This window comes from Nostoc sp. CMAA1605 (assembly GCF_021596505.1).
In the GTDB taxonomy this organism is placed as follows: domain Bacteria; phylum Cyanobacteriota; class Cyanobacteriia; order Cyanobacteriales; family Nostocaceae; genus Trichormus.
Map to the genome: position 1 here is coordinate 1 of NZ_PJIZ01000038.1, position 50,210 is coordinate 50,210.

Consider the following 50,210-nt stretch of genomic DNA (forward strand, 5'->3'; position numbering starts at 1 on the left):
CCCAAGGTCTACCGAATGGGAAAGAACGACAACAAATTGAGGAATTACTCATCGCCATGCAGTTGGAGGGATTAGGCGAACGATACCCAAATCAACTATCCGGCGGACAACAACAACGAGTCGCCCTAGCTAGAGCCTTAGCCAGTCAACCAGAGGCTTTACTGTTAGATGAACCTTTTTCTGCACTGGATACACATCTGCGTAGCCAATTAGAACAGCAAATGACGGAAACTTTAGCGCAATATCAAGGTGTGACTTTATTTGTCACCCACAACATGGAAGAAGCTTACCGGCGTTTGTCCGCATCTTTTGGTGATGGAACATGGTCAAGTCGTGCATCATGGTTCTAAATACGATATTTTCGAGCGTCCTGCTACTGTTAGCGTCGCCCAAATCACCGGCTGTAAAAACTTTTCTCAGGTGATTGTGCAATCATCCCAGGAAGTGGAAGCGGTTGATTGGGGTTGTAAGTTGCAGATAATTGCACCAATTCCCACAGAAATCACCCATATTGGTATTCGCGCCCATCATCTCCAATTTACTCTAGACCCAACCGCGACTAATACTTTTCCTTGCTGGTTAGCCAGAACCAGTGAAACACCCCATCGCGTTACACTGTTTCTAAAATTAAATTCTCCAGTAAATGATTTACAGGATTACCACCTGCAAGCAGAAGTGTTTAAGGAGAAATGGGAACTCATCAAAGATCAGCCTTTCCCTTGGTATGTGCGTTTAGAGCCATTGAGCCTAATTTTATTGTCGGAAAAGTTACTAGAACAGTGGTAAGTGGTGAGTGATGAGTAACGTGGAACTTCCAGAAAACAAATTATCCAATTTCTAAGAGAAGATATTGTTATTTTTCCCCATGCTTCTCCGCTCAGAAGTTCTCTCTGCTTTCTGACCCTCTACCTACACAGTGATAGTATATTTTTTAAGTTGGAAGTCCCTTATCCGAATCTATCCTGATTTTTCCCAAGGAGGATGCAGAATTTCAAATTTAAGAGTAAGTATGTTTGATAAAAAGTAATTTCTGATCTCTAGACTTAATCTTTACTTTATAACTGAAGAAAGAGGTAGATAGTGTTACTTGTATGGAATCTTAAATATTAAGGGTGGAATGAATTTGACACCTTGGCAAAATCACTAAAGATTCCATGCAAAGCAATTTAATTATGTTTCCAATCGCTGAGGTTGCTAGAGAAGATACACAAGTCCAGGAAACAAGTTTTACTCAATATGAGCGTGCGGAAAAGCAATTTTTAGAACTTTTAGCAACTGAGGATTTAGATAATAACTTAGATAAAAAAGTTGCCATTATCAGAGATTTTGAACAAGCAGTGGCAATGGCTATTGATGCAGCTTATCAGCATGATATTCAAGATAACTCAGCACATTGTTTTTTGCAACGGATACTATACTGGATTAATCGCCTAAATCTGTTTTGGTATGATGATTTACGGCGGTATACTAACGAGCGATCGCTTTATTTATCCTCATGTCGTAATCATATTGAAGCAAGTTGGCAAAAATGGGAACTGGCTCAAATTGATGTGACGGAATTAAAGGATTTAAATGTTAAACAAGCATTAATTGAGCGTACTAATGCGGATTTAGAACCACCGTTAGCACCAGCTAGTCGATATATCCGGGAAGAAATGACTAAAACTGGCTACTGTCATTTGTTAGCGATTGCTTCTTTTGATGGCTTAGTTGAAGGTAGTCGTCTTTCTCGCATTTTAGGCGGTGCAGCCAATGAAGTGCAATGTACCTTAGTGCGGGTACTGCTGGAAGAATACGGTAACGGCCGTTTATCACGCAAACATTCAACTTTTTTCGCCAAAATGCTCGATGAGTTCGGGATGAACACTGAACCAGAGGGATATTTCGAGTTAGTCCCTTGGGAAGTTTTGGCTTGTGCAAACCATAATTTTTTACTCACCGAAAGGCGACGTTATTACCTCCGTTATAGTGGTGGATTGACTTATTTTGAAGTAGCTGGCCCTGCGGCTTATAAAAATTATCTTGTAGCTGCACAAAGATTGAAATTGTCAAATGCAGCGATGGGTTATTGGGAACTACATATTAAAGAAGATGAACGCCACGGACAATGGATGCTAGAGGATGTAGCCTTACCTTTAGCAGAATTATATCCCGATGATGCTTGGGAACTATTACTAGGATACGACCAAGAGAAATTAATGAGCGATCGCGCGGCTAAAGCTGTTGTAAATTCCATCCGCCAAGCAGAACAAATTAAATCTTAAATAATTTTTACTGGCAACATTAGGACTATATTTTAGTGAAAAACAATCACTAAATTCAAGAGGATTGTTTAATTTTTGCCAAAAATAATAACCTGTAGAAATCAAGCAATAGCGTTGAAATCAACAATCATGTAATTAATACTAGTAAATAAACATGAGTATTACCCGACCTAAAATTGCAACTAAGAATCTCAAACAAATATTTTTTTGTCCTGAAGAATCTAATTTTTACTCAAACTGCATAGAAAAGTTTGTTTTTAGTAATTGTAATTATTCAGATTCCATTGTGGAATTTGGTTCAGGGGATGGCAGTCCTGTAATTAATTTATTGTTGAAGAATAAATTTGAGGGCGTTATACATGGATTTGAGTTAAATCCTACTGCTTGGCAAGCTGCCATATCAGCAATCAATGAATATAATCTGCATGAGCAATATATAATTAATAACTCATGTTTATTTGAGTCTGATCAACCCCAAGCCAACTACCTGATAGCTAATCCCCCATATATACCTGCACCAGATAATGATATTTATATGCCATTACTCTCAGGTGGAAAAGATGGCTCAGAAATTACTAATAAGCTTTTAGCTTTAGACTATGAAAATGTAGTAGTTTTAGTTTCGAGCTTTTCTAATCCTATAGGTACGATTGAACAAGCATTAGCACAAGGATATAGTATTAGCGATTTCGTGATTTTACCCTTAAAGTTCGGTTACTATAGCTCAGAACCAAAGGTGAAACGACACATAGAAGAATTGCGAAGCAATAATATGGCGTTCTACTCTGGTGAATATTATGGCTTGGCAGGTATTTTATTTCAAAAGCAAGGATCTGCTGTTGACTTATCCGAGGAATTAATTCAAATGCTCACAAGTTTTTCCCAAAGCCTATTTATAAAGTAAATATTCAGACCAATTCGCAATTCGCAATTCGCAATTGACTAGCATCCCGCTACGCTCTAAGCGTAGCTATGCCGCAGGCTTTACGCAATTGAGGAATCCTGACTTGATAAGGATTTCTGAGTTTTTATCTGTCTCAGAACTTTTGTAACGCACCGTATCAGCGTGGCAAGGCTAAAATATTGCCTTGAAAAATTGTAGCTACTGTCCTGGGTATTCTAACTGGGTACACAGTATACCAAGAGAGACAGCAATGCAACTGAGTGCAGGCATCAAGAATTTTTGGCAGTTGGTAGTTTTCAATCTGCTTTCGGGTTTAGTTTTATGTGTGTGTGTTTTAGCTATTAATGGCTGGAAGTGGCGGAATTTGTTTGATTTACCGGATTTTTTGGGTCTGGTGATACTTGTCGCTGTCGCCATATCTCCTTTGTTGTGGTTTTTGTCCTATCTCAAAGCGCAATTACTCCGACCACTAGTAGATCATGTGCAGTTTAACAAAGTATCACCAAAGGATTACCCTTGGTTAGATGTAGCTTCTTTGACAGAGGAAACTACTATTTTAGAATCCTTGGGTTTTGTCCATTTGATTGACCATGATGTCCCGTTAGCTTTGGGATTTTCAAGATGTTTTGCACATCCACAAAAGTATTGCTTTGCAGAAATCGGTCAAATTTTTCAGGTAACAGGTAGTGTGATTACACGACACTTTTGTCTGTTTAGTGTTTTAGAGCAGGATTGGATACTAGCTGAAATTAATAGAGAAGTTAACAATTTGGATGGTATACCTTACATTTGGCGACATCCCCAAGAGATTAGACGATATCATCCTCATCTAAAATTGCCTGTATTATTTCAAGAACATTTAAAATTTAGAGAGCAAATCTGCCATGATTTAAATATCTATTCCTGTAGAGATACTTCTGTAGCGTTTTTAGAAAAGATAGAACAGGACGCAGCAAATTTTCGTCGGCAGACCATGCGCCGCAAAAATCTGCTGCTCTCGATGGTAGAAACAACTTTATTTGAGATTAATCCTCGGTCTGAATGGTTAGGAAATTACCCCAAGACAGCAGCTAAAATCAAAAAGTAACCTTGTATAACCTCTCAAAAAATTAATAAAAGGTGTGCAAAATAAACATTAACACACCTGAATACAACAGCAAGCTTTAATAATTATTTGACCGAGAATCAATCAACTCGGATTAATATAATTATCCATGTGATTACAAAAGGTTACTTATTTAATGAAAAACAAGTAACCACCGCAATCATACTATACGCAAAACTCAAAGGGATGATGATATTCGTGAGAAGAATTTGGGGTTATTGCAAAGCAGCTAAAGTTTTGTGTCCAATCACGCCATCGGCTCTCAAGCCTTCTTTCTTCTGGAATTTAACCACTGCTAACCGGGTATTTTTATCAAAAACACCATTGACATTGGCAGTGTAAAAGCCTTTGCGCTTGAGGAGATTCTGGGCGGTTTTAACTGCTTCTCCTCTGCTGCCGATTCTGAGGATATTAGGACGGTTAGCTACTTGATTTGCAGGATGTTTAGCATTAGCTTTAGGCTCTACTTTATGAGCCTGCATAGTGGCACTGGGTTTGGTATTTTGTACCGCATGGGAAACAGTATTATTCTTAGTTACGGGAGTAGGAGTAGCAGCGTAAGCAGGAACGGTAGCGGCAATGCTGATAACAGAAATTAAAGCTAATAGTTTGCTATTCATATTTTTGGTTCTCTCTAGTGATCAAAATTTTGTGACATTGTGAGGAAGAGTTTGTGCTGACAAACTCGTGATTGATTTCACTCTTTTTGCTAAAATAGATTGAGGTGAGTTATTCAATCTTAAATATTAGAATTACACAGGATATTGACAGAGGTATGGCAAGTTTATGACAAAAAGATGTCCGTTAAATTAAGAGATATTGCAGCCGGATTTTGCCGTCAGCAAGCTGCATATTTATTGAATATCTCCAGACTCAGATTCACTGCGGCCAATGATGTGATTTTTCAGTGGCAAAACAGGGTTAGACATAAAGTGTGACTATGGGGGAAGATTTTAGAGAGTTGCGATCGCCTACTCACCACATGACCAGACATCATAAAAAAACCTTGAGCGATCGCTCGGAAATTTTCACATCACGTTATCATCGGATCTTGTGGCTTTTTGTGCGTAACTCCTAGCATCTAACCTATGACCGTTTCTCACTCTGACCTCCAGCCAACAGAACCGAATCCTGCGACTGCGCCCCATACCGATACGCGACAGGTAGACCGCAGTAAGCTAAGTAAGATGTATCAGCACTATGTTGAGGTGAAAGATAAGTATCCTCACGCCCTGTTGCTGTATCGGGTGGGAGATTTCTTTGAGACGTTTTTTCAAGATGCGGTAACAGTAGCTAGAGAATTAGAATTAGTCCTCACCAGTAAACATGGGGGTGAAATCGGTCGTGTGGCGATGACTGGCGTACCCCACCACGCATGGGAACGCTACACCACCCAACTGGTAGAGAAAGGCTATGCTGTGGTGATTTGTGACCAGGTGGAAGATGCTTCCGAGGCGGTGGGTTTGGTGCGTCGGGAGGTGACACGCATCCTTACCCCTGGGACATTATTAGAAGAAGGTATGCTCAAATCTAGTCGCAATAATTACTTAGCGGCTGTGGTCATTGCGGGGAATCACTGGGGTTTAGCCTATGCAGATATCTCCACGGGGGAATTTCTCACCACCCAAGATAGTAATTTAGAACATCTCACCCAAGAACTGATGCGTTTGCAGCCGGCGGAAGTCTTAGTTCCCACCAACGCGCCTGACTTGGGTAGTTTGCTGCGTCCTGGAGAAACTTCGCCCTATTTACCAGAATGTTTACCACCATCATTTTGTTATAGTTTGCGATCGCAAGTCCCCTTTTCTCAAGGTGAAGCCAGAAGTAAATTATTGCAGATATTTAAAGTGCGATCGCTCGAAGGTTTGGGTTGTGACCATCTCCCCTTGGCGGTGAGGGCGGCTGGTGGTTTATTGGAATATGTGGAAGATACCCAAAAGGAAAGCCCCATTTCCCTACAAAGACTCAGAACCTACACCATCACCGACTATTTAATTGTTGACCACCAAACCCGCCGCAACTTAGAAATTACCCAAACCGTCCGCGATGGGACTTTTCATGGTTCGCTGTTGTGGGCTTTAGATAGAACTAGCACCGCAATGGGTAGCCGGTCTTTACGGCGGTGGTTACTCCAACCCCTACTAGATATCAAAGGTATTCGCGCCCGACAAGATACCATTCAAGAATTAGCCGAAAATACACCTCTACGTCAGGATTTACGGCAATTATTACGGCAAATTTACGACTTAGAACGCCTCACAGGTCGCACCACTTCAGGAAGTGCGAACGCCAGAGATTTAGTCGCTTTAGCTGATTCTCTCTCCCGCTTACCAGAATTAGCCCGCTTAGTTGCTGATGCGAGTTCCCCCTTTTTGAAAGCATTGCAAAAAGTCCCGCCGATTTTAGAAGAACTAGCCCAAAATATCCACGCCCACATTGTCGAATCTCCGCCCATACATCTCAAAGAAGGCGGACTCATTCGTCCAGGAGTCAATCCCCAATTAGACGAAAGAAAGGCGACAGTAGAAAAAGACCAGCAATGGATAGCTAATTTAGAAGTAGAAGAAAGAGCCAGGACAGCTATTCCCACCCTCAAGGTAGGATTTAATAAAACCTTTGGTTACTACATTAGTATTTCTCGCGCCAAAGCTGACCAAGTACCGAATAATTACATCCGCAAGCAAACCCTCACCAACGAAGAACGCTACATCACCCCTGAACTCAAAGAACGAGAAGCCAGAATTCTCTCCGCCAGGGATGATTTAAATCAGTTGGAATATGAGGTATTTGTCGCCTTACGGGAAGAAATAGCCAAAGAAGCCGAAGCCATCCGCAACCTTTCCCGCGCCGTTGCTGCGGCTGATGTGTTATGTGGCTTGGCGGAGTTAGCAGTACAGCAGGGTTACTGTCGTCCTGAGATGATACCCGGAAGGGAAATCGCAATTATTGATGGTCGCCATCCCGTAGTTGAACAGTCCTTACCTGCGGGTTTCTTCGTCCCCAACTCCACACAATTAGGGAGTAGTGCAGAAAATTACACCCCACTTCCTGATCTCGTGATTTTGACAGGACCTAACGCCAGTGGTAAAAGTTGCTATCTGCGTCAGGTGGGACTCATACAACTCATGGCGCAAATTGGGAGTTTTGTCCCAGCTAAGTCAGCGAAATTGGGAGTATGCGATCGCATTTTCACCCGTGTCGGTGCAGTTGATGATCTAGCTACGGGTCAATCTACCTTCATGGTAGAAATGAATGAAACCGCCAATATTCTCAACCACGCTACAGCAAAATCTCTAGTTTTACTAGATGAAATTGGGCGAGGAACAGCCACATTTGACGGACTTTCTATCGCTTGGGCGGTAGCAGAATATTTAGCCACAGAAATCAAAGCTAGAACAATTTTTGCTACTCACTATCATGAATTAAATGAATTAGCCGGAATGTTACCGAATGTTGCTAACTATCAAGTCACCGTGAAAGAATTACCCGACCAAATTATTTTCCTACACCAAGTTCAACCAGGAGGTGCTGATAAATCTTACGGAATTGAAGCTGGAAGATTGGCGGGTTTACCGGCTGTTGTTATTAAACGAGCAAAACAAGTTATGGGACAAATAGAAAAGCACAGTAAAATTGCTCTGGGACTAAAAAATTTGGAGTAAGGTTATGGGGATATAGGAGCAAGTTCCAGAAAACATTAAGGACTATTAACTAATAACCATGAACAATTTACGCCAAAAAGTACAAGAATTAGCATCTGAAGCTATTAACAACTCAGAACCAACAGCATGGTTTGAAGTTTTATATGCTTCAGCTAATGGTGACACAGCACAAATTCCCTGGGCAAAATTAACACCCCATCCCTACCTCCAAGATTGGTTAGAAAATCATGAAATTTCTACTCAAGGTAAAAAAGCTTTGGTTATTGGTTGTGGTTTAGGAGATGATGCGGAAGCCTTAGCAAAATTAGGATTTGCCGTCACAGCTTTTGATATTTCTCCCACAGCTATTGCTTGGTGTCAACAGCGATTTCCTGAATCTCCAGTTAACTATCAAGTGGCTGATTTATTAGCTATTCCTCAGCAATGGCATCAGGCTTTTGATTTTGTTTTTGAATGTCGCAATATCCAAGCTTTACCTTTGAGTGTCAGGACTGCTGTGATCTCTTCTATTACTTCTGTGATTTCCCCTAGTGGAACTTTATTAGTAATTACCCATGTGCGCGATACAGAAACCGAACCGTCAGGGCCGCCTTGGCCATTATCTGAATCTGAACTCGCACAGTTAGAAAATTTAGGACTACAAAAAATAGAAGCTACTCTGTTTTTAGAATCCCGAGAAACTGAAGTAAAGCAGATGCGAATTATATATCGCCAGCTTTAGTGTATTTAGTGGCGTGGCAAGCCTAAATTTGTGCATTAGATGGGAAAAATTTGAACGCAGATAAACGCGGATAAACGCGGATAAAATCGATTTTTTATTGCACTATTTTAGCCTTGCCACGCTAGTAGGGGCAGAATATATTGCCCCTAATCATTTACCTGATTGCCAAAATCAACGCAGTACAATTTTAATGACTCAAAACAATTATCAACTAAGACTAGAAGTTTTGGGGAGGTAAGGGTTTTCCTTGACTTTTAGGCACATTGACAACTTTTAAGAGTTTGGCAATTGCAATTACATCTGTATCTAGCTTTTTAGCTTTTTCATTACCAGGACAGCTAATATCTGGAGATTGTTGACCACCTAGACTAATTGTTGTCGTCGTCCCAAAAGAAGTAGATTTAACACAACTTTGTTTGACAGGTAGGCTTGACAATGGTTCAGCAGCTTTTAGGTCATTAAAGAATTTTTGAGAGATTTTTTTAGGTAGTTTACCTTTACCTGAGCCTTTACCGTCTACATAATTAGCTTCTCCGGTGGGTGAGACATAGATACGGTAGCCAATAGTATTTGTTGAGCCACTGTTGACAATTACAGCTACATTATTAGGTACTAAAGCGATCGCTGATTGAGTAGCACTCACTAATAAAGATAAACCCGCTAACCCTATTAAACTTTTGTAAAAAACCTGACTCATTGCCAAAATCTCCTCAATTCAGTATTTAGGTAATAAGGTTTAAAAATCGGAATTTCTACAATTAGCAGACTAATCAACTAGTCTTACTACTGAATTATTTACTAGAAAACTTTGTCAAATTTATGACATTATCATGTCAATTTCTTGACAGTAAATATGTTTGAAGGGAGAAAAATAATTCTAATTCTTCTTGGAAAGTTCTGAATTGAGGAAATCTCGGTAGCCCTGTATTACCTACCTCTGTCCCGTTCTAAATCATCGATAACTTTTTGCACATACCATTCTTCTGTCATCCCTGGATGATCATCTTTTTTCTGTTCAATTAATCTTTGGGCGATTTCCCAATATCCTCCAACTAGACGCAAAAGTCGCTGACGTAAGATATTAGCTTTTTGCTGCTTGGCTTCAGGAACAGATTTTTGAATTTGTTTGAGGCTATCTAAAACTTGTTGATAATTTTCCCAGTCTTCTTGTTCACAAAAAATACTGGCAGCTTTTTGATAGTCTGCAACAGCATTTTGCATTTCTTCTATAAAAGTATAGGTCATGCCACGATTGTAGTAAGCTGAGGCATCATTGGGGTTAATTTTTAAGGCGTTTCCATAGTCAGCAATTGCACCGAGATAATTACCCATTGCGCGGTAGGTGTTACCTCTGGCAACATAATTTAAGGTATCTTGGGGTTGGATTTGAATGGCTTGATTAAAATCCGCGATCGCACCTTGATGATCTCCCAATAGAGAACGGGCTTTACCTCGGTTACGATAGACGATAGCATCTTGAAAGTTTAATTGTAAGGCTTGATTAAAATCCGCGATCGCTTCTCGATAATTCCCCATTTTGCACCGCACCACACCCCGACAGCAATAAGCCTGTGCATCTTGGGAATCAGCCTGCAATATCCAATTTAAATCCGCAATGGCTTGTTTGGTGTCGCCTTTTTCGGCTTTGTGCAGTAACTGACTAAAATAGTCACTCACAGATGTAATTGGTACAGTCTTTGCAACTACAGGCTGTGTAACTGGTTGTTGTTTGGGTTGTAACTGCTTAATTCGTTCTACGCACAGACGGCAATTTTCGGCATCTTTTTGCTGTAAGTATAAATCAGCCGCTTTTTTTAAACTAGCGATCGCATCTTGAATATACCCTTGTTTGCGGCGCACTATCCCCCGTAAATCATGGGCTGCTGCATAGTTAAAATTGAGATAAATCGCCTTGTCTACATCTTCTAACGCCCCTGGTAAATTTTTCAGGGCTAATCTGGCTAAAGCACGACTATAATATGCTTCTACACTTTCAGGATTTATCTTGAGAGCTTCGGTATAATCAGCAACAGCCTGAAGAACAGATCCTGAGTCATAATATGCTAGCCCCCGTTTTAGATAAGCTTCGGCATAATAGGGAGTTAGTTGTATTGCTCGGCTAAATTCCTCAATTGCACCAGTGTAATCTTTTTGTCTGGCTTTTTCTAGTCCCTGATTGTAAAAGTCGTTATTCATCACCGTTTTTACCCAACTTAGCTAGTTATTAGCCTTATATCTTAAATATTCACAGTGAATTATCACTATTCCTAATCATTTAAAGAATTCAACTATGAAAATTAGAACTATCACTACAGGTATATCACTGGATTTGCCACAGGAGACAGACAAAATCAAAATAGCGGCTGATTTTAACCAAAAAGCGCAGGTAATCTTTGCACAACAAGGTTACGAAGTGCAAACAACTAGAATTACTACTAACCCTTGGGAAGAATATCTCTCTATTTTATCGCCAACTGAAATTGTGAATCGAATTCAAAATTTAGAGGAATTTTGCCAAAGCTTAAATATCAGTTTCTTTAATATTGGTTATGCTAGCACTGCTGAAACGATAGAGTTAATTCCTGAAATTAATAAAAATACATCAATAGTTTACTGCTCAAGTAAAATTGGCAATCAATTTGAAAACGCCAGAGAATCAGCCCAAGCTATTAAGCGTATCTCCCAAGAAACTGAAAATGGTTATGGCAATTTTCGCTTTTGTGCTGGTGCAAACTGTCAGCCAGGTATCCCATTTTTTCCTACATCTTATCATGTTGGTGAAACATCTTTTGCCATTGGTTTAGAGTTGGCTGATTTACTAATGCAAGCATTTTCTGAAGCGAATAATATCGGAGATGCTGAAAATAAACTGCAAATAATTTTAGGTGAAGAAGTTAAAAAAATAGAAGCGATCGCCAAACAAATATCTACCCAATTGCAAATAAATTATCATGGTATAGATACTTCCCTCGCACCATCTTTAGATAAACAAAATAGTATTGCTTTTGCCTATGAACGGTTATTAAATGGTAAATTTGGTAATCCTGGAACTCTCGCCATTTCTGGAATGCTAACACGAGTTTTAAAAAGTATTCCTGTTAAAACTTGTGGTTATTCTGGCTTAATGCTACCAGTTTGTGAAGATATCGGTTTAGCTACTAGAGCTAATGAAAAAACCTATGATATTACCAATTTATTATTGTATTCATCTGTGTGTGGCTGTGGTTTGGATACTGTGCCGATTCCTGGCGATATTTCCATAGGTAAGATGACAGCCATATTAATAGATATGACAACCTTAGCTTTTAAACTTAATAAACCACTCTCCGCTAGATTATTTCCTATCCCCGATAAAAAAGCAGGGGAAATGACTAATTTCAATTCCCCTTATCTTGTAGATTGTCAGATATTTGAGTGCTGAGTTGGGAGTGCTGAGTAGTGAGTGCTGAGTGCTGAGTGCTGAGTTGGGAGTGCTGAGTGCTGAGTGCTGAGTGCTGAGTGTGGTAATTAATTCCCCTACACCCCTACACCCTTATAAGTAATCGCACAGAATTATTGACACATAAGTTTCTAGTCTGGATAAGAGTTTGATGGCTTATTTTTGTGTAATTAATTTTGTTTAACTACTTATCCCTACACCCTTACACCCCTAAACCCTTATACCCCTAAATCCCTACACCCTTAATCAATCAATAAACTTGGAGAAGTCAGCACAAATACATCCCTAATTCCTTGGGCTGTGGTTTGTGGTTTGATTGGTGTAGTAAAGTGGAAAAAGTCGTGGTCATTGACTAATAATAATTCCCCTGGATGGAGAACTTTGCTAAATACTGGCTTTTCTTTTTTTGCAGTATATAAATGTGTTTCACCACCTTGGATATTATCTCTATATACAGAGAATATCCCAATAAAATCAGTACCGTCTTGGTGAATACCTTCAGGCGCAGGATTACCGAAGTTATCAGGAGAACAAATTGTTCTGATTTGATGTACACCAATTTCTGCTTCAGGATGCAGTTTACATGAATCACTAAAAGCCAAGATTAATTTTGTGAAACTATCAAGCTCAATCATGCCATCTTCTAATTCGGCAAACTCTCTTTTAATATCCCCTACCAATGGATTATATTCTCTACTTTGAAAAAGATATCCATGCGGTAGTTTGATTAATTTATCTCCTGCAACTGTAAAGCGTGATAATCTTCTTAAACGATATTTGCCTTTAATGTAAGGATCTACAGGCAAATTATTAAAAAAAGGTTGAAAATCTTCGACGTTGATTGAATTTACCTTTCTTAAGGTAAACAGAAAGGCATATTCTATTTCCGTGATTCCCCCGACTGTTTGCATAGGAATTTTGTCCTTGCAGTTGTATTTTCCCCATTTTTCTTTGGGGAAGGTTTATATCATCGAGTATATGCTACTTTTTATTAAAACGTGGTTAAAATGACTACAAAAATTGACAAAAGATGATAAAGAAGCAACTCATAGAAATTGGGGATTTTGGATTGGTGAATGTTTGACTAGTGAGTCTTTCAGCAATCCATTTGTGGCCATCATTTCTAAAATTATTATTAATTCTTGATTATTTGTTTTGCCTAGCACGCTTACTTTGATACATTTGGTAGTCGGCTAAGGTAATCATGTGATCTAAGGAAATTGGCTGATGTGGTTCATAAGCTTGGACACCAACACTCATGGAAATGGGGAAGGGATACTTTTGAGTTTGATTGAACTGGTCAATAGCTGTTTGTAGTCGCTCTATAATGGTTGCGGAGTTGGGATCATTTCCCTGCATTAGCACTACAAACTCGTCGCCTCCTAGCCTAGCCAAAGTATCAGAGTCGCGAAAGGTTTGCTTGAGTAAATTGGCAGCTATCACGATAGCAGCATCGCCACTTTCATGACCAAAGTTATCATTAATTTTTTTCAGTCCATCCAAGTCAATAAACAGCAGGCTAGCAGAATTTTGCGATCGCTGTACTAATTTCAGTTGTTGTTCAGCAACCAAAAAAAAGCCTCTGCGATTATACAAGCCAGTTAATTCATCAGTAATGGCTAATCGTTTAATTTCGGTTTCTGCGGCTTCACGTTCTTGAATCTCCTGCTGCATACGAATGTTAACCGCTTCTAAAGCCGCCGTGCGATTGCGGACTCGCTGTTCTAGTTCAGAATATACTTGCACATTTTCCATCGCTACAGCTGTGGTGTCGGCTAAGGCTTGTAGTAAATTGACTTCGCTGGTTGTAGGTTGATGGTAATTAGCCCAGTAAGTACCAATTGCCCCAATGGGATCTAATATACGGATAGGAACCATCACCATACTTTTAATAAAAGTCGGTTGATAGGCAACATAGGGAACTCTTTCGTCACCATATACATCCTCAATGATTGCTGGTTGACGGTTGAACATCGTCCATCCACCAATACAGATATTCATGGGAAAACGCTGTCCTTTCCACAGGGGAGCAATAGCATCTTCATCAGCGTAATAACAGTAGCCATTGTCCCGCAGTACAAAACTAGCTCCATCTGAACCAGTCAGTTCCCTCGCTGCTACTCGGACAATCTCCATAATTCTTTCTAAACTACGTGCAGAGGATAAGTCTTGAACTACGATCAACAGCCGTTTTATTGCTTTAAGGTATTGCTGACTAGTGATGTCCTCACGATTAGAAAGCAAATAGCAGCATGGTGCTGACATCAGTTCAAGCTCCATAAGTTATATACTCCTGAGAAAGTAAATTTATCGTTCCCAGATTCAATATAAATTTAATAAAAAATTAATAAAGCTTGACATAAAAAAACCAAAATCAAGGTAACAGAATGGCTGACAAACTCTGAGAATATGAAGAAAGGTATATTATTATGAGTTTGCAGCTTTCATGACTGATTGGCTTTACCGTTATCCACCCTTACAGCCTGGTATTCTGCTCAAACGCTACAAACGCTTTTTTGCTGATGTACAGCTAGCGTCTGGGGAAGTAGTGACAGCACACTGTCCTAATACTGGCCCCATGACTGGAGTTTCAACTATTGGTAGTGCAGTACAACTTTCTCAAAGTGATAACCCTAACCGTAAACTGGCTTATACCTTAGAACTAATTCAGGTACACGATAACCAGCCGACATGGGTAGGGGTGAATACAGCTTTGCCAAATCGGATAGTGAAGTTAGCTTTGACAAAGCACTTATTTCCAGAGTTAGGTGACTATAGTCAAATTAAAGGAGAAGTAGTTTACGGTGTAGATAAAAAAAGTCGTATAGATTTTTTATTGACGGGAAATGATACAGAACGTCCTATTTATTTAGAAGTAAAAAATACAACTTGGTGTACAGGCACTTTAGCATTATTTCCCGACACAGAAACCACCAGAGGACAGAAGCACTTACGGGAATTAATGGCGTTATTACCTAATATGCGAGCAGTAATGTTGTATTTTATTAATCGTGGTGATTGTACTGAGTTTGCCCCTGGGGATAGTGCTGATCCAGTATATGGTAAGTTATTGCGGGATGCGATCGCTCTTGGTGTGGAAGTCTTACCTTGTCGTTTCGATATTTCTCCCGAAGGTATTCGTTATTTAGGTTTAGCGAGGATGAATTTGGGGAGTGGGGATTAGGGATTGGGGAGTGGGGATTAGGGATTGGGGACTGGGGACTGGGGAATTAATTACCTTTTGCCTTTTACCTTTTGCCTTTTGGCTTTTGCCTTTAAGAAATTACTACTACAGGTGCAATATACTGCTCAAAGGTAGGACTTTGGGGATCTGTGTCTACTGTTAACAGACTTTCTGCACCGTCTACTACTAAACGGACTAGATAAGTTCCTGGGGGACAGTCGTTAACTATGAAGGTGACGGAGTGGGAAAGGTTTTGGCGATTTTTAGTTTTTTCATAGGAGTATCCCGCAAATTGTGATGGTGATAGTTCTGTTAAAACTAACGTCAGTTGCTGTGTTAACTCGATGCTGACATTCACACGCACAGTAATCTCAGCCGATCGCGGATCATTTCCTCTACCCTTTAAATTAGATACTGTGATTTCTTCAATGGTGGGACGTAATAATATGGGGACTATATTCGAGTTTACCCGTTGCTGGGGATGAATGACTTGTAAACTCTGCATTCCTGCGCGTAATGATTCTACGGGGATGGAAGCTAGTTCTAGGGTGATTTCTTGATTCGTCACTTTTTGGGGTGTGGCTGTGACATTCCCGATGCGTACTTGGGTAATATCTGCACTTAGTTTATCCCCTTTAATTAATAAGGTGCTGGAAGCCAAAATCAATGGATTTGCAGCTAGTTGTGTTTGCCAAATTTTTGCGAGTTCCTCTCGGACTTTGATTTGAGCGATCGCTGGTTGGTATGGTGTAACATGACGCTGAAGATTGCGTACAGGTAAGGGTTTTTTCGGTATATCTCCACCATCAATTAACACGATACTAGTTTTATAAGCAATAGATAAACTGTAGGGAGTCTGAAAAAATACTGACCAAATTTTGGAGATTTCTTCCACATTCAAATCAACGGGACTAATAGAAATTGTCTCAACTTGTTCAGCTAGATCCGAATCAGCCAAAAATGCCAAGGTAGAATCTGTGACAGTCTCTCGAATCGATTCTGTGGTGATATTGGATTTACTATTAAAAGTACGGATAATGCTACCCATCAGCCGTTGTGGTTCTAACTCCACATCGTTACCGTAACAAGTTAGTAGATAGTAGAGATCCAAACCCGTTTGCGATCGCTTAATATATTTCTCTTCTGAATGGCGTTGTCTTAAATCTGCACTCCGCCAAGCCGGATTCATTAAAATATCATACAGATAAATATTTACACCAGCTTCCGGCGAACCACTACCGAGGCGATCGGGTCTAACAGTTGTTACCCTCGCCCCATCTAAATCCATTTGGACACTCGCCTGCAAGGTTCTTTGTAGAGTTGCAGTTATCGTTGCAATGGCTAAATAATTACTCATTAGTTATTAGTCAATAGTCAATAGTCAATAGTCAATAGTCAATAGTCAATAGTCATTAATCCATAGTCATTAATTATTAGTTATTAGCCTATAGTCTATATTTCTTCTTATTTTTCCTTATTTTCATTCTTACTATTGACTATTAACTATAGCAGTTACCATTTCAGTGAGGTAAATTAAACGCTATATAGGAATCTGCTTTGATTCCTGAAATCATTTGCGTGACTAATGACTAATGACTATTGACCATTGACTAATGACTATGGACACACTAAACCTAACTTTAAAGCTTTGACAATGGCTTGAGTGCGACTTGTCACACTTAACTTATCAAATATGGCTGTTAAGTGAGCTTTAACGGTGGCAACTGTAATATAAAGATGGGCGGCAATTTGTTCGTTGGATGCTCCCTGTACTAGCCAATTAAGTACCTCTTGTTCTCTTTCTGTTAAGTGAATAACAGCATTAGCCACTAAAGATTGTCCAGTATAGTAATGAAATAGACGGAAAAAAGCTGTTGCTACTTCTGGCGGCAAATAGACTTTATTTTCAACAACCGTATTAATTGCTTCACATAATTGGGTGGCTAATTTATCTTTAAAAACGTAACCCCAAGCACCAGCTTGCATGGCTTTAAATACCCATTCATCTTGTTGATGTGCTGATAATATTAAAACTTTGCCGTTATAAGATATTTGTCCTAACCGAATTAAAGCTGTAATTCCATCTTCTGGAGGTAATTCTAAATCTAATAAAATTAAAGCGGGGTGTTGTTCATCCGTTAATTTCACAGCTTGTTCTACAGAAGCTGCTTCGCCAACTATATCAAAATCTAAATAACTGCTGTTGTTATAAAAGTTTAAGAGAGTGCGGATACCTTGCCGAAAATGTGGTTCATCATCAACAAGCAAAATTGAAATAGGTTCTTTTTTTGTGTTCATGATTATGCTGGGAATTGGAATGGGGAATGGGGAATGGGGAATGGGGAATGGGAATAGGGAATGGGGAAGGAAAGACAAGGGAGATTTTATTTCAATGCCCAATGCCCAATGCCCTATTCCCTATTTTGGTAATGTAAAGGAGAATTGCGCGCCGCCTTCGGGGAGGTTTTCTGCCCAGAGGTTGCCTTTGTGATCGTGGATAATTTTTTGGGCGATCGCCAGTCCTAAGCCTGTACCGCCAACTCTGCGAGAATAATAGGGTTTAAAAATTAATTTCAAGTCGGTTTCGGAAATTCCTGAACCGCGATCGCAAATTTCTATTAATATTTCTTGAGCATAAATATGCCAATTACAGGTGACTGTCCCATTACGCGGACTAAAATAAATGGCATTGCTCAATAAGTTATCAAATACCTGTTTTATTTGCCAGCAATCAACATTAATAGTTACAGGTTTTTCGGGATACAATACGGTAATATTTTTTTCTTTTAACCCAGGTTCTAAGGTTTTAATACATTCAGCAATAATTGTTTGTAAGTTTTGTAATTGAATATGTAGTTTAGCTCGTTGACCGAAATATAGTAAATCTGTGAGTTTGTTACTCAATTCATCAACTGTTTTCCGAATTAATGCAGCTTGTTCTTGTAAAGAATTATCTGGTAAGGCTAACCGCAGGTTTTCAGCGTAAAGATTAATTAATGCTAAAGGATTTCGCAGTTGATGTTCAATTTTGCCACAGGCTTGAGATAAGTTATTGATTTGCGCGAGATGCTCTGAACGCTCCCGATACATAATCAAATATTGACTCAAAACTTGAGATTGATTGCAAAACTGTTGCTGCTGCTGGTCTGTGAGTGCTGCTTCTGTACAGATTAAGATATATTCGGCGGCGATCGCTTTCTGTTCTCCTATACAACAGATATAAACTTTGTATTCATTGACTAAATTAAGTTGAGTTACTTGAAGAAAAGATAAATCATTTAATAACCATTTTTCTTGTTGTAAATATGATATGGTCATGGGCTGCCTAGATGCAGTTATGGGGACAGGATAGGCGACAGATTCGCGTTTGCCTGTATCTATGTTGTGATACAAAGTCCATACTACGACAGATGGTAGTAGATTGGCCAACTGTTCCATTACCAGTTGACAAATTTTACTAATCTCCACTTGCGATTTATTTGGTAGATTCTGTATGGACGAAGGTAGAGGTATCGGAGCAGTGAAATTTTGGGCGGCAACCTTCATCATTAATCCCCCGTATACTTGAATAGCAAACAGCATTGCAGATTTTACTCAGTTGCAGATATTCTCTGCCTGTAGTAGAAATCAAGCTGCTGACTGTATAACTACGGACAGAATTAGCTTACTGCACAGGTATGAATTTTCTGTAATTTAAAACAATTATTTAGAATCTCGACCAAAGTCTAATAACTTCTAACGGCTTGGATCTCTAAGCTATAAACATTTAGTCCCAGAACTGTAAATCCAATTGAAAGCCTCTCTCAAAGGTTTATTTTGTGCTGTCGGCACTTAAATTTCCCTATTTGCAGACCATAAAGTCATAACTTTGTTCCGTCTGCATCAACAACTCTGGTCAGTATACCCCCAGCACCACACATTATTTTTTGGTGGCATAAAATACATCAAATCAAGTGACTGGTAGTATTTGGGGTCATGTTCATAAAACCCTGCTGTTGTGTCTTATGATTCCAGCTGCTACCCAGACTTTAGCAGAAATTTTAGCTGGTGGCATTTCTTTGCTTTCTACAGAGCAAATTGATTTTAACCACCCTGCTAAGAGCCAAAATGTAAACCCTAGATTGAATTTGTATTGTTACAACATTCAGGAAAATGTTTACATAGAGCAACCAAATCAAGAAGGAATAAAACTTCTACCGCCGCCTCGGTGGTTTGATGTGTCTTTCTTATTGAGTGCGTGGGACTGCACCAGTTTGGGGGAACAACGTTTGTTGTCAGAGGCTTTGAGATTACTGTTACATCACCACTGTTTACCAGAGAATTTGCTAGCTCCGTCGTTACGCGGTCACGGTGAATTATCTATGACCGTTTGCACCATTAATCCCATTGATGCTGCAACTTTGTGGAGTGCTTTAGGTGTACCTTTACGTCCAGCTTTGTATGTGAAGTTGACTATTCCTTTGAATCTGCAAAGTGATCCTTTAATTCATCATTCTGATGAAGAAGTATTGCTCAAAAATGCTTGAGTAATCAGCTAGAGAGGACTAAAACCAATTCAATATTCAATATTCACAAAGTTTTGGATGTGTTATTGAATTTTCCAGAATTGGACTGAGAACAGTTATTCGTTCAACACAGGAAAATGATCCAATGCCTAGATTAGATTATTTCGCTCCTGGGGTCTACGTTGAAGAAGTAGACCGAGGTAGTCGTCCCATTGAGGGCGTGAGTACAAATATTGCCGGATTTATTGGCTTTACTGAAGATATACGCGGTGATGCCGAATTGTTCAAACCAATGTTGGTGACATCGTGGAATGAGTATTTAGAATACTTTGCTAAACAAGGTTCTGACGGTTATACAGATTTTGATGCCTATTTACCTTTTTCTGTCAATGGTTGGTTCTTAAACGGTGGTGGACGGTGTTGGGTAGTTAGTATCGGGACAAAATTACCTGGTTCACCAGCACCATCAGTTGATGAAACAGCTCTCAAGATTCGTACAACTGGCAATCGTCCTTCTTTACAGTTCGCACTCAAACCTGCTGAGGGTGATGACGCTGACGATGATGGCGGTAGATTCAATATCACCATTACCGAAAGTGAACCGCTTCCACCAGGCGACCCAGCCGCCGAACCACCTCTGAATACAGGTGAATTCTTTAAAGTCATCATTAGCCGGAATGGGGAAATTCTAGAGGAGTATGACAACCTCTCGATGAACCCAGAAGTGGCAGCAGAGGCGGGGACTTATGTAGTGACAGCTTTAGACGCATCAGAGTTTGTCAACGCTGTAGACTTACAAACACCAGGACAACCCCTCTCTCGTCGTCCAGCCAATGGTAACTACGAAGTCAGTCCTCCTCCTGTAGTCTCCACACCAGACCGCTTCCCTCGCGATGTCCAAGGTGTGAGAGACGATCGCACTGGTATGCAAGGTATCTTTGAAATTGACGAAGTAACCATGATTGCTTGTCCTGACTTGATGCGCGTTTATCAAAACGGCATCTTGGACTTGGATCAAGTGCATGGAATTATGGAGACAATGGTCAGCCTGTGCGAAAACACTGCGCCTAACCGGATGGTAGTGTTAGACCCACCCCCCTGCAAAGGAGGTGGTGATCCTGTGCCTCCCACTCAAGTCAAACCCCAGCACATTGCTCAGTGGTTGAGTGCATTTAACAGGCGATCGCAATTTGCCGCCCTCTACTATCCTTGGATTAAAGTTCCCAACCCCCGCAACGGTGGTAGACCAATTCTTGTTCCTCCCGCCGGTCATATGCTAGGGGTCTGGTGTCGCACCGATGAAACACGCGGCGTATATAAAGCACCAGCCAATGACACACCCAGAGGTGTGATCGGTTTAGCCTACGAAACCAACCTCCGCGAACAAGAATTACTCAACCCCTTGGGTATCAACTGTATTCGTACCTTCCCCAACCGAGGTATCAGAATTTGGGGTGCGCGTACCTTAGTCGAACCAGACAACGTGCAATGGCGTTACATCAGCGTCCGCCGCTTGATGAGCTACATTGAAAAGTCCGTAGAATTAGGTACACAGTGGGTAGTATTTGAACCCAACGACCAAGACCTATGGGCGCGTGTCACCCGTACCGTCAGCAACTTCCTAGAAAGACTCTGGCGCGAAGGTGCTTTATTTGGTGCGACAGCCGCAGAAGCTTTCTATGTCAAATGTGACTCTAGCATCAACACCCACGAAACCATGATGTTAGGACGTTTGTACATTGAAGTTGGTGTCTGTCCTGTACGTCCGGCGGAGTTTGTCATCTTCCGCTTTAGTCAGTGGTCTCCTAACCAGTAGGAGTGCTGAGTAATGAGTGCTGAGTAATGAGTTAAAAGATTACTTACTCATAAGAAGTTCATTTATTGAGTGAGAAAGTTAAGAGTGTTTTTACTCATGACTCAGAACTCTGCACTCAGAACTGAATTGTAGGGTGTGTTAAGCCACAGGCTAACGCACCTTACCAGATGCTAATAAAAATCGGAAAGAAACAAATCTTATTGCTAATTTAAGGAGTTGTCAATATGCCTGAATTAAAACCAATAGCCGCCAGTAACTTTTACTTTGAAATTGATGGCATGACAGACATGGCTTTTAGCAAAGTCGGTGGTGTTAAATTTGAGGCTAAAGTCAAAGGTCAAGATAAACCTTTAATGTCTACTAAAGGTGGAAATACTATTAGACAAATTAACTCTGCTGGTTTTGAAGGACTATTCACAATTGAAGTTTCAACCTTGATGAGTGGTGATAGTGATAGCACCAGCAAAAAAATGTATGAGTGGTTTAAAAAGTGTATGCCTAAAACCGAAAAGGGAGAAGGTAAATGGGCAGAAAGCAAAAAAACAGGTTCTATCACTGCCTATGATACTGATGGAAAAGAGGTAATGCGTTGGGAGTTAAAAGAAGCTTGGCCTTCTGAATATAAAATCGGTGATTTAGATGTCAACGGTAACGACTATATTGAAGAAACTTATACATTAACCTGTGAAAACCTCAACAGAAAGACATGATTTTAACTCCGCAATCTAGCTGATTCATACAAACAATTCTGATAAATATTTTGGGAGATGCAATTTATGCCAGAGTTTATTTCTAACGCCAAGTTCTACTGGGAAGCAGACGGACTCACTGAGATTTTGATTCAAAAAATTAGTGGGATGCAAATGAAAATGACAGTTGCAGGTGGAGATGCACCTATCGGTGTCACGAAAGATGGTAAAACTCAAACACAAGCTACCATTGGTGGTGTAGAATGCTCTGAAATTACTATCGAATGTGTCGCCACTGCTGAATCTAAACAACTGCTGGATTGGTATAACAAATGCCATGCTGAGGCTCTTTCTGGTGGTAAAGCCGAAGGTCGTACCAATCGTAAATTAGGAAAGCTTTCTATTTATGACGGTGCGGAAGAAAAAGTACAGTATGAATTTACAGATGTCTTTCCTACTAGCTACGCAACCAGTGATTTTACCGCCGGTTCTGGTGATTTACTGACAGAAACAGTCACGATAGGCTTTACCTATTTTGAACGCAAAAAGTAAATATAAGTTCGTAGTAAGGACTTTAGTCCTTTCTTCTTTGAGGACTAACATCCTTACTACAAACACATAAGAGGTAATTAATCATGGCAGAATTTCCTGAAATTCTTACGAATAGTCGATTTTATTTAGAATTAAAACTGACTGGTAGCCAAGAACCAATTGATGGTTACTTTATGGAATGTCAAGGTTTTAAAACTACTCAGGAAGTCATAGAAATCTCAGAAGTCACACCTCTCACTTGGGGTAAAACAGGTGGTGCTAATGGGCGGGTTGTGCGTAGTAAAATCCCTGGAAATATCACCTATTCTAATATAGTTTTACGCCGTGGGCTAACTATTTCTATGACTATGTGGAACTGGTTAGCAGCTATTAAAGAAGGTAAATGGGGTGATGAAAGGCGTGATGGTTCTTTAGTTATTTATAATCAAGCAGCAGAAGAAAAATTTAGATTAGAATTTAAAAATGCCTGGCCTACTAGTTATACAATTTCTGATGTCAAGGCTGAAGGTAGTGAACATGAAATCGAAGAAATAGAAATGGTTGTTGAAGAACTTAAACGGGTGACAGTAACTTAGTAGTTTCGCTTGCATAGCATCAAAATACATAATTTTGTACAGATAGATTATAAAATAAATATTAATTTCCGCGCTGAATAGGATTTCACTTTCACATAACAAGATAAGATAGGTTGTCAATATCCTGTTATTAGTATTTGTAGGGTGTGTTAAGCGTAAACCGTAACGTACCAGAAAATTTGGTGCTAGTTGCTGTACTCTCGCTGCTAACACAACGGCAATATTGCATGAGGAAAATCCACACTGCGATATTGTCTCCCCTACGTATCTGTTCAACAATCAAGTAGGAATCCGATATATATCGTGCTATTAGTTAATAAAGCATGAGACTTACTGATGTTACAAACTGAGTTTGAATTTACTTTACCTAAAGGCTATCTGGATGAAGATGGAAATTTACATCGCACAGGAGTAATGCGTTTATCTAGAGCAATTGATGAAATTGTGCCATTGCGTGATCCGCGTGTGAAATCTAATCCTGCTTATGCAACCGTGATTATTTTATCTCGTGTGATTATTCGTTTAGGTGCATTAGATGAGGTGACACCTGCTGTAGTAGAAAATTTTTTTGCCTGCGATTTAAGTTATTTACAACAATTTTATCGTCAAATTAATGAATTAAAAGAGGAATAATACCAATTTTGTATTTTGGATTTTGGATTAAAAGCCTAGATTATTAGACTATTCCAGAATTTTGAAACAATACCACCTATCTTAATTTTATATAAAATGGTGATCAGAGACTAGAAATTTAAAATTATGAGTTTTTTCTAATATTTAATTTGTTTATATATTATGAAGAATGAAGAAATTTTTTGTACAGAATTTGAATTTATTTTACCCAGAGGTTTGTTAGATGCAGAGGGGAATTTACATCGTCATGGTGTGATGCGTCTGACGACCGCTAAAGATGAAATTATGGTGCAGAGAAACCGCGATGCTCAAGAAAATTCTAGTTATGCTGTGATTGTCATGTTATCTAGAGTCATCACTAAATTGGGCAGTTTGACAGAAATAACTCCTGATTTATTAGAGAATCTTTTTTCTAAAGATTTAGCTTATTTAAGAGAGTTTTATAATCGCATTAATCAACAAGGTGATGTTTATATTCCTGTGCAGTGTCCCCAGTGTCAGAGTCAGTTTCAAGTGGAGTTAGCCTTAGCGGGGGAATAGCTGGCTACCCCTCAGAACTGCTAGATGAGGAGGTAGCCTGTATTGCGTATCATTTTCACTGGAGTTTAGCAGATATTCTCAGTTTAGAACATCGCGATCGCCGTCGTTGGGTAGGAGAAATCGGTAAAATCAAAGCTGATGAGTGCTGAGTGCTGAGTGCTGAGTGCTGAGTGCTGAAGTCAGAAATAAATTCTACCCAGTCCCCAGTCCCCAGTCCCCAGTCCCCAGCGAAGCACTGAGCTTGTCGAAGTGTCCCCAGTCCCCAGTCCCCACTCCCTCAAGTTTTCCCACTACCCAACAAATACAATAACGCCATCCGCACAGCTACACCGCTTGTCACCTGGGACTGAATCAAGCTAAATTCTGGATCATCCATTAGATCAGAACTGATTTCTACACCGCGATTGACTGGCCCTGGATGCAATACTTTGACATGAGGCTGACAAAGTTGTAATTTGCTGCGTGTAATCCCAAATAACTGATGATATTCTCGTAAACTTGGCAGTAAATGGGCTGTCATGCGTTCTTTTTGTAAACGCAACGTCATGACAAAATCTGCATTTTCTAAAGCTGGTTCTAATTGCCAGTGAATAAATAGTTTACCAGGGGGAATATCTGTGCCTTCTGCATAGATATATTCAGCAAAGAATTTAGGTAATAAAGTCGGCGGTGCAGCTAGATGTACTTCCGCGCCACTAGCAATTAAACTCCAAATATTAGAACGAGCAACACGCGAATGCAGAATATCCCCGACAATAGCGATTTTCTTATCCTGTAACAGATCCAAACGCGGATTTTCTGCGTCAATCAGACTACAAATAGTAAATAAATCTAGTAGTGCTTGGGAAGGGTGTTCATGTTGTCCATCACCGGCATTGAGGACACTCACTTTGACACCTAAACGATCCATTTCATCAGCGATCGCATTTGGTACTCCGGCTTCTTTATGGCGAATCACCATAATATCAGTTCCCATCGCCAAATAAGTTTTCGCTGTGTCAAGAATTGTCTCACCTTTAGTCATGGATGAAGTAGCAGCAGCAAAGTTGAGGGTATCTGCACTCAAACGTTTAGCGGCGATTTCAAAACTACTGCGAGTGCGGGTAGATGGTTCAAAAAATAAATTCGCCACCACCTGTCCTTGCAAAGCTGGGACTTTCTTTGTCCGCCGTGACAATACCTCACGAAAACTAGCAGCAGTTTTGAGGACAGTATCGTATTCAGCAGCCGTGAAGTCAGCTAAAGACAGAACGTGATGACGATTCCAAGTAGATGTAGGCATAGATTGGGGACTGGGAATTGGGCATGGGGCATGGGGCATGGGGCATTGGGTAGAAATTTTCCCCCTACACCCTTACACCCTTACACCCTTACACCCCTAATTTCTAACTAGGTAAATTAAATACTTTCAACGCTACGGAAATCATTGTGAGGAAGGTTAAGAATCCAATTGTGTCTAGCATGGTGGTGACTAAAGGGCCACTCATCAGGGCAGGATCTAGCTTGAGGCGTTTGAGTGCCATCGGCAGGAGAGTTCCCAAGGTGACAGCTACCATTGTATTAGTTGCCATGACCACACCGGCAATTAAAGCCACCCATCTTTCCTGGGGTCTAGCCCAAATTAATGATAAGGCAAACATGGTGAGGGCTAAAACTACGGCTGTGCCTAAGCCTGCGAGGATTTCTTTCCGCAGAATTTTCATTGTATCTTTAGGTGTGACCTCCCCTATCCCTAAACCCCGAATTGTGACTGTGAGGGCTTGGATGCCGACAGTGCCACCTGTGTTAGAAAATATGGGCATAATCACAGCTAAGACCGGCACAGCTGAAATTACCGATTGAAAAGGCGCGATCGCACTGGCTGCACCAATATACAATGCCATAATCCCCAATAGCCAGGGCAAACGCTTGCGAATGGTGATGTGGGCGGGAGATAAAGCTTCTTCATCGCCGCTAGCACCGGCTAATCTTTGAAAGTCTTCTGTGGCTTCTTCTTCTAGAACATCGACGATATCATCAATCGTAATAATACCGACTAATCTATCTTCTTTGTCCACCACAGGCACAGCAATCAAGTCATAGCGTTTCATGACTTGGGCGACTTCTTCTTGGGGTGTATCAGTTCTTACCCTAATTACGCGATCGCTGGCAATATCCCGAATCAAAACTTCTGGGAAGGTAAATAATAATTGCCGCAATGACACAACCCTGACTAGCTTGCGGTTATCATCGGTGACGTAAGCATAGTAAATGGTTTCTTTGTCTTCATCCTGACGGCGAATTTTACTGAGGGCTTCACCGACAGTCAAACCTTCCCGCAAACGGACGTATTCCGTCGTCATGATTCTTCCGGCTGTGTATTCGGGATAGCCGAGAATCGTAGCGGTGGCTTGTCGTTGTTCTGGACTGAGTTCTCGTAATAGCTTTTTGATGACTACAGCAGGTAATTCATCAAATAATTCTGCCCGTTCATCAGGACTCATCGCCTCTACCAATTGTACGACTTGGGTATCATGTAGAGAATTGATCAGTTCTTCTTGAATTTCTGTGGGCAAATATTCAAATACATCAATTGCTTGATCTTTGTTGAGTAAACGAAATGCGATCGCGCGCTGTTTTTCTGGTAATTGTGCGATATACTCTCCCACATCTACCGGTGGTAACTGATTTAAATCCCATTTGAGCTGGTTTAAATCGGCAATATCCAAACCTGAATTGCGAATATCCTGTATGAGCATGATGATACCTCCTAAAGTCTCCCCCGCGCTGGGAGACTCTCTCGCCAGCTTAGAGGAGGATAATACTGCCGTCTGGTGGACTTTTGTCCATAAAATCTCAAAAATTGAACTCGATATTTAATCAAAGCACCGCTAACCAATCATCCTAGCCTGGAATTTGGTGAACAGCATAGCTTTTGATGAAAAACCCGCAAGATTTTTAAATTTCCGCACGAGTTAGCTATGGGTCGGTGATTGTGACTTAGTTGTAGATTCTACTATTCTAAGAACTTCTGTCAAGCGTATTTGTAGCGTAGGCAATCTTACTAGACTGTCAGTTAAATGTTCATTATTGACTTGACATCTGTATGAATTTTAGCGATCACTTTTAATTGAGTGTGTAGGCGTAGTCCGCCGCAGGTATCGCTAGAATATCATTGAAAAATCTATCTGTGTGTCACTAGAAGAAGGCAAATAATTAAAGGTTTGTAGTGAGAACTTTAGTTCTCTCTTATCTACGAGAGGCTGCGCGAACAGCAAAGGACTAAAGTCCTTACTACGAAATGAATTCTATTATTTTTATATTGTTTAACATAGTTTGGTTTTTTCCAGTTGTTCTACTTAAGTTGTTCTTCTCTACTAAATTTGAGGATATATTGAGCAGTAGCTTGAGGTTGTTCTAAATGAGGAACATGACCACAATCGTCAATCCAAATTAATTGACTTTGAGGAATAGCACGTTTAAATCTTTTAGCATCTTCCGTACCTAAAATTTTGTCACTATCACCCCATAAAATTAAAGTTTGCTGCTGAATTTCCGCCAACTTTTTAAATCTAAAAGCACTATAACCACCGCTTTTAGTAAAACTAATTAAAGCCTGTGACCAATTGCTCATTTCTAGATGTAATGCAGTACAACAAAGAGCATCAACAGAAGCTAAATTGACATTTTTATAAGCAGTACGAGTCACGCGATCGCGCACTTTTAAACTTTGCAAAAATCCTGTAGCCCAAGCATCCAAAGGCGGAAACATCAATTTAGCTAAAGGCGAACCACCCCTTAAACCCGCACTGTCAATTAACACCAATTTTTTCACAGCCTCTGGATAAGTCAGAGTAAAATCAATGGCGGCTGCACCTCCCATTGATGCACCCACTAAAATCATTGGTTCTTGAATTAGAGTTTTCCAAAAATAATAGAGATGGGTTTTAATTGCCAGTGGACTAAACTGAATTCCTGCAAGCCTATCTGTAAAGCCAAATCCCAATAAATCCACTGCCCAAGTTTCATTTTCTTGTGCTAACAATGGCAAAAGCCGCCGAAATTCTAAAACAGAACTATCAAAGCCATGAATTAATAAAATTGGTGTCCCACCACTTCCTTGAAGTACATAAGAAGTAGTAATGGGCAAATTAATTAAAGGAGTTGCGATCGCCTGAGTTTGTATACTTTGAGCAAGCGCGATTGAGGTAGGTTCTGTAAGTTGTGTAACTGTGCTTGGTAAGAAGTTTGGAAACATAGTCAATAGTCAATAGTCTCAATAGTCATTAGTCATTAGTCATTAGTTATTAGTTTTTCTCCTCTCCTACCTTGTCTACCTTGTCTCCTTTTCCCAATCCCCAATCCCCAATCCCCAATACGTAAGTCATAGCAATTTTGGGGATATATAAAAGAGTAATTGAAAATCTATGTCGTAAAAAAAATGATGCGATTTTTTGGGACTCGTTTGTGGTTGAGGTGGACTTTCATCACTTTGGCTGGTTTTCTCGTGGGTGGGGTTTTAGGTATGCTTGGGGGATTTTTGGGAGTTCCTCTCATTGGCTATCCACTAGCCCTGGTAATTCCAGGATGTCAAGGACAAGGGGCGATTGGATGTTTCTTGATTGGTGCTACTTTAGGTGCAGGTTTGGGGCTAGGGGTATCTGTTGGTACTGCCCAAAGGTTTATCCTGCGTAGTATTGTACCGCGTTCTTGGTGGTGGATTTTAGCTTCGGCTCTGGGTTGGTGCGGAATTGCTTACACGTTGACTATGATGCTATACTCGGCAGTCCCCGCACCAGGTTCACCTGATTTTGGTAAACCAATTTGGGCAATTATACCTTCAGCTTGGGGTGCGATCGCGCAAGTTACATTATCAGGCGCGCTGATGGGATTATTTCAATGGCTGATTTTGCGTGGGAGTCTGCAAAAATCATTTTGGTGGATACCAGCAAATGCCATCATTATGCTAATAGCAGCCTTGGGTGTCTTAGGCTTAGGCTATAGCATTGGTGGTTTACCTGGTATGGGTGCTTTCATCGTCAGTTTTTCGCCAATCTATGCAATATCTAGTGGAATAATTTTTGGTTGGCTTAGACAACAAAACCGTACTCCAACATCGGATGAAGTTTGAAGTTTAATTGCGGTCAATGAAAAATTATTCTGTTGTCAAAATCAGGACAAAGCCTCGTAAAATTAATATTACTTATCATTTATTAGGAGCTGATGCCATGCCAATGGCGGTTGGCGTAATTGAAACTTTAGGTTTTCCGGCTGTACTAGCCGCAGCCGATGCAATGGTAAAATCTGCCGCAGTGACTCTGGTGTATTATGGTCAAGCGGAAAGTGCGCGTTTGTTAGTGGCTGTGAGGGGACAAGTAGCAGAAGTAAAAACAGCAGTAGCAGCTGGGATTGAAGCTGGTGAACAAGCTTACGGTGGTGAAGTCATCACCCATTACATAGTTCCCAATCCTCCAGATAACGTGGAAGCAATATTACCCATCCACTTCACTCAAACATCAGAACCGTTCCGCATCTTCTAAGCAATTTCGCTATCAAAAATTGTAACGAAACTGCGTAAAATTAACACTCATACCCTCTACCCCATACTTTTATTCATACAGGAGATCACTAATGTCATTACAAGCAGTTGGAGCGTTAGAAACTAAGGGTTTTCCTGCTGTATTAGCCGCAGCAGACGCAATGGTTAAAGCAGGACGAGTTACCTTAGTAGGCTATATCCGTGTGGGTAGCGCACGCTTTACAGTGAATATTCGCGGTGATGTTTCCGAAGTGAAAACTGCGATGGCGGCTGGGGTAGAAGCAGCACAAAACGTTTATGGTGGTACTTTAGAGTCTTGGGTGATTATTCCCCGCCCCCATGAAAACGTAGAAGCCGTATTACCAATTGGCTACACCGAAGCCGTACAACAATATCGAGACTCTGTAGAAAACCCCATTATTCGCTCATCCAACGGACGCTAGAACAAAGGCATTCCTGTAAAAGTTAAGAATACTGGTGTTTTCCAAACTATTCCCCTTATTCTAGTGAGTACCCGTAAGGGTACTTTTAAGTTTTTGGGTCAAGTTCTCGATGACACAAATCAATCTAGGAACTTGAAGAACTCATATCAATTTTGGATTTGGGATTTTGGATTCAAAGCCTAGATTCTTAGACTGTTCCAGAATCTCGAAACAATACTACTTATCCCAATTTGGTATCATAAGTTGACTCAAAAGAAAGATTACAAATGTTCTCATTTTTCACCTTAAGTTCGTAAGCTGAAACTTAAAGGCGAAAAACACCGTCGTCTGGAGGTAAATCCCACTATATCCAGTACAAAAGTGCTTAACGTCGTTTTTTCTCAACACCCTTGCAAGTGCGTCCTCTACTTTGAAAGTGTAATTCCTAAACAAAAGTATACAAAGCTTTAACTGAATTTCAGGGCAGTCAAATCCTTGAACCACCGTAATTTCCGGGTTCGAGGCAAGAGAAATTAATATATTTTCGCGTAAATTCTTGCATAAAGTTAGCCAGTAAAGACGTAATAACAATGTAATCGCTGAGAAGTCTTCATGAAGATGACGGACTTACGGGCAACTAACTGCTAGCTAATCATTTGAGGACGACTAAAGGGGGTTGTGATGCAAACTTTAAAACAGGGTTTCGAGGAGCGCAATCTCGCTATGGTAACGGAAGCAGAAAAACTAGCGCAATTTTGGCGCAAACGGCTAGCTGCGGAGTGTCCAGAACAAAGTGTAGCTGCTAGGGAAAGTATTGTTCTCTGGCTTTTAGGTCGTGATTCACAACGGTTTGATCTGCTGAGTCCCAAGGAACTCGACATTGCTAAACAGGCGATGGAATATCGCTGGAAAATCCTAATTCAACGCTACTTAGGCTTAGGCAGAGACAAAGCCTATCGCAACTTGATTACTCGCTTAGGCAGTTTAGTTACATTACGCAATAAAATTCAAACTTGGATTTCCCTGAGTCGCGATCGCCAACGCAGCGTTATGGATGTTTTGCAGGAGGTGCTGCAAGAACTGTTGCAAAGCGATAACTATATGCAGCAACAAATGGCTTACATCGCCGAAATCACCTTAGATAAACGTCTCAAAGATACATTACTTTTTGCCACCACAGAAGAGTATTGTTTAAGACCAGTACGTAACCAACCGTTGTTAGTTTATCGGTTTGTCAACTATCTACGGCGATCGCAACGCGGTGGTTTAACCCAAGTCCCAGGAAGCGACTTGGTAAGGTTAGTTTCTGACGAAATGCTCACCGATGATAGCGATAATCGCGTTAACTTAGTAGATAATCAAGCGATCGCCGAATATCAAGAAGCGCAGCAACTAGAAGAACAACAAGCAGTACGTCAAACCGTCCAACAAGAATTTGCCAGTTACCTAGAAGAAAACCTGGGTAGTGAGGCCGTAGAGTGGCTCAAACTCTATCTCCAAGGCAAATCTCAAGATGAAATCGCCAAAAAAATTAACAAACCCATCAAAGAAATCTATCGTCTACGGGAAAAAATTAGCTATCACGCCATCCGTGTATTCGCCCTCAAAGGTAAACCCGAACTAGTCGATAACTGGTTATCCATTTCCTTACAAGAGCATAATTTAGGTTTAACCACCAACCAGTGGCAGCAACTATATGAAAAATTAACTCCCATCGGTAGACAAGTATTAGATTTACGCAAAGCCGGTCACTCTACTGAAGCTGTAGCCGAACAATTAAAGCTGAAACCGCATCAAGTCATGGGTGAATGGACAAAAGTATATCTAGCAGCCCAAGCTATCAGAACTCAAGAATAAATCAAACAGCGAATAGGGATTGGGGACACTTCGACAAGCTCAGTGCTTCGCTGGGGATTGGGGACTGGGGACTAGGCAAGCACTTCTGTCTATTCTCCATAAATCAGAGCAAATACCATCATTGAATTCTTCCCCCTGCCCCCTGCCCCCTGCCCCCTGCCCTCTGCTCCCTGCCCCTTGCCCCCTGCCCCGATGACATTTCAGAATTTAAGAAGTATATTTATTTACTGCCAACTAGCTAACAGCAACATAAAATATTAAAGTCACACCAAGCAAATAAAACTATGTGGTCTTCAGAGGGTAAACCAGCTGATACCGAAGCCAGTACAGGTCAAATATTACACGCGACCTCCAGTAAATGGGAGGAAGAATCAGAACGCGAACCAATATTTAAACTGATCGATAACCTATTATCATTTGAAGCCTGCCTATATCACCAAATTCTGCCCCTCAGACTAGAGGAAAATCAACTGTTACTGGGTATGGTTCATGCACAGGATGGTGGGGCTTTAGATTATGTCAGTCGCATTGTCTCTTATCTCAACTACACAATTACCACTCAAGAAATCGCTGCCGAGACTCACCGCAGCATTCTTTCTCTCTATCTCAGTTATAAAAATACATTTTCTTCAGATGAGCAACAGATAGAAACACCGCAAATCAACACAGACTTAGAAGAAAATACCGATCAACAAACTGAGGAAATTGGTGTTTCTACCCAAACCTTAGAACAGACACCTCCACTCAAAGCCTATCAAAGAACAAGAAACCATATAGAAATTCCTACCCCTGACAACAAGCCACCGTTTAGTGATGTGACTGTTTTGCAGTTACACTCCCCCGAAGTATTTACCCCCACCGACTCATTGACAAATTTACCTCCTAAGCAATTACTAGAAGAGTTACTAGCACGAGTCTTAAGTGGAGGGATTGGCCGCCTTTATTTAGAAAGACAGCCATATCAAGGCAGAATTATCTGGAGTGATAACGGTGTTTTGCAATCAGTGTTAGAAAATATACCTTTATCTGGATTCCAAGGAGTATTAAATGAATTAAAGCGTTTCGTCGCCCTACCCGTGACAAGACACGCTGAACCTAGACAAGTAGAAAAAGAATGCTTGTATCAGCAAACTCGCGTATTATTACGCATTAGGGTAATGCCTGGCAGCTATGGCGAAGAAGCGACATTACAAGTGCTGCGGGGGGCTGCATTAAAGTTCTATCAACAGCAACAGGTAATTCATCTCAGTCGCGATATCATCGGTATTTCCCAGCAACTTAGTCATAAATTACACGAACTCAACCAAAGACTGCTGTTAAATCCCGCACTCATACTGAACAATCAGAAGCTGTAAAAGTTCTGAACCGACTAGCAGAAAATTTAGATCAACAAATCAAAATACTGACAGCAAATAACCAGTTACCAATATAAAGCCCATGACTGCCGTCAGTAAAACCTCTGATTTCGATTTTCCACATAATTGTTATGTTGTAATGGCAACCTAGACTCTCCTTTTTAAGAGTTATGGTTCAAAATATCATAAAGTTGATGTCTTATTTCATAGTCAGATTTTGGTTTGAAAATTTTAAAATAGCCATTTTATCCAAATTCACAATCCAGTTTTTGATGACAAAATCAAGAATAATAGCTCCTTGATTGCATACAAGTTGTTCAACTGTAAATTAAGTTATTATTGATTTGAATTGTGTATTTTGGATGATCATAACTGACCGAATAGCTAGATTTATTTTCCATTACCAAATTTATTAATTAGTAGATATTTCATGCAAACCGAGGTTTTTAGTGAAATTTTCCCTTTGTTGAGTACAGCTAGTCCACAAACTCTAGAGTGGCTACTCAACGTTGCTACTGAACACGAATACCCCGTGGGCAGAGCTGTATTAATGGAAGATGCTTGGGGGAATGCTGTTTACTTTATCGTTTCTGGATGGGTGAAAGTCAGACGCACTTGTGGCGATGATTCCGTAGCTTTAGCCATTTTGGGTAAAGGAGATTTTTTTGGGGAAATGGCGATTTTAGACGAATCTCCCCGTTCTACTGATGTGATAGCCCTTTCTCCAGTAAAATTACTGAGTATTTCCAGAGAAAGATTTATCCAAATTCTCTTTAAAGACCCCCAATTACATCACCGAATGTTGCAATTGATGGTGCGGAGATTGAGACAAAATAATCAACGTTTACAACTTAGGTCTTCACCACCTGCTGTGAAACTGGCACATACTTTAGTCAGTTTAGGAGAAAGCTATGGTCAAGAATTAGAAACGGGTAAAGAAATTTTAAATATACCTTTTAAAGATTTAGCCGAAGTTACAGAAATTGGTGTAGAAGAAACTACTAAAATTATGGAAAAACTGAATGAAAAAGGTTGGATTAAAATTGATCATGGCAATAATATTGTTCAGCTAATTAATTTTAAGCAGTTGACCAACCTAGCCGGCAAGGTCTGATGCGTTGTAACGTTTCAGCCCTGATTGACTAAGCAAATCTTAATTCTTTATTAATTATTTAGGGCTTTAAGGGAATAAAATTTAATATTTATTTTATAAATAACATTCTGAGGTAACAGCATTTTGCTGTAAAAAAGTCAGTTCCGTGGTACTTAGTATCGACATAACCAGCATTGGTGAGCATAAGTCTAGTAATTTTAATCAAATAGGCTCTATTGTAGTAATTAGGATTACTACATAAATAAATGCTGACTATAAACTCCATAACTATTGACTATTGACCATTAACTATTAACTATTAACTATGGACTGACTTTTGACTCAGAACTTATCACTTTTAACTACAGATGACTGAAGCAACAGCACCTCGTATCGATATTGGCGTTCAGGAAACCGTGCCGACGATTCATTATCAGGTGGCAATGCCCCAACCAGAAACGCATCTATTTGAGGTTAGTTTACAAATTGTAAACCATCCATCATCAATTCTTGACTTAAAAATGCCGGTATGGACACCAGGATCATACTTGGTGCGGGAGTATGCCAAAAATTTACAAGACTTTACGGCTTTCGGTGCAGACCAGCCTTTAAACTGGCGCAAAGTCAGCAAAAATCACTGGCAAATCAATAAAGATGATGTATCAGATGTAACTATAAAATATCGAGTATTTGCCAATGAGTTATCGGTAAGAACTAATCATTTAGATTCTACTCACGGCTATTTTAACGGAGCAGCATTGTTTTTAAGGCTGGTGGGCTGTGATAATTTACCGATAATTGTGACTGTTGTACCTCCGTATCCGCACTGGCAAGTCACCACTGCCTTACCGAAAATGAAGGAGCAGTATAATACCTTCTACGCCAGTGACTTTGATACTTTGGTGGATAGTCCGTTTGAGATTGGGGAGCATCAGCTGTATAGTTTCGATGTGTTGGGTAAGCCTCATGATCTGGCAATTTGGGGACAGGGAAATTTTCAGGTACAGCCACTCATTAGCGACATTCAAAAAATTGTGCAGGTAGAAGCGCAAATGTTTGGCGGTCTACCCTATGACCGTTACCTGTTTTTAGTACATTTATTTGCTCAAGCTTATGGTGGTTTAGAGCATAAAAACTGTTGTTCGCTGATTTACCAAAGATTTGGCTTTCGTACCCAAGATAAATATGAACGCTTTATCCAACTGGTAGCGCACGAGTTCTTTCACCTATGGAACGTCAAACGCATTCGTCCCAAAGCGTTGGAAGTGTTTAATTACGACCAAGAAAGCTATACTCCTTCTTTGTGGTTTTGTGAGGGGACTACGAGTTATTATGACCTGATTATTCCTTTAAGGGCAGGAATTTATGAGGTCAAGACTTATCTCAACTACTGGAGTAAGGAAATTAGTAGGTTTTTGACGACTCCAGGACGGAAAGTCCAATCATTGGCTGAGTCGAGTTTTGATGCGTGGATTAAACTATACCGTCCCGATGCGAATAGTGGCAATTCTCAAGTCTCCTATTATTTGAAAGGAGAAATGGTGTCTTTGTTACTGGATTTGCTGATTAGATGGCGACATCGCAACCGGCGTTCTCTGGATGATGTGATGCGTCAAATGTGGCATGAATTTGGTCAGCCGGAAATTGGCTACACTCCACAACAGTTGCAAGCAGTAATTGAATCTATAGCAGAAGTTAACTTGACTGACTTTTTTGCACGCTATATTGATGGCACAGATGAATTACCGTTTGATGAGTATTTAGAGCCGTTTGGCTTACGTTTAGTGGCGGAGAAGGAAGAAGAACCCTATCTAGGAATGAAGGTAAATACTGAGAATGGTAGGGAGATGATTAAGTTTGTAGAAACTGCTTCTCCGGCGCAACTAGCGGGAATTGATGCAGGTGATGAGTTGCTAGCGATCGCAGGTATTAAGGTGACAGCTCATCAACTGAGCGATCGCCTGAAAGACTATCAAGCTAGTGATATCATCGAATTCACAATTTTCCATCAAGATGAACTGCGGACTGTACCTGTGACTCTTGGTCAACCACGACCAGTAAAGTATCAGGTAGTGCCGGTAAAGAATCCCACCGCCACACAGCAGGAGAATTTTGCTGGTTGGTTGGGTACACCACTATCTGCTATTTGCTAATCATAATTCTCCGGTCAGTCTCTCATACCAATTTTGGATTTTGGATTTTGGATTTTGGATTAACAGCCTAGATTCTTAGACTGTTCCAGAATCTCGAAACCATATTACCTATACCAATTTGGTATCAGTCAAGGGAGACTGGCTTTGCAGGTTTTCAAGCAAAAAATAATATAACCGCTTTGACAAGGGAAACAGAAAAAAAGAAATTTTAATTGATACGAGTAATAACATACTCACGGGTTCGAGAATGAAGCGGGTTGGTAAAGATTTTTTTGGTGACACCAAATTCCACCAGTTCGCCGACTCGATTCTCATTCAAGTGAAAAAAGGCGGTAAAATCAGATACGCGGGTCACTTGTGATAAATTGTGGCTCACGATAACTATAGTGATTTCAGAACGCGAACGCAAGCTTTGAATTAAACTCTCAACTTTCATACTAGCGATCGGATCAAGGCCAAAACAAGGTTCGTCCATTAAGATCACCTTTGGCTTAACAGCTAACGCACGCGCAATACACAGCCTTTGCTGTTGACCACCAGACAAGTCTAAAGCCGACTTATGGAGTTTATTTTTCAACTCATCCCACAAATCAGCATCTTTGAGTGCTGATTCGACAATCCCATCAATTTCTACCTTCGGTCGCCATCCGATAATTTTCACTCCATAAGCGACATTATCATAAACACTCATAGGGAAAAGATTCGGCTTAGAAAGCACTATACTAACTTGACGGCGTAAGCGATTCAAATTGATTCGTCGTTCATAAATGTTTTGATTAAAAAATTCCACTCTACCTTCAACCCTAATCTCTGTATCTAGTTCATTCATGCGGTTTAGAGATTTGAGAAAAGTAGATTTACCACAACCACTAGGGCCAATAATCGCAGTTACTTTACTTTGGTAAATATCCAGAGATACACCTTCTAGGATTTTTTGGGTGTCGTAATAAAAACTGAAATTTTTAACTCTGATGGCGGGAACTAGCTTATTCATGCTGCTCAACTGGTGTGATAATTAAGTAATTCAATACAGCAAACACAGTACAGGTCATGCTGTTTGATGCCTTGTCTAGCCAAGAGGGATTTTTTATAGCTTTGGAACACAGGGATAAAAATGAATCGGTAGATAAATTCAGTTTTCAGTATAATCATTTTCTTTCACCTCGAAAGTGGATTACTAATACATGATGTTAAAATCAAGCAGATAACAAATTATTCCAATAGAGATAAGAAGCGTACTGAAGTTTTTTCAAAAATCAAATTATTAATTCCATAGAACAATAAATTTCAGTTAAGGTTAAAAATTAAATCTGGTGTGAGTCGAATTTCCTTCCTCGACCCAAAGTCCTTCAAACTTGTTGGGTTTAGCTATCGCTCAACGCAACCAACAGTTCCTATTAACTGAACTGCATTGTCCTATAAGTAGAACGGTGTAGATAATTCAAGAGTTGTATGTAGTGAGGACTTTAGTCCTCTAATAAGGACTGAAGTCCTTACTACGAACTAGATACCAATCTTTTTACATTACTTCACATAGTTTGGGTTTTTCAAGTCGTTCTACTTAGATAAAATAGGTTGACAATCTAGATGATTTGGCGATGAAATCTTTGATGTATCACATTAGATATATGGAAGCTTCACTATTAATATTACAAAATATATGAGTAATCTAGGAATATATAAATTCAAAACATTACTAAACTCTCGCACAAGTAGAGGCAAAAGTTTATCAAAGCTTTTTAATTTTATGTGGCTAGATTTTTTATCTTAAGAATGTTTTTAGAAAATTAAGGCAATAGAGCAGTTACAAACAAGATCCCCGACTTTTCAAAAGTCAGGGATTGGGGATTGGAGATTGGGGACACTTCGACAAGCTCAGTGCTTCGCTGGGGACTGGGGACTGGAAGGTAGACAAGGTAGACAAAGTAGAGTTTATTTCTCTATCACTACTCAGCACTCATTACTCAGCACTCATTACTCAGCACTCATCACTCATTACTCATTACTCATCACTCCGACAGGACTTAACCAAAACGTCCTGAAACGTAATCACGGGTGCGAGGATCGAGGGGATTGCTAAAAATTTGAGTTGTAGTACCGAACTCCACCATTTGACCAATACGACTTTCATCGGTACTGAAAAAAGCTGTAAAATCAGAAACGCGAGTTGCTTGTTGCATATTGTGGGTGACAATGGCAATGGTCAGTTCAGAACGCAAGCTATGAATTAGTTCTTCGACTTTCATAGTTGCAATGGGGTCGAGTGCTGAACAGGGTTCATCCATTAACAATACTTTTGGTTTGATAGCTAAAGCACGAGCAATACATAATCGCTGCTGTTGACCTCCAGAAAGACCAAGTGCTGATTGCTTGAGTTTATCTTTAACTTCACTCCAAAGTGCTGCGCCTTTGAGTGCAGATTCTACGATATCATCTAATTCTGCTTGTGGTAGTCCGCCTGATATTCTCACACCATAGGCAACATTTTCATAGATGCTCATAGGAAAAGGATTTGGTCTTTGAAAGACCATACCAATTTGACGGCGGAGTCTATTGATATTTATACGGGGGTCATAAATATTTTGACCGAATAATTCTACTTTTCCTTCTACTTTTACGGGGCCTTCTAATTCACTAATACGATTGAGGGTTTTGATAAATGTAGATTTACCACAACCGCTAGGCCCAATAATTGCAGTGACATGGTTTTGGTAAATATCCATAGACACCCCTTCAATAGCCTTGGAGGTGGTGTTGTAATAAAAGCTGAGACTTTTAACTCTAATAGCTGGATTTAACTGATTCATGATGCTAGGGATGTCTGACAGTTTTAATTCACTTTTTCTTACTAGTAACTAACCGAGAAATGAGGCTAACACACAAAACTAAGCCAAGTAAAATAATAGAAGTTGTCCAAACTAATTGACTGCGTTCTGGGTCGGGGTCGTTGTAGAGATTAAAGATTAATACGGGTAGGGAAGCGGTGGGAGTGAGTAATCCCGCAGACCAGTCAAGACTAAATAAAGCAGTAAAAATAAGCGGTGCGGTTTCGCCTGCTGCACGCGCTACAGCCAATAAAACACCTGTGGTAATTGTGGGGATAGCGGCTGTAACGACGATGCGAAAAGTAGTTTGAAAGCGTGTCCCTCCTAAAGCAGCCGAGGCCAGACGCTGTTCTATAGGGATGAGTTTTAACGCTTCTTCCGTGGTGAGAACAATAATGGGTAACATGATAGTTGCTAAGGCAAAACCACCTGCGATCGCACTAAAACTTTTGGTTGATAAAACTATCACACCATAAGCAAATATACCCACAACAATAGAAGGAACGCCAGTGAGAATACTGGTAATAAATCGGACGAAACGAGTGATGGAATTGGTTTGAGCAAATTCTGCTAAAAATATGCCTGTAAATAATCCTATAGGAATACTAAATGATGAGGCGATCGCTACAACTGTAATTGTTCCTAAAATGGCATTACCAAAACCATTATCAATGACTGATTTGACAAACATTTCTGTTTTAATTCCGCCTATACCTCGCTTGATAATTTCCCATAAAATTGAAAACAGAGGAATTAATGCTAAAGCTGCAAAGGCGAAGGCCATAAAATTCATTAAATAGGTAAATAATAGCCTTCTTGATGGGAGAGGACTATATAATTCTGCGGCTAGAAGTTTATCTACTTCTGGCTGTTGATAATTTTCCATATTGTTCATCGGTGCAATAATTAATTGACATTGAATATCTATTTATTTTTCTGACCAAACCACTGCACTACTAATCTAGCGATGATGTTGATAATTAAAGTCAGAGCGAATAGGATTAAGCCTAAATAACTTAATGCGCCGATGTGTAATCCTGGTTCAGCTTCAGCGAATTCATTAGCTAATACAGAGGGAATAGTATAAGCTGGGTCAAGTAAAGATAAACTAATTTGGGCAGAGTTCCCAATTACCATAGTTACAGCCATAGTTTCACCCAAGGCGCGTCCTAAAGCTAACATAGCTGCACTGACGATTCCCGAAAAACCCGCAGGTAATAACACACGAAAAATAGTTTCCCAACGCGTTCCCCCCAAAGCCATAGAGGCTGTGCGGAGTTCCTTGGGTATGGCTATTAATACATCACGGGAAATAGCTGCCATTGTGGGTAAAATCATAATGGCTAAAATCATCCCGGCGGTTAACATATTTGTCCCAATCGGGAAGTCTGATTTAAAGAATGGTATCCAACTCAAATTTGCAGATAGCCATTGTTGTGCAGGTTCGATGACAGGAATAAAGGTAAAAATCCCCCACAAACCTATAATCACACTAGGAATAGCAGCGATTAATTCCACTACAAATGCTAATGTAGTTTTGACTGATATGGGGAGAAAGTTTTCACTAGTGACTAAAGCAACCGCTATACCTACAGGAAAGGCAATGAAAATCGCGATCGCACTACTAACTAAAGTTCCATAAATATAAGGTAATGCGCCAAAGATTTGATTTCCGACATCCCAATCTCTACCCCATAAAAAACCAATACCGAATTTACCGATGGCGGGTTGAGCTTCATGGAAAATAATCCAACTCATCACAAATAGTATCGCCACTGTCAGAGCCGAAAATGTATAGATTAGCCAAGTAAAGCTCTGATTTAACCAATAATTTATCCCATCATTAGCTGTTAATTCTAAACTGGCATTAGAAACATTATTTTCAGGTTCAGATAAATTTGCCATACCAATTACAAATTCATAAATATGATTGATATGAGAGTAGACAAATAGTCCACCCTCATTAACTAAAGAACTGACAAAAATTCAGTGTTTATTTGACAGTGCTGTTGACTGTTTGTAGTACCCGATTAGCTGTACTAGAAGGAATTCTGGTATAGTTGAGGTCATCATTGAATTGTTGACCATCAGTCAACACCCAATTAATCCATTTTCTAATCGCATCAGCTTTAGCAGCATTAGGATACTTTCTGTAAACCATCATCCAGGTAAGACCGACGATGGGATAACCTTGTCCTGGATCTCCTACAAATACGCGATAATTGTCTGGGAAACTAACAGTCGATAAAGCTGCATTTGCAGTTTGTAAAGAAGGTGCAACAAATTCTCCTCTCTTATTTTGAATTTGTGCTGATCTCAGCTTGTTAGCAACAGCATAGCTATATTCAACATACCCAATAGAACCAGGAGTACGAGCTACTAAAGCAGCTACACCTGGATTACCTTTACCTTTGAGTGCATTTGGTAAAGTCCATTTAGGAGCAGTGTTAGCACCAATTCTACCTTTGAAAAAAGGGCTAATACTGCTTAAATGATTGGTGAAAATGAAAGTTGTACCACTACTATCAGCGCGGACTACAAATTTAATTGGTTGATTTGGTAGATTGACTCCAGGGTTATCAGCCTTGATTTTTGCGTCGTTCCAATTGGTAATTTGACCGGAAAAAATTGCTGGTAATGTAGCGCGAGACAGTCTTAGATTACTGACTCCAGGGATATTGTAAACAACTGAAACCGCACCACCGGCAGTAGGAACTAAGATGACACCATTTTTGACTTTAGCAATTTCATCATCTTTCATTGCAGCATCACTACCACCAAAGTCAACAGTTCCAGCAATGGTTTGACGAATACCACCACCACTACCAATAGCTTGATAGTTGACTTTCAACTCTGGATGCTTCTTTCTCACTTCACGCGCGTATCTTTCGTATAGTGGAGCGGGAAAAGTTGCGCCTGCGCCGTTAAGAGTTTGAGCCTGAGCTGTGGCTGTCAAAATAGGAGTAACAGCAACAGCAGATGCTAATACTGCGGTGCTAAAAACACGCTGAAAAACGGTGGTAAAAAAAACCATATCGCCTCGTAGCTTAAGGAATATTTGCTGCTTGAATCAAAGCCTTCATCAAGCTACATTTTTTGTTTTTAAATCAGGTTAAGGAATGGTAAAAGCACATTTAAAATGTGTTTAAAATAAATTAATCCATAGCAGGCTTTTTTAATAGATGAAGGAAAGTTAAAGATAGATGATGAATTATGGCTTAATTTATAGATTCTGTTATTAATTATGATGGTAAATGTGTAACAGACGTATGCTAATATCGGGGTTTATGTCTATTGAGTCAAAAAGTCCTCACAAATATACAAGGTTCAAAGATATTCATTCAATTGTGAATAATGAAACAAATTTTTGATGATTGCCAATAGATTTTAAGTAAATTCCTTATTAACTAAGAACTATATGATTTTCCTCAAAATATGAATATGTATTGATTGCGGCTTTGAGGTAAATATGGTGTATTACAACTATAGAATTAGCTGGATATTTTGCTAAACTATAGAAGTTTAGTGATACTATTGCATTTTTGAAATATGAGCCAAATACCTGGGTGAAGTTTAAACAATATTTAATAACTAAAATGATATATTTACATCACAATTGTAATGAATTCAGTAAATAATATTTCTAGGAAAATTGATGAGCTAAATTGCAAAAATAAAACTGGCAGAGTCCACATCACCAGACTATCTGCCAGGAATCGACGGTATATTCTCGCCATGTTTGATCGGGGTAGTGCTTATTTATTAGGAAATAATGCCTATCCGCGACTTAGGATAACTGAAATTAATGCTGTTATGGGTTAAGGAAAGTCAACTAAAGGGTTAATTTATAGTTAAATTTTGTGCAGAGATGCTGGAATATACAATAGGGTTTAAGAGAAATAAAAGCCAAAACTAATAACCCCTGTTTCACTAAAAAACAGGGGTTATTGTCTATTAAATAGAATGGAGAAATCGCTATAAATCCAACTTCACACCCCGAATGGAATAATCTAATAATTCCATCGGGTGCATAAGAGTCATATTTTTCCCTTGCAATTGCAAATGCTTAGTAATTTGCAATGAACAGCCAGGGTTAGCAGACGCAATTAATTCAGCACCAGTATTTAATAAATTCTGCACTTTTTGTTTCCCTAATTCTTCCGCAACTTCTGGCTGGAGCATATTATAAACCCCAGCACTACCACAACATAAAGCCGCATCTAATGGTTCTTTTAAATTCACACCTGGAATTTGTCTTAATAACTGTCGTGGTTGTACACTGATTTTTTGTCCATGTAATAAATGACAAGCATCTTGATAAACTAAATTCACAGGTTTATCCGTCACAGGTAACAGTTTTGCTGTTAAACCGACATTACCTAAAAACTCTTGAGCATCTTTAACTTTAGCTGCAAAGTCTTGCGCTTTTTCTCGATATTCTGGATCATCTGCTAAGATGTGACCGTATTCTTTTAAAGTATGACCGCAACCAGCCGCATTGATAATAATGTAATCTACCCCAGTGTTAGCAAAGCTATCAATCATCTGTCTAGCTAATGCTTGCGCTTGTTCTGTTTGTCCTTGGTGTTCTGGGAGTGCTGCACAACAACCTTGAGATTTAGGAATCACAACTTCACAGCCATTCGCCGTTAACACCCTCACAGTTGCTTCATTCACTGGTGAGAAAAATAAGCGTTGTACACATCCCAAAATTACCCCCACACGATAGCGTTTCTTACCCTGTGCAGGAATAATAGTTGGTAGATTGTCTTGAAATGATTTTATGGTGATTTCTGGCAGAATTGATTCCATTGCTGCCAGGCGGGGTGATATTTTATTGAGTAAACCTGTTGCGCGTACCAGTTTAGGTAAACCGAGTTTTTGATAAACAAATAGAGGGATTAATAAAATCCGTAAGATATCTGGATTAGGGAATAAAGCAAATATTAATTGACGAATGAATTTATCTGAGAAAGTGCGGGGATAATTGCGTTCGACTTGGTGGCGAGTAGCAGAAATTAACTTGTCATACTGTACACCAGAAGGACAAGTAGAAACACAAGCAAGACAACCTAAACAAGAATCAAAATGTTGAACGGTAGCTGTATTTAAGGCAATTTCCCCCTCATTAATGGCATCCATTAAATAGATACGTCCTCTAGGGGAATCCATCTCTTTCCCTATTACCCGATAACTAGGACAAGTAGAAAGGCAAAATCCACAATGCACACAACTATCAATTAACTTTGGGTCAGGTGGATGATTACTATCAAAGCCTTTTAAATTTTTCAAACTAGCGACATTATTAGTAGAATCTTCTGAAACTTGCATACTTATTTTCCCCTCTCGATGTCTGTGTCTATTTGTGGGTGACTGGCTTTAAATACCACCAACAAACCGACCAGGACTTAAAAGATTTTTGCTATCAAACTGTTGTTTAATCCGACGCATTAACGGCAAAGCGTTACCTGTGTATCCCCACACATCAATTTGTTGTTTGACCGCTACAGGTGCTTTAATGACGGTGAGAAAACCATGACGAGATTGACAAAGCGATCGCACTTTTAAAGCCTGAGTTTGATTCTGAACCTGCACTACACCCAAACCACTGCTGAGATGCACCAGTCCAATTTCCACTCCCGTCAACACCTCCACAGCAGCAGTTGGTAATATCCCTATTTTGCAGGTAATTGTTGACTCAGTGGCAGGATTATGTATTTTTTCTTGTAATCTCTGCCATAGATTGCTATCATCGGCATCGGCGTAAACTGTTCCTGTTAATCCTAACGTCTGTCCTACCTCTAACATCCGATGGGATTGTTCTTTTACACTTTCAGGAATACTTTGGAAGCGTGCGATTAATCCCATTCCTGTACCCAAACCTAAGCTAGAGACTAATTGCATAGATAATAAATCAGCTTGGGTAGGTGTCAAGGCCGAACCGCGTAAAGTATTAGCCGCTTGCAAAATCGCTTCAGCACTACCAGTCAAAACCACCGTTCCCGACGCTTCCTGTAGAGGATAAACGCGGAAGGTAACTTGGCTAATAATTCCCAATGTCCCGTATGCACCGGTGAACAACTTCATCAAGTCATAGCCAGCCACATTTTTGACCACCCTTCCCCCAGCTTTGGCGATTTGACCATCCGCACGGATAAAGGTAATCCCCAAAAGCTGGTCACGTACACTACCATAACGTTGTCGCAGGGAATTAGTATCAGCAGTGGCGACAATTCCACCAATAGTTGCTGAATCAGGTTTAGAGGGGTCAAGGGCGAGAAATTGCCGTGAATTTACCAAAATTTGCTGAAGATGCCCAAATTTCATCCCAGCTTCCACAGTGACAGTCAAATCACCTACAGCGTGTTCAATCAGTTGATTGAGGTGTTTCGTACTCACCACTACATCAACATCTTGAGTTAAACCACCCCAACTGAGTTTACTCCCACCACCACAGGGAAGAACGCGCCAGTTATGACTGTCAGCCGTGGCGATGACCTCGGCTAGTTGTGCTTGGGTTTGGGGATAGACTATACAACTAGGAGGCTTACCACCAATAGCCTGTAGAATCTGAGGGTTATCTTCTGGGTATACAGTATTTTCTGCGCCAACAATAGATGCAAGAGTAGAAGCAATGGCTGTCATCAGTTTATTTTTGAGTCCCGACATCTCCTTCCTTGTGATGATGACACAAAATAGCCGCCTACAGAACTTGCTCCAGGATTTTAGTTAGCAAAGCACATCAAAGCATCCAATCAGGAAAGGGGCTAACTGCTGATCAAGTCGTTTGTACTTACTTGTAAATTCGTGATGGTTGATTAGCTTACCTTGATTCCAAAAGCTCTTCAACTGTCAATTCGATGTCAACTGCAATCTGTCTAAGAAGTCTAGGCGAAATATCACGACCTTTGTGAAATGGAACAGTTGTTGCTCGACCATCTTCATGGCGAAACTGCTTATGTGAACCTTTTTGACGAACTTCTACAAAACCTAGATTTTCTAGTATGCGAACAACTTCTTGAGGTTTCAAAACAGGAATACTGCTCATGATTTATGAAATGACAATTTGCTGAATTCCAACAAACTCCGTTGTAAAAGTTGGATTGTCATCCTCTAATAACATCTCAATTACTTCACGCATATTTACTTGTAGTTCGTCTAAAGTTTCAGCTTGGGAATGCGCGCCAGGAAATCCTGGAATGTAGCCCACATATAAACCAGTGTCAAGGTCTTTCTCAACAACCGCAGTAAATATTTTCATATTTCATCACACTTCACACAGGCTTCTTTGCCCACAGCATAACATAAGCTGAATAGTAAAATTGTACCTATTGATAAGGAAGCTAAACAAACATAAATAAGGGTGTACGTCTGTACACCCTGAAGATGGAATGATGATCAAACAATTAGACATTGACTGTCTGTTTATTGTTAGCTGGTGCGTAATTAGTTGTATCGCTACTATCGTTAACTTCACTAGCAAAAGCTAATGCTTCTTGACCAGTAATTAATCTTGAACCACGTTTGCGGGTGAAGTAATTCCACGCCCACTGAATCATTACTAATACTTTGCTGTCAAACTCAATTAAAAAGTAGATGTGAATGAATAGCCAGAACGCCCATGCAGAGAAGCCTGTCAATTTGAGCAAGCCTAAGTCTACAACGGCGGCATTTTTGCCAATCATCGCTAGGCTACCATGATCAGTGTATTGAAATGGTTGCAGAGTTTTACCACGCAAACGTCTTCTAATTAATTTGGCGACGTATTCACCTTCTTGAATCGCCACTGGCGCGACACCTGGGAGGGGTTGACCGTTGTAGTGGGAGAAGTTGGCTAAGTCGCCAATCACAAAAATGTTGTCGTATCCTTTAATGCTTAAGTCGGGTTCTACAATAACTCGTCCGGCGCGATCGCATTCTACCCCAGTTCGTTCGGCTAATACTTTACCCATTGGGGAAGCTTGCACGCCTGCTGCCCATAATACAGTCTTGGCGGCAATTTCTCTAAATTGATCGCCTTGTTTGACGGTGACGATATCATTGTCAATATTTGTCACGCGGGTTTGAGTTTGGACAATCACACCCAACTTTTGCAAAGACTCTGCTGCTTCTTGCGATAACTCTGGTGCTAAGGCTGGGAGTAGGCGATCGCCACCTTGTAATAGTACAATTCTAGTTTCTGAGGTGTCGATGTTGCGGAAGTCTTCTTGCAAAGTTTTGTAAGCTAACTCTGCGATCGCACCCGCTAATTCTACCCCTGTCGCACCACCACCTACAATCACAAATGTCAATAAAGCCCGGCGTTTTTCGGGGTCAGTTTCTTTTTCTGCGGCTTCAAAGGCTGAAAAGATGCGGCGACGTATTTCTATCGCATCTTCCATCGTTTTCAAGCCAGGCGCAACCTCTTGCCAATTATCTTTACCAAAATAGGAATGCTTCGCACCTGTAGCAACAATTAATGTATCATAAGGGACTACTTTATCATCCAAAATAACTTGTTTTGTTTCTGGATTAATATCACTTACTTCACCCAGCAATACTTGTGTATTTTTGCATTTGCTGAGTACAGATCGTAAAGGTGAGGAAATATCAGCAGGTGATAGCGTACCTGTAGCAACTTGATATAAAAGTGGTTGGAATAAGTGGAAATTACGTTTATCAATGAGAGTCACATTTACATTCACATTGGCCAGTGCTTTTGCTGCGTACAGTCCACCAAAACCACCACCAACAATTACGACCTGATGTGGTTGATGATTCTCAAGTGAAGCTACCATAAGAGACTTTCCTTGTTTTGAGAACTTTGTAACTATTCTTAATGAATATGTAACAAAATTGTGATGATTGTTGCGGCTTGTTTTGAACAATTGTCAAAGTCATAAAAATGATCAATTTTACGATTTGTGAGATTTTCAGGACATTTTTACTCACCAAATACTTGATGAGTAGATGAACTAATAAAATCAAAAAGCTTATTTCACAAGATTTAGAGAAATTTGCCTGATAAATATAGTTGACAAATTAGAATTTCCTATTCTTGCTAAAGAAATTTCTTATTGAGAATACAAAAAGAAATCATCAGTTTATAAATGATGAGTAGTTACTATCAAAAATTTTAAGAAATGCAAGATTGATAGACACGCTAAAAATAATTGTGGAATAGGTATTTTGCCTATATACAGCAATATACCTATTCCACAAATTTGAATCTAAATATGTTCCCTATTCCCTATGCCCTATGCCCTATTCCCTATTCCCAATCCCCATTTTTAGACATTAACTGGCTGTCTATTTTCTTTCGGCTGATAATGTCCGTTACTGTTCACAGCTTTTATGTCTAGAGAAACTTCTTGACCGGTAATCAATCTAGCTCCACGATTACGAGTGATATAATTCCACACCCACTGAATCATGACTACTAACTTATTGTCAAACTCAATTAAGAAGTAGATGTGAATTAATAACCAGAATAACCATGCAAAGAAGCCTTTCAATTTCATAAAGCCTAAATCGACAACTGCGGCATTCTGCCCAATCATCGCTAGGCTACCGTGATCAGTATAATTAAAGGATGGTAGAGTTTGACCTTTTAAACGTTTCTGCACCAATGCGGCGACATATTCACCTTCTTGTTTAGCGACAGGCGCGACACCTGGAAGGGGTTTACCGTTTTGGTGGGAGAAGTTGGCTAAGTCGCCGACGACGAAAATATTACTATGTCCCTTAATACTTAAGTCTGGTTCTACGATAACTCTTCCGGCGCGATCGCATTCTGCACCTGTACGTTCTGCTAAGACTTTACCCATTGCGGAAGCTTTCACACCAGCCGCCCATAATACTGTCTTAGAAGCAATTTCTGTAACTTGATCACCTTGTTTGACGGTAACAATATCATTTTCAATATTTGTCACCATAGTTTTTGTTTGGACTACCACACCCAACTGTTGCAAGGATGCTTCTGCTTCTTGGGATAATTCTGGTGCAAATGGTGGGAGGACTCGATCTAAACCTTCTAAGAGGATAACTTGTGCTTCTGTGGTGTCGATAGTGCGGAAGTCTTCTTTGAGGGTTTGGTAAGCTAACTCTGCGATCGCACCCGCTAATTCTACTCCGGTAGGGCCGCCACCCACAACCACAAAAGTCAGCCAAGCCTTGCGTTTTGCTGGATCTTTTTCCTTTTCTGCGGCTTCAAAGGCTGAAAAAATCCGTCGCCGCATTTCAATTGCATCTTCTACAGTCTTTAACCCTGGTGCGAACTCTTCCCAGTTATCTTTACCAAAATAGGAATGCTTCGCCCCTGTAGCCACAATTAAGGTGTCATATGGTATTTTCTCATCACCCATGATCACTTGTTGTGCTTGTGGGTCAATATCATTGACTTCTCCTAGCAGCACTTTT

Annotated in this window: 46 protein-coding genes and 2 pseudogenes; 26 read left to right on the forward strand and 22 right to left on the reverse strand. The window is 40.1% G+C overall.

The window, feature by feature from the left end; genetic code table 11:
- The 4 genes and pseudogenes from CV014_RS14660 to CV014_RS14675 form a co-directional block, all read left to right on the forward strand.
- A pseudogene (locus tag CV014_RS14660) lies at window positions 1–786 on the forward strand (sulfate/molybdate ABC transporter ATP-binding protein); the annotation flags it as partial.
- 368 nt (window positions 787–1,154) lie between these two features.
- Window positions 1,155–2,264, forward strand: coding sequence for an iron-containing redox enzyme family protein (locus CV014_RS14665; RefSeq protein ID WP_236142705.1), 1,110 nt, complete (start codon window positions 1,155–1,157; stop codon window positions 2,262–2,264).
- A 154-nt stretch (window positions 2,265–2,418) separates the two neighbouring features.
- The gene (locus tag CV014_RS14670; RefSeq protein ID WP_236142706.1) at window positions 2,419–3,168 is read left to right on the forward strand and encodes an SAM-dependent methyltransferase; all 750 of its coding nucleotides are present in this window, start codon (window positions 2,419–2,421) and stop codon (window positions 3,166–3,168) included.
- A 250-nt stretch (window positions 3,169–3,418) separates the two neighbouring features.
- Entirely contained in the window at window positions 3,419–4,255 is an 837-nt protein-coding gene (locus CV014_RS14675) for a hypothetical protein (RefSeq protein ID WP_236142707.1), read from the forward strand.
- 233 nt (window positions 4,256–4,488) lie between these two features.
- Here the strand turns inward: CV014_RS14675 and CV014_RS14680 are convergent, their stop codons facing one another.
- Window positions 4,489–4,893: a peptidoglycan-binding domain-containing protein gene (locus CV014_RS14680; protein WP_236142708.1), complete on the reverse strand. Its 405-nt coding sequence runs from the start codon at window positions 4,891–4,893 to the stop codon at window positions 4,489–4,491.
- Between the two features lie 314 nt (window positions 4,894–5,207).
- On the opposite strand from CV014_RS14680, the gene CV014_RS14685 reads away from it, so the two are divergent.
- Genes CV014_RS14685 through CV014_RS14695 form a run of 3 tightly spaced genes read left to right on the forward strand, consistent with a single transcriptional unit; the run spans window position 5,208 to window position 8,656 of the window.
- Window positions 5,208–5,351: a hypothetical protein gene (locus CV014_RS14685; protein ID WP_236142709.1), complete on the forward strand. Its 144-nt coding sequence runs from the start codon at window positions 5,208–5,210 to the stop codon at window positions 5,349–5,351.
- A gap of 10 nt (window positions 5,352–5,361) precedes the next feature.
- The gene (mutS, locus tag CV014_RS14690; RefSeq protein ID WP_236142710.1) at window positions 5,362–7,935 is read left to right on the forward strand and encodes a DNA mismatch repair protein MutS; all 2,574 of its coding nucleotides are present in this window, start codon (window positions 5,362–5,364) and stop codon (window positions 7,933–7,935) included.
- Between the two features lie 58 nt (window positions 7,936–7,993).
- A complete protein-coding gene (locus CV014_RS14695) occupies window positions 7,994–8,656 on the forward strand; it encodes a class I SAM-dependent methyltransferase (protein WP_236142711.1) in 663 nt (220 codons plus the stop codon).
- A gap of 217 nt (window positions 8,657–8,873) precedes the next feature.
- On the opposite strand, the gene CV014_RS14700 is transcribed toward CV014_RS14695, so the two are convergent.
- Window positions 8,874–9,353, reverse strand: a complete 480-nt coding sequence (locus tag CV014_RS14700; RefSeq protein ID WP_236142712.1) for a hypothetical protein — start codon at window positions 9,351–9,353, stop codon at window positions 8,874–8,876.
- Window positions 9,354–9,583: 230 nt separating this feature from the next.
- Window positions 9,584–10,852 carry a tetratricopeptide repeat protein gene (locus CV014_RS14705; RefSeq protein WP_236142713.1) on the reverse strand — a complete coding sequence of 423 codons (1,269 nt, stop codon included), beginning with the start codon at window positions 10,850–10,852 and terminating at the stop codon, window positions 9,584–9,586.
- A gap of 67 nt (window positions 10,853–10,919) precedes the next feature.
- Here CV014_RS14705 and CV014_RS14710 point away from each other — a divergent pair, with 67 nt between their 5' ends.
- Complete coding sequence (locus tag CV014_RS14710) at window positions 10,920–12,077, forward strand: DUF711 family protein (RefSeq protein ID WP_329608391.1); 1,158 nt, start codon at window positions 10,920–10,922, stop codon at window positions 12,075–12,077.
- Window positions 12,078–12,337: 260 nt separating this feature from the next.
- Here CV014_RS14710 and CV014_RS14715 read toward each other — a convergent pair whose 3' ends face one another.
- Window positions 12,338–13,006, reverse strand: coding sequence for a 2OG-Fe dioxygenase family protein (locus CV014_RS14715; protein ID WP_236142715.1), 669 nt, complete (start codon window positions 13,004–13,006; stop codon window positions 12,338–12,340).
- Window positions 13,007–13,241: 235 nt separating this feature from the next.
- Window positions 13,242–14,375 (reverse strand): GGDEF domain-containing protein, encoded by a 1,134-nt coding sequence (locus tag CV014_RS14720; protein ID WP_236142716.1) that lies wholly within the window; start codon window positions 14,373–14,375, stop codon window positions 13,242–13,244.
- 166 nt (window positions 14,376–14,541) lie between these two features.
- On the opposite strand from CV014_RS14720, the gene sfsA reads away from it, so the two are divergent.
- Window positions 14,542–15,279: a DNA/RNA nuclease SfsA gene (gene sfsA, locus CV014_RS14725; RefSeq protein ID WP_236142717.1), complete on the forward strand. Its 738-nt coding sequence runs from the start codon at window positions 14,542–14,544 to the stop codon at window positions 15,277–15,279.
- Between the two features lie 91 nt (window positions 15,280–15,370).
- Here the strand turns inward: sfsA and CV014_RS14730 are convergent, their stop codons facing one another.
- The 3 genes from CV014_RS14730 to CV014_RS14740 all read right to left on the reverse strand — a co-directional run bounded on the left by CV014_RS14730 (window position 15,371) and on the right by CV014_RS14740 (window position 18,861).
- Window positions 15,371–16,636, reverse strand: coding sequence for a DUF4255 domain-containing protein (locus CV014_RS14730; protein ID WP_236142718.1), 1,266 nt, complete (start codon window positions 16,634–16,636; stop codon window positions 15,371–15,373).
- A 260-nt stretch (window positions 16,637–16,896) separates the two neighbouring features.
- Window positions 16,897–17,577, reverse strand: a complete 681-nt coding sequence (locus tag CV014_RS14735) for a response regulator (RefSeq protein ID WP_236142719.1) — start codon at window positions 17,575–17,577, stop codon at window positions 16,897–16,899.
- A gap of 120 nt (window positions 17,578–17,697) precedes the next feature.
- Window positions 17,698–18,861, reverse strand: coding sequence for a sensor histidine kinase (locus CV014_RS14740; protein ID WP_236142720.1), 1,164 nt, complete (start codon window positions 18,859–18,861; stop codon window positions 17,698–17,700).
- A 422-nt stretch (window positions 18,862–19,283) separates the two neighbouring features.
- Between CV014_RS14740 and CV014_RS14745 the strand changes: the two genes are divergently transcribed.
- From CV014_RS14745 to CV014_RS14780, 8 genes are all read left to right on the forward strand, one after another.
- Complete coding sequence (locus tag CV014_RS14745; protein ID WP_236142721.1) at window positions 19,284–19,805, forward strand: Pvc16 family protein; 522 nt, start codon at window positions 19,284–19,286, stop codon at window positions 19,803–19,805.
- Window positions 19,806–19,929: 124 nt separating this feature from the next.
- Window positions 19,930–21,600, forward strand: a complete 1,671-nt coding sequence (locus CV014_RS14750; RefSeq protein WP_236142722.1) for a phage tail sheath family protein — start codon at window positions 19,930–19,932, stop codon at window positions 21,598–21,600.
- A gap of 224 nt (window positions 21,601–21,824) precedes the next feature.
- Window positions 21,825–22,310 (forward strand): phage tail protein, encoded by a 486-nt coding sequence (locus CV014_RS14755; protein WP_236142723.1) that lies wholly within the window; start codon window positions 21,825–21,827, stop codon window positions 22,308–22,310.
- 66 nt (window positions 22,311–22,376) lie between these two features.
- A complete protein-coding gene (locus CV014_RS14760) occupies window positions 22,377–22,841 on the forward strand; it encodes a phage tail protein (RefSeq protein WP_236142724.1) in 465 nt (154 codons plus the stop codon).
- Window positions 22,842–22,924: 83 nt separating this feature from the next.
- Window positions 22,925–23,416, forward strand: coding sequence for a phage tail protein (locus CV014_RS14765; protein WP_236142725.1), 492 nt, complete (start codon window positions 22,925–22,927; stop codon window positions 23,414–23,416).
- Between the two features lie 336 nt (window positions 23,417–23,752).
- Window positions 23,753–24,049 carry a hypothetical protein gene (locus tag CV014_RS14770; protein ID WP_236142726.1) on the forward strand — a complete coding sequence of 99 codons (297 nt, stop codon included), beginning with the start codon at window positions 23,753–23,755 and terminating at the stop codon, window positions 24,047–24,049.
- Window positions 24,050–24,211: 162 nt separating this feature from the next.
- Window positions 24,212–24,589, forward strand: a complete 378-nt coding sequence (locus tag CV014_RS14775; RefSeq protein WP_236142727.1) for a phage tail assembly protein — start codon at window positions 24,212–24,214, stop codon at window positions 24,587–24,589.
- Complete coding sequence (locus CV014_RS14780; protein ID WP_236142728.1) at window positions 24,544–24,738, forward strand: DUF6760 family protein; 195 nt, start codon at window positions 24,544–24,546, stop codon at window positions 24,736–24,738. The genes CV014_RS14775 and CV014_RS14780 overlap by 46 nt, the downstream gene beginning before the upstream one ends.
- A gap of 128 nt (window positions 24,739–24,866) precedes the next feature.
- Here the strand turns inward: CV014_RS14780 and CV014_RS14785 are convergent, their stop codons facing one another.
- The 3 genes from CV014_RS14785 to CV014_RS14795 all read right to left on the reverse strand — a co-directional run bounded on the left by CV014_RS14785 (window position 24,867) and on the right by CV014_RS14795 (window position 28,826).
- The gene (locus tag CV014_RS14785; protein ID WP_236142746.1) at window positions 24,867–25,871 is read right to left on the reverse strand and encodes an aspartate carbamoyltransferase catalytic subunit; all 1,005 of its coding nucleotides are present in this window, start codon (window positions 25,869–25,871) and stop codon (window positions 24,867–24,869) included.
- 103 nt (window positions 25,872–25,974) lie between these two features.
- Window positions 25,975–27,327 carry a magnesium transporter gene (gene mgtE, locus CV014_RS14790; protein ID WP_236142729.1) on the reverse strand — a complete coding sequence of 451 codons (1,353 nt, stop codon included), beginning with the start codon at window positions 27,325–27,327 and terminating at the stop codon, window positions 25,975–25,977.
- 596 nt (window positions 27,328–27,923) lie between these two features.
- Entirely contained in the window at window positions 27,924–28,826 is a 903-nt protein-coding gene (locus tag CV014_RS14795; RefSeq protein WP_236142730.1) for an alpha/beta fold hydrolase, read from the reverse strand.
- A gap of 183 nt (window positions 28,827–29,009) precedes the next feature.
- Between CV014_RS14795 and CV014_RS14800 the strand changes: the two genes are divergently transcribed.
- The 7 genes and pseudogenes from CV014_RS14800 to CV014_RS14830 all read left to right on the forward strand — a co-directional run bounded on the left by CV014_RS14800 (window position 29,010) and on the right by CV014_RS14830 (window position 36,987).
- Entirely contained in the window at window positions 29,010–29,699 is a 690-nt protein-coding gene (locus CV014_RS14800; RefSeq protein WP_236142731.1) for a hypothetical protein, read from the forward strand.
- A 97-nt stretch (window positions 29,700–29,796) separates the two neighbouring features.
- A complete protein-coding gene (locus CV014_RS14805) occupies window positions 29,797–30,108 on the forward strand; it encodes a carbon dioxide-concentrating mechanism protein CcmK (protein ID WP_236142747.1) in 312 nt (103 codons plus the stop codon).
- Window positions 30,109–30,199: 91 nt separating this feature from the next.
- Window positions 30,200–30,550, forward strand: a complete 351-nt coding sequence (locus CV014_RS14810) for a carbon dioxide-concentrating mechanism protein CcmK (RefSeq protein WP_103137240.1) — start codon at window positions 30,200–30,202, stop codon at window positions 30,548–30,550.
- Between the two features lie 660 nt (window positions 30,551–31,210).
- Complete coding sequence (locus CV014_RS14815; protein ID WP_236142732.1) at window positions 31,211–32,386, forward strand: HetZ-related protein 2; 1,176 nt, start codon at window positions 31,211–31,213, stop codon at window positions 32,384–32,386.
- A gap of 284 nt (window positions 32,387–32,670) precedes the next feature.
- A pseudogene (locus tag CV014_RS14820) lies at window positions 32,671–33,818 on the forward strand (pilus assembly protein PilB).
- Window positions 33,819–34,171: 353 nt separating this feature from the next.
- Complete coding sequence (locus CV014_RS14825) at window positions 34,172–34,855, forward strand: Crp/Fnr family transcriptional regulator (protein WP_236142733.1); 684 nt, start codon at window positions 34,172–34,174, stop codon at window positions 34,853–34,855.
- Window positions 34,856–35,202: 347 nt separating this feature from the next.
- The gene (locus CV014_RS14830) at window positions 35,203–36,987 is read left to right on the forward strand and encodes a M61 family metallopeptidase (RefSeq protein ID WP_236142734.1); all 1,785 of its coding nucleotides are present in this window, start codon (window positions 35,203–35,205) and stop codon (window positions 36,985–36,987) included.
- 208 nt (window positions 36,988–37,195) lie between these two features.
- Here the strand turns inward: CV014_RS14830 and CV014_RS14835 are convergent, their stop codons facing one another.
- Window positions 37,196–37,981, reverse strand: a complete 786-nt coding sequence (locus CV014_RS14835; protein WP_236142735.1) for a phosphate ABC transporter ATP-binding protein — start codon at window positions 37,979–37,981, stop codon at window positions 37,196–37,198.
- A gap of 847 nt (window positions 37,982–38,828) precedes the next feature.
- Here CV014_RS14835 and CV014_RS14840 point away from each other — a divergent pair.
- Window positions 38,829–39,029 (forward strand): hypothetical protein, encoded by a 201-nt coding sequence (locus CV014_RS14840; RefSeq protein ID WP_236142736.1) that lies wholly within the window; start codon window positions 38,829–38,831, stop codon window positions 39,027–39,029.
- Here CV014_RS14840 and pstB read toward each other — a convergent pair.
- The 4 genes from pstB to pstS all read right to left on the reverse strand — a co-directional run bounded on the left by pstB (window position 39,012) and on the right by pstS (window position 42,846).
- The gene (gene pstB, locus CV014_RS14845; RefSeq protein ID WP_236142737.1) at window positions 39,012–39,794 is read right to left on the reverse strand and encodes a phosphate ABC transporter ATP-binding protein PstB; all 783 of its coding nucleotides are present in this window, start codon (window positions 39,792–39,794) and stop codon (window positions 39,012–39,014) included. The two genes, CV014_RS14840 and pstB, sit on opposite strands and share 18 nt — an antisense overlap.
- Window positions 39,795–39,822: 28 nt before the next feature.
- Entirely contained in the window at window positions 39,823–40,698 is an 876-nt protein-coding gene (gene pstA, locus CV014_RS14850) for a phosphate ABC transporter permease PstA (protein WP_236142748.1), read from the reverse strand.
- Window positions 40,699–40,736: 38 nt separating this feature from the next.
- Window positions 40,737–41,717 (reverse strand): phosphate ABC transporter permease subunit PstC, encoded by a 981-nt coding sequence (gene pstC / locus CV014_RS14855; RefSeq protein WP_236142738.1) that lies wholly within the window; start codon window positions 41,715–41,717, stop codon window positions 40,737–40,739.
- A gap of 88 nt (window positions 41,718–41,805) precedes the next feature.
- On the reverse strand, window positions 41,806–42,846 hold the full coding sequence (gene pstS / locus CV014_RS14860) for a phosphate ABC transporter substrate-binding protein PstS (protein ID WP_236142739.1): 1,041 nt from the start codon (window positions 42,844–42,846) through the stop codon (window positions 41,806–41,808).
- Window positions 42,847–43,433: 587 nt separating this feature from the next.
- On the opposite strand from pstS, the gene CV014_RS14865 reads away from it, so the two are divergent.
- A complete protein-coding gene (locus tag CV014_RS14865) occupies window positions 43,434–43,634 on the forward strand; it encodes a hypothetical protein (protein WP_236142740.1) in 201 nt (66 codons plus the stop codon).
- 153 nt (window positions 43,635–43,787) lie between these two features.
- Here the strand turns inward: CV014_RS14865 and CV014_RS14870 are convergent, their stop codons facing one another.
- The 6 genes from CV014_RS14870 to CV014_RS14895 form a co-directional block, all read right to left on the reverse strand.
- On the reverse strand, window positions 43,788–45,143 hold the full coding sequence (locus CV014_RS14870; protein WP_236142741.1) for a (Fe-S)-binding protein: 1,356 nt from the start codon (window positions 45,141–45,143) through the stop codon (window positions 43,788–43,790).
- A 48-nt stretch (window positions 45,144–45,191) separates the two neighbouring features.
- Entirely contained in the window at window positions 45,192–46,457 is a 1,266-nt protein-coding gene (locus CV014_RS14875) for an FAD-binding oxidoreductase (protein ID WP_236142749.1), read from the reverse strand.
- 178 nt (window positions 46,458–46,635) lie between these two features.
- Window positions 46,636–46,860 (reverse strand): type II toxin-antitoxin system HicA family toxin, encoded by a 225-nt coding sequence (locus CV014_RS14880; protein WP_236142742.1) that lies wholly within the window; start codon window positions 46,858–46,860, stop codon window positions 46,636–46,638.
- Between the two features lie 3 nt (window positions 46,861–46,863).
- Window positions 46,864–47,073 carry a type II toxin-antitoxin system HicB family antitoxin gene (locus CV014_RS14885; RefSeq protein WP_236142743.1) on the reverse strand — a complete coding sequence of 70 codons (210 nt, stop codon included), beginning with the start codon at window positions 47,071–47,073 and terminating at the stop codon, window positions 46,864–46,866.
- 145 nt (window positions 47,074–47,218) lie between these two features.
- On the reverse strand, window positions 47,219–48,589 hold the full coding sequence (locus CV014_RS14890) for an NAD(P)/FAD-dependent oxidoreductase (RefSeq protein ID WP_236142744.1): 1,371 nt from the start codon (window positions 48,587–48,589) through the stop codon (window positions 47,219–47,221).
- 492 nt (window positions 48,590–49,081) lie between these two features.
- Window positions 49,082–50,210 (reverse strand): NAD(P)/FAD-dependent oxidoreductase (locus tag CV014_RS14895; protein WP_236142745.1); only part of this gene is annotated, 1,129 nt, incomplete at its 5' end.

Bases quoted from the DNA above. Each gene is read 5' to 3' on its own strand.
- CV014_RS14665 (WP_236142705.1), top strand. From the start codon at position 1,155: ATGCAAAGCAATTTAATTATGTTTCCAATCGCTGAGGTTGCTAGAGAA.
- CV014_RS14670 (WP_236142706.1), top strand. From the start codon at position 2,419: ATGAGTATTACCCGACCTAAAATTGCAACTAAGAATCTCAAACAAATA.
- CV014_RS14675 (WP_236142707.1), top strand. From the start codon at position 3,419: ATGCAACTGAGTGCAGGCATCAAGAATTTTTGGCAGTTGGTAGTTTTC.
- CV014_RS14680 (WP_236142708.1), bottom strand. From the start codon at position 4,893: ATGAATAGCAAACTATTAGCTTTAATTTCTGTTATCAGCATTGCCGCT.
- mutS (WP_236142710.1), top strand. From the start codon at position 5,362: ATGACCGTTTCTCACTCTGACCTCCAGCCAACAGAACCGAATCCTGCG.
- CV014_RS14695 (WP_236142711.1), top strand. From the start codon at position 7,994: ATGAACAATTTACGCCAAAAAGTACAAGAATTAGCATCTGAAGCTATT.
- CV014_RS14700 (WP_236142712.1), bottom strand. From the start codon at position 9,353: ATGAGTCAGGTTTTTTACAAAAGTTTAATAGGGTTAGCGGGTTTATCT.
- CV014_RS14705 (WP_236142713.1), bottom strand. From the start codon at position 10,852: ATGAATAACGACTTTTACAATCAGGGACTAGAAAAAGCCAGACAAAAA.
- CV014_RS14715 (WP_236142715.1), bottom strand. From the start codon at position 13,006: ATGCAAACAGTCGGGGGAATCACGGAAATAGAATATGCCTTTCTGTTT.
- CV014_RS14720 (WP_236142716.1), bottom strand. From the start codon at position 14,375: ATGGAGCTTGAACTGATGTCAGCACCATGCTGCTATTTGCTTTCTAAT.
- sfsA (WP_236142717.1), top strand. From the start codon at position 14,542: ATGACTGATTGGCTTTACCGTTATCCACCCTTACAGCCTGGTATTCTG.
- CV014_RS14730 (WP_236142718.1), bottom strand. From the start codon at position 16,636: ATGAGTAATTATTTAGCCATTGCAACGATAACTGCAACTCTACAAAGA.
- CV014_RS14735 (WP_236142719.1), bottom strand. From the start codon at position 17,577: ATGAACACAAAAAAAGAACCTATTTCAATTTTGCTTGTTGATGATGAA.
- CV014_RS14740 (WP_236142720.1), bottom strand. From the start codon at position 18,861: ATGCTGTTTGCTATTCAAGTATACGGGGGATTAATGATGAAGGTTGCC.
- CV014_RS14745 (WP_236142721.1), top strand. From the start codon at position 19,284: ATGATTCCAGCTGCTACCCAGACTTTAGCAGAAATTTTAGCTGGTGGC.
- CV014_RS14750 (WP_236142722.1), top strand. From the start codon at position 19,930: ATGCCTAGATTAGATTATTTCGCTCCTGGGGTCTACGTTGAAGAAGTA.
- CV014_RS14755 (WP_236142723.1), top strand. From the start codon at position 21,825: ATGCCTGAATTAAAACCAATAGCCGCCAGTAACTTTTACTTTGAAATT.
- CV014_RS14760 (WP_236142724.1), top strand. From the start codon at position 22,377: ATGCCAGAGTTTATTTCTAACGCCAAGTTCTACTGGGAAGCAGACGGA.
- CV014_RS14765 (WP_236142725.1), top strand. From the start codon at position 22,925: ATGGCAGAATTTCCTGAAATTCTTACGAATAGTCGATTTTATTTAGAA.
- CV014_RS14770 (WP_236142726.1), top strand. From the start codon at position 23,753: ATGTTACAAACTGAGTTTGAATTTACTTTACCTAAAGGCTATCTGGAT.
- CV014_RS14775 (WP_236142727.1), top strand. From the start codon at position 24,212: ATGAAGAATGAAGAAATTTTTTGTACAGAATTTGAATTTATTTTACCC.
- CV014_RS14785 (WP_236142746.1), bottom strand. From the start codon at position 25,871: ATGCCTACATCTACTTGGAATCGTCATCACGTTCTGTCTTTAGCTGAC.
- mgtE (WP_236142729.1), bottom strand. From the start codon at position 27,327: ATGCTCATACAGGATATTCGCAATTCAGGTTTGGATATTGCCGATTTA.
- CV014_RS14795 (WP_236142730.1), bottom strand. From the start codon at position 28,826: ATGTTTCCAAACTTCTTACCAAGCACAGTTACACAACTTACAGAACCT.
- CV014_RS14800 (WP_236142731.1), top strand. From the start codon at position 29,010: ATGATGCGATTTTTTGGGACTCGTTTGTGGTTGAGGTGGACTTTCATC.
- CV014_RS14805 (WP_236142747.1), top strand. From the start codon at position 29,797: ATGCCAATGGCGGTTGGCGTAATTGAAACTTTAGGTTTTCCGGCTGTA.
- CV014_RS14810 (WP_103137240.1), top strand. From the start codon at position 30,200: ATGTCATTACAAGCAGTTGGAGCGTTAGAAACTAAGGGTTTTCCTGCT.
- CV014_RS14815 (WP_236142732.1), top strand. From the start codon at position 31,211: ATGCAAACTTTAAAACAGGGTTTCGAGGAGCGCAATCTCGCTATGGTA.
- CV014_RS14825 (WP_236142733.1), top strand. From the start codon at position 34,172: ATGCAAACCGAGGTTTTTAGTGAAATTTTCCCTTTGTTGAGTACAGCT.
- CV014_RS14830 (WP_236142734.1), top strand. From the start codon at position 35,203: ATGACTGAAGCAACAGCACCTCGTATCGATATTGGCGTTCAGGAAACC.
- CV014_RS14835 (WP_236142735.1), bottom strand. From the start codon at position 37,981: ATGAATAAGCTAGTTCCCGCCATCAGAGTTAAAAATTTCAGTTTTTAT.
- pstB (WP_236142737.1), bottom strand. From the start codon at position 39,794: ATGAATCAGTTAAATCCAGCTATTAGAGTTAAAAGTCTCAGCTTTTAT.
- pstA (WP_236142748.1), bottom strand. From the start codon at position 40,698: ATGGAAAATTATCAACAGCCAGAAGTAGATAAACTTCTAGCCGCAGAA.
- pstC (WP_236142738.1), bottom strand. From the start codon at position 41,717: ATGGCAAATTTATCTGAACCTGAAAATAATGTTTCTAATGCCAGTTTA.
- pstS (WP_236142739.1), bottom strand. From the start codon at position 42,846: ATGGTTTTTTTTACCACCGTTTTTCAGCGTGTTTTTAGCACCGCAGTA.
- CV014_RS14865 (WP_236142740.1), top strand. From the start codon at position 43,434: ATGAATTCAGTAAATAATATTTCTAGGAAAATTGATGAGCTAAATTGC.
- CV014_RS14870 (WP_236142741.1), bottom strand. From the start codon at position 45,143: ATGCAAGTTTCAGAAGATTCTACTAATAATGTCGCTAGTTTGAAAAAT.
- CV014_RS14875 (WP_236142749.1), bottom strand. From the start codon at position 46,457: ATGACAGCCATTGCTTCTACTCTTGCATCTATTGTTGGCGCAGAAAAT.
- CV014_RS14880 (WP_236142742.1), bottom strand. From the start codon at position 46,860: ATGAGCAGTATTCCTGTTTTGAAACCTCAAGAAGTTGTTCGCATACTA.
- CV014_RS14885 (WP_236142743.1), bottom strand. From the start codon at position 47,073: ATGAAAATATTTACTGCGGTTGTTGAGAAAGACCTTGACACTGGTTTA.
- CV014_RS14890 (WP_236142744.1), bottom strand. From the start codon at position 48,589: ATGGTAGCTTCACTTGAGAATCATCAACCACATCAGGTCGTAATTGTT.